The organism is Micromonospora sp. NPDC049201 (assembly GCF_055586805.1).
The window spans coordinates 345,360-399,304 of the sequence record NZ_JBVJHM010000005.1 but is presented as its reverse complement, the minus strand read 5'-3'; the positions used below and the strand labels follow the sequence as shown (position 1 = coordinate 399,304).

At 74.8% G+C, this 53,945-nt stretch carries 58 protein-coding genes and 1 pseudogene (1 of these 59 only partly in view); 29 read left to right on the top strand and 30 right to left on the bottom strand.

Annotation, left to right across the window (positions count from 1 at the left end; translation table 11 throughout):
- A protein-coding gene (gene pdxY / locus ACZ6O5_RS13795) for a pyridoxal kinase PdxY (protein ID WP_465977108.1) crosses the window boundary here: on the bottom strand, positions 1-694 show its 5' portion. The gene continues 158 nt to the left of window position 1, outside the view; the window shows 694 of its 852 coding nt (coding positions 1-694); its start codon is at positions 692-694; its stop codon lies beyond the left edge, outside the window.
- A gap of 177 nt (positions 695-871) precedes the next feature.
- Between pdxY and ACZ6O5_RS13790 the strand changes: the two genes are divergently transcribed.
- Positions 872-2,290: an OFA family MFS transporter gene (locus tag ACZ6O5_RS13790; RefSeq protein WP_465977106.1), complete on the top strand. Its 1,419-nt coding sequence runs from the start codon at positions 872-874 to the stop codon at positions 2,288-2,290.
- Positions 2,287-2,412, top strand: a complete 126-nt coding sequence (locus ACZ6O5_RS13785; RefSeq protein WP_255563039.1) for an MFS transporter small subunit — start codon at positions 2,287-2,289, stop codon at positions 2,410-2,412. Before ACZ6O5_RS13790 ends, ACZ6O5_RS13785 begins: the two co-directional genes overlap by 4 nt.
- A 43-nt stretch (positions 2,413-2,455) precedes the next feature.
- Here the strand turns inward: ACZ6O5_RS13785 and ACZ6O5_RS13780 are convergent, their stop codons facing one another.
- The gene (locus tag ACZ6O5_RS13780; protein WP_465977104.1) at positions 2,456-3,184 is read right to left on the bottom strand and encodes an SDR family NAD(P)-dependent oxidoreductase; all 729 of its coding nucleotides are present in this window, start codon (positions 3,182-3,184) and stop codon (positions 2,456-2,458) included.
- A 75-nt stretch (positions 3,185-3,259) separates the two neighbouring features.
- Between ACZ6O5_RS13780 and ACZ6O5_RS13775 the strand changes: the two genes are divergently transcribed.
- From ACZ6O5_RS13775 to ACZ6O5_RS13765, 3 genes are all read left to right on the top strand, one after another.
- On the top strand, positions 3,260-4,096 hold the full coding sequence (locus tag ACZ6O5_RS13775; RefSeq protein ID WP_465977103.1) for a patatin-like phospholipase family protein: 837 nt from the start codon (positions 3,260-3,262) through the stop codon (positions 4,094-4,096).
- A gap of 36 nt (positions 4,097-4,132) precedes the next feature.
- Positions 4,133-4,591, top strand: a complete 459-nt coding sequence (locus ACZ6O5_RS13770) for a peroxiredoxin (protein WP_281941255.1) — start codon at positions 4,133-4,135, stop codon at positions 4,589-4,591.
- A gap of 67 nt (positions 4,592-4,658) precedes the next feature.
- Positions 4,659-5,345: a hypothetical protein gene (locus tag ACZ6O5_RS13765; protein WP_425788490.1), complete on the top strand. Its 687-nt coding sequence runs from the start codon at positions 4,659-4,661 to the stop codon at positions 5,343-5,345.
- A gap of 78 nt (positions 5,346-5,423) precedes the next feature.
- Here the strand turns inward: ACZ6O5_RS13765 and cydB are convergent, their stop codons facing one another.
- Both cydB and ACZ6O5_RS13755 read right to left on the bottom strand, forming a co-directional pair.
- A complete protein-coding gene (cydB, locus tag ACZ6O5_RS13760; RefSeq protein ID WP_465977101.1) occupies positions 5,424-6,422 on the bottom strand; it encodes a cytochrome d ubiquinol oxidase subunit II in 999 nt (332 codons plus the stop codon).
- Between the two features lie 15 nt (positions 6,423-6,437).
- Positions 6,438-7,850: a cytochrome ubiquinol oxidase subunit I gene (locus ACZ6O5_RS13755; protein WP_465977099.1), complete on the bottom strand. Its 1,413-nt coding sequence runs from the start codon at positions 7,848-7,850 to the stop codon at positions 6,438-6,440.
- A gap of 148 nt (positions 7,851-7,998) precedes the next feature.
- Between ACZ6O5_RS13755 and ACZ6O5_RS13750 the strand changes: the two genes are divergently transcribed.
- Both ACZ6O5_RS13750 and ACZ6O5_RS13745 read left to right on the top strand, forming a co-directional pair.
- Positions 7,999-8,769 (top strand): lysophospholipid acyltransferase family protein, encoded by a 771-nt coding sequence (locus ACZ6O5_RS13750; protein ID WP_465977097.1) that lies wholly within the window; start codon positions 7,999-8,001, stop codon positions 8,767-8,769.
- Positions 8,770-8,802: 33 nt separating this feature from the next.
- Positions 8,803-9,654, top strand: a complete 852-nt coding sequence (locus tag ACZ6O5_RS13745) for an SDR family NAD(P)-dependent oxidoreductase (RefSeq protein ID WP_465977095.1) — start codon at positions 8,803-8,805, stop codon at positions 9,652-9,654.
- 92 nt (positions 9,655-9,746) lie between these two features.
- Here the strand turns inward: ACZ6O5_RS13745 and ACZ6O5_RS13740 are convergent, their stop codons facing one another.
- Complete coding sequence (locus ACZ6O5_RS13740) at positions 9,747-10,115, bottom strand: DUF4180 domain-containing protein (protein WP_465977093.1); 369 nt, start codon at positions 10,113-10,115, stop codon at positions 9,747-9,749.
- Positions 10,108-10,557, bottom strand: a complete 450-nt coding sequence (locus ACZ6O5_RS13735) for a helix-turn-helix domain-containing protein (RefSeq protein ID WP_465977091.1) — start codon at positions 10,555-10,557, stop codon at positions 10,108-10,110. Before ACZ6O5_RS13735 ends, ACZ6O5_RS13740 begins: the two co-directional genes overlap by 8 nt.
- 88 nt (positions 10,558-10,645) lie before the next feature.
- Between ACZ6O5_RS13735 and ACZ6O5_RS13730 the strand changes: the two genes are divergently transcribed.
- The 3 genes from ACZ6O5_RS13730 (at position 10,646) to ACZ6O5_RS13720 (ending at position 13,602) form a co-directional block, all read left to right on the top strand.
- Positions 10,646-11,413 (top strand): glycerophosphodiester phosphodiesterase family protein, encoded by a 768-nt coding sequence (locus ACZ6O5_RS13730; protein ID WP_425788147.1) that lies wholly within the window; start codon positions 10,646-10,648, stop codon positions 11,411-11,413.
- An 18-nt stretch (positions 11,414-11,431) separates the two neighbouring features.
- A complete protein-coding gene (locus tag ACZ6O5_RS13725) occupies positions 11,432-12,823 on the top strand; it encodes an MFS transporter (protein WP_465977090.1) in 1,392 nt (463 codons plus the stop codon).
- Positions 12,824-12,885: 62 nt separating this feature from the next.
- Complete coding sequence (locus ACZ6O5_RS13720) at positions 12,886-13,602, top strand: thymidine kinase (protein ID WP_465977088.1); 717 nt, start codon at positions 12,886-12,888, stop codon at positions 13,600-13,602.
- 3 nt (positions 13,603-13,605) lie between these two features.
- Here ACZ6O5_RS13720 and ACZ6O5_RS13715 read toward each other — a convergent pair whose 3' ends face one another.
- Complete coding sequence (locus tag ACZ6O5_RS13715) at positions 13,606-14,064, bottom strand: Rv0361 family membrane protein (protein ID WP_281941239.1); 459 nt, start codon at positions 14,062-14,064, stop codon at positions 13,606-13,608.
- 167 nt (positions 14,065-14,231) lie between these two features.
- Here ACZ6O5_RS13715 and ACZ6O5_RS13710 point away from each other — a divergent pair, with 167 nt between their 5' ends.
- On the top strand, positions 14,232-14,606 hold the full coding sequence (locus tag ACZ6O5_RS13710) for a VOC family protein (RefSeq protein ID WP_465977085.1): 375 nt from the start codon (positions 14,232-14,234) through the stop codon (positions 14,604-14,606).
- Between the two features lie 7 nt (positions 14,607-14,613).
- On the opposite strand, the gene ACZ6O5_RS13705 is transcribed toward ACZ6O5_RS13710, so the two are convergent.
- Both ACZ6O5_RS13705 and ACZ6O5_RS13700 read right to left on the bottom strand, forming a co-directional pair.
- Positions 14,614-15,459 (bottom strand): LLM class flavin-dependent oxidoreductase, encoded by an 846-nt coding sequence (locus tag ACZ6O5_RS13705; RefSeq protein WP_465977083.1) that lies wholly within the window; start codon positions 15,457-15,459, stop codon positions 14,614-14,616.
- Between the two features lie 29 nt (positions 15,460-15,488).
- Positions 15,489-16,475, bottom strand: a complete 987-nt coding sequence (locus ACZ6O5_RS13700; RefSeq protein ID WP_465977081.1) for a tyrosine-type recombinase/integrase — start codon at positions 16,473-16,475, stop codon at positions 15,489-15,491.
- An 82-nt stretch (positions 16,476-16,557) separates the two neighbouring features.
- Between ACZ6O5_RS13700 and ACZ6O5_RS13695 the strand changes: the two genes are divergently transcribed.
- Positions 16,558-17,580, top strand: a complete 1,023-nt coding sequence (locus ACZ6O5_RS13695; RefSeq protein WP_465977079.1) for a helix-turn-helix transcriptional regulator — start codon at positions 16,558-16,560, stop codon at positions 17,578-17,580.
- Positions 17,581-17,587: 7 nt separating this feature from the next.
- On the opposite strand, the gene ACZ6O5_RS13690 is transcribed toward ACZ6O5_RS13695, so the two are convergent.
- The 4 genes from ACZ6O5_RS13690 to ACZ6O5_RS13675 form a co-directional block, all read right to left on the bottom strand.
- Positions 17,588-18,022, bottom strand: coding sequence for an Hsp20/alpha crystallin family protein (locus ACZ6O5_RS13690; protein WP_465977077.1), 435 nt, complete (start codon positions 18,020-18,022; stop codon positions 17,588-17,590).
- A gap of 137 nt (positions 18,023-18,159) precedes the next feature.
- Entirely contained in the window at positions 18,160-18,684 is a 525-nt protein-coding gene (locus tag ACZ6O5_RS13685) for a DUF2087 domain-containing protein (RefSeq protein WP_465977075.1), read from the bottom strand.
- Positions 18,685-18,789: 105 nt separating this feature from the next.
- Positions 18,790-19,356 (bottom strand): cysteine hydrolase family protein, encoded by a 567-nt coding sequence (locus ACZ6O5_RS13680; protein WP_465977073.1) that lies wholly within the window; start codon positions 19,354-19,356, stop codon positions 18,790-18,792.
- Positions 19,357-19,434: 78 nt separating this feature from the next.
- On the bottom strand, positions 19,435-19,923 hold the full coding sequence (locus tag ACZ6O5_RS13675; RefSeq protein ID WP_465977072.1) for a GNAT family N-acetyltransferase: 489 nt from the start codon (positions 19,921-19,923) through the stop codon (positions 19,435-19,437).
- Between the two features lie 88 nt (positions 19,924-20,011).
- On the opposite strand from ACZ6O5_RS13675, the gene ACZ6O5_RS13670 reads away from it, so the two are divergent.
- The 4 genes from ACZ6O5_RS13670 (at position 20,012) to ACZ6O5_RS13655 (ending at position 23,247) form a co-directional block, all read left to right on the top strand.
- A complete protein-coding gene (locus tag ACZ6O5_RS13670) occupies positions 20,012-20,830 on the top strand; it encodes a TIGR04222 domain-containing membrane protein (protein WP_465977070.1) in 819 nt (272 codons plus the stop codon).
- A 73-nt stretch (positions 20,831-20,903) separates the two neighbouring features.
- On the top strand, positions 20,904-22,364 hold the full coding sequence (locus ACZ6O5_RS13665; protein WP_465977068.1) for a hypothetical protein: 1,461 nt from the start codon (positions 20,904-20,906) through the stop codon (positions 22,362-22,364).
- 39 nt (positions 22,365-22,403) lie between these two features.
- The gene (locus tag ACZ6O5_RS13660) at positions 22,404-22,712 is read left to right on the top strand and encodes a hypothetical protein (RefSeq protein WP_465977066.1); all 309 of its coding nucleotides are present in this window, start codon (positions 22,404-22,406) and stop codon (positions 22,710-22,712) included.
- Between the two features lie 76 nt (positions 22,713-22,788).
- Positions 22,789-23,247 (top strand): HNH endonuclease family protein, encoded by a 459-nt coding sequence (locus ACZ6O5_RS13655; protein ID WP_465977064.1) that lies wholly within the window; start codon positions 22,789-22,791, stop codon positions 23,245-23,247.
- Positions 23,248-23,262: 15 nt separating this feature from the next.
- Here ACZ6O5_RS13655 and ACZ6O5_RS13650 read toward each other — a convergent pair.
- Positions 23,263-23,451, bottom strand: a pseudogene (locus ACZ6O5_RS13650) (NUDIX hydrolase); the annotation flags it as partial.
- Positions 23,452-23,726: 275 nt separating this feature from the next.
- A complete protein-coding gene (locus ACZ6O5_RS13645; RefSeq protein ID WP_465977062.1) occupies positions 23,727-24,833 on the bottom strand; it encodes a trypsin-like serine peptidase in 1,107 nt (368 codons plus the stop codon).
- 248 nt (positions 24,834-25,081) lie between these two features.
- Between ACZ6O5_RS13645 and ACZ6O5_RS13640 the strand changes: the two genes are divergently transcribed.
- From ACZ6O5_RS13640 to ACZ6O5_RS13630, 3 genes are read left to right on the top strand one after another with little or no spacing between them, the layout of a single operon-like run.
- On the top strand, positions 25,082-25,501 hold the full coding sequence (locus ACZ6O5_RS13640; protein WP_465977061.1) for a nuclear transport factor 2 family protein: 420 nt from the start codon (positions 25,082-25,084) through the stop codon (positions 25,499-25,501).
- A gap of 22 nt (positions 25,502-25,523) precedes the next feature.
- Positions 25,524-26,303 carry a class I SAM-dependent methyltransferase gene (locus tag ACZ6O5_RS13635; RefSeq protein WP_465977059.1) on the top strand — a complete coding sequence of 260 codons (780 nt, stop codon included), beginning with the start codon at positions 25,524-25,526 and terminating at the stop codon, positions 26,301-26,303.
- Positions 26,304-26,335: 32 nt separating this feature from the next.
- On the top strand, positions 26,336-26,902 hold the full coding sequence (locus ACZ6O5_RS13630; protein WP_465977057.1) for a hypothetical protein: 567 nt from the start codon (positions 26,336-26,338) through the stop codon (positions 26,900-26,902).
- 13 nt (positions 26,903-26,915) lie between these two features.
- On the opposite strand, the gene ACZ6O5_RS13625 is transcribed toward ACZ6O5_RS13630, so the two are convergent.
- The gene (locus tag ACZ6O5_RS13625; RefSeq protein WP_465977056.1) at positions 26,916-27,797 is read right to left on the bottom strand and encodes an NAD(P)H-binding protein; all 882 of its coding nucleotides are present in this window, start codon (positions 27,795-27,797) and stop codon (positions 26,916-26,918) included.
- A 63-nt stretch (positions 27,798-27,860) separates the two neighbouring features.
- Between ACZ6O5_RS13625 and ACZ6O5_RS13620 the strand changes: the two genes are divergently transcribed.
- Entirely contained in the window at positions 27,861-28,475 is a 615-nt protein-coding gene (locus ACZ6O5_RS13620) for a TetR/AcrR family transcriptional regulator (protein WP_465977054.1), read from the top strand.
- A 28-nt stretch (positions 28,476-28,503) separates the two neighbouring features.
- Here the strand turns inward: ACZ6O5_RS13620 and ACZ6O5_RS13615 are convergent, their stop codons facing one another.
- Positions 28,504-28,980, bottom strand: a complete 477-nt coding sequence (locus ACZ6O5_RS13615) for a DnaJ family domain-containing protein (protein ID WP_465977052.1) — start codon at positions 28,978-28,980, stop codon at positions 28,504-28,506.
- 112 nt (positions 28,981-29,092) lie between these two features.
- Between ACZ6O5_RS13615 and ACZ6O5_RS13610 the strand changes: the two genes are divergently transcribed.
- Positions 29,093-29,488 carry a YkvA family protein gene (locus ACZ6O5_RS13610; RefSeq protein WP_357301856.1) on the top strand — a complete coding sequence of 132 codons (396 nt, stop codon included), beginning with the start codon at positions 29,093-29,095 and terminating at the stop codon, positions 29,486-29,488.
- 4 nt (positions 29,489-29,492) lie between these two features.
- Here the strand turns inward: ACZ6O5_RS13610 and ACZ6O5_RS13605 are convergent, their stop codons facing one another.
- Together ACZ6O5_RS13605 and ACZ6O5_RS13600 are read right to left on the bottom strand one after the other, a co-directional pair.
- Positions 29,493-30,041 carry a GNAT family N-acetyltransferase gene (locus ACZ6O5_RS13605; protein ID WP_465977049.1) on the bottom strand — a complete coding sequence of 183 codons (549 nt, stop codon included), beginning with the start codon at positions 30,039-30,041 and terminating at the stop codon, positions 29,493-29,495.
- Between the two features lie 49 nt (positions 30,042-30,090).
- Positions 30,091-32,097: a beta-galactosidase gene (locus ACZ6O5_RS13600; protein WP_465977047.1), complete on the bottom strand. Its 2,007-nt coding sequence runs from the start codon at positions 32,095-32,097 to the stop codon at positions 30,091-30,093.
- A gap of 114 nt (positions 32,098-32,211) precedes the next feature.
- Between ACZ6O5_RS13600 and ACZ6O5_RS13595 the strand changes: the two genes are divergently transcribed.
- The 4 genes from ACZ6O5_RS13595 to ACZ6O5_RS13580 all read left to right on the top strand — a co-directional run bounded on the left by ACZ6O5_RS13595 (position 32,212) and on the right by ACZ6O5_RS13580 (position 39,533).
- Positions 32,212-34,545 carry a TIM-barrel domain-containing protein gene (locus ACZ6O5_RS13595; RefSeq protein WP_465977045.1) on the top strand — a complete coding sequence of 778 codons (2,334 nt, stop codon included), beginning with the start codon at positions 32,212-32,214 and terminating at the stop codon, positions 34,543-34,545.
- An 80-nt stretch (positions 34,546-34,625) separates the two neighbouring features.
- Positions 34,626-35,861 carry an ROK family transcriptional regulator gene (locus tag ACZ6O5_RS13590; RefSeq protein WP_465977043.1) on the top strand — a complete coding sequence of 412 codons (1,236 nt, stop codon included), beginning with the start codon at positions 34,626-34,628 and terminating at the stop codon, positions 35,859-35,861.
- 238 nt (positions 35,862-36,099) lie between these two features.
- The gene (locus ACZ6O5_RS13585) at positions 36,100-38,523 is read left to right on the top strand and encodes a beta-glucosidase (RefSeq protein ID WP_465977042.1); all 2,424 of its coding nucleotides are present in this window, start codon (positions 36,100-36,102) and stop codon (positions 38,521-38,523) included.
- Complete coding sequence (locus ACZ6O5_RS13580) at positions 38,520-39,533, top strand: LacI family DNA-binding transcriptional regulator (protein ID WP_465977040.1); 1,014 nt, start codon at positions 38,520-38,522, stop codon at positions 39,531-39,533. The genes ACZ6O5_RS13585 and ACZ6O5_RS13580 overlap by 4 nt, the downstream gene beginning before the upstream one ends.
- Positions 39,534-39,545: 12 nt before the next feature.
- On the opposite strand, the gene ACZ6O5_RS13575 is transcribed toward ACZ6O5_RS13580, so the two are convergent.
- The 7 genes from ACZ6O5_RS13575 to ACZ6O5_RS13545 form a co-directional block, all read right to left on the bottom strand.
- The gene (locus tag ACZ6O5_RS13575; protein WP_465977038.1) at positions 39,546-40,235 is read right to left on the bottom strand and encodes a hypothetical protein; all 690 of its coding nucleotides are present in this window, start codon (positions 40,233-40,235) and stop codon (positions 39,546-39,548) included.
- 8 nt (positions 40,236-40,243) lie between these two features.
- Positions 40,244-40,843 (bottom strand): LuxR C-terminal-related transcriptional regulator, encoded by a 600-nt coding sequence (locus ACZ6O5_RS13570; protein ID WP_465977242.1) that lies wholly within the window; start codon positions 40,841-40,843, stop codon positions 40,244-40,246.
- A 41-nt stretch (positions 40,844-40,884) separates the two neighbouring features.
- Positions 40,885-42,126, bottom strand: coding sequence for a sensor histidine kinase (locus tag ACZ6O5_RS13565; protein WP_465977036.1), 1,242 nt, complete (start codon positions 42,124-42,126; stop codon positions 40,885-40,887).
- A 117-nt stretch (positions 42,127-42,243) separates the two neighbouring features.
- A complete protein-coding gene (locus ACZ6O5_RS13560; protein WP_465977034.1) occupies positions 42,244-42,753 on the bottom strand; it encodes an NUDIX hydrolase in 510 nt (169 codons plus the stop codon).
- A gap of 10 nt (positions 42,754-42,763) precedes the next feature.
- Positions 42,764-43,588, bottom strand: coding sequence for an SDR family NAD(P)-dependent oxidoreductase (locus tag ACZ6O5_RS13555; protein WP_465977033.1), 825 nt, complete (start codon positions 43,586-43,588; stop codon positions 42,764-42,766).
- Positions 43,585-44,892, bottom strand: coding sequence for a flavin-containing monooxygenase (locus ACZ6O5_RS13550; protein ID WP_465977031.1), 1,308 nt, complete (start codon positions 44,890-44,892; stop codon positions 43,585-43,587). The genes ACZ6O5_RS13555 and ACZ6O5_RS13550 overlap by 4 nt, the downstream gene beginning before the upstream one ends.
- A 55-nt stretch (positions 44,893-44,947) precedes the next feature.
- Positions 44,948-45,598, bottom strand: coding sequence for a TetR/AcrR family transcriptional regulator (locus tag ACZ6O5_RS13545; RefSeq protein ID WP_431934396.1), 651 nt, complete (start codon positions 45,596-45,598; stop codon positions 44,948-44,950).
- A 72-nt stretch (positions 45,599-45,670) separates the two neighbouring features.
- Between ACZ6O5_RS13545 and ACZ6O5_RS13540 the strand changes: the two genes are divergently transcribed.
- The 3 genes from ACZ6O5_RS13540 to ACZ6O5_RS13530 all read left to right on the top strand — a co-directional run bounded on the left by ACZ6O5_RS13540 (position 45,671) and on the right by ACZ6O5_RS13530 (position 48,891).
- Positions 45,671-47,020: an MFS transporter gene (locus tag ACZ6O5_RS13540; protein WP_465977029.1), complete on the top strand. Its 1,350-nt coding sequence runs from the start codon at positions 45,671-45,673 to the stop codon at positions 47,018-47,020.
- A 12-nt stretch (positions 47,021-47,032) separates the two neighbouring features.
- Positions 47,033-48,190 carry a hypothetical protein gene (locus ACZ6O5_RS13535; RefSeq protein ID WP_465977028.1) on the top strand — a complete coding sequence of 386 codons (1,158 nt, stop codon included), beginning with the start codon at positions 47,033-47,035 and terminating at the stop codon, positions 48,188-48,190.
- A 110-nt stretch (positions 48,191-48,300) separates the two neighbouring features.
- Positions 48,301-48,891: a pyridoxamine 5'-phosphate oxidase family protein gene (locus ACZ6O5_RS13530; protein ID WP_465977027.1), complete on the top strand. Its 591-nt coding sequence runs from the start codon at positions 48,301-48,303 to the stop codon at positions 48,889-48,891.
- Between the two features lie 34 nt (positions 48,892-48,925).
- Here ACZ6O5_RS13530 and ACZ6O5_RS13525 read toward each other — a convergent pair whose 3' ends face one another.
- Positions 48,926-50,407, bottom strand: coding sequence for a peptide MFS transporter (locus ACZ6O5_RS13525; protein WP_465977025.1), 1,482 nt, complete (start codon positions 50,405-50,407; stop codon positions 48,926-48,928).
- A 198-nt stretch (positions 50,408-50,605) separates the two neighbouring features.
- Between ACZ6O5_RS13525 and ACZ6O5_RS13520 the strand changes: the two genes are divergently transcribed.
- Positions 50,606-50,947 (top strand): RNA polymerase-binding protein RbpA, encoded by a 342-nt coding sequence (locus ACZ6O5_RS13520; RefSeq protein ID WP_007460094.1) that lies wholly within the window; start codon positions 50,606-50,608, stop codon positions 50,945-50,947.
- A gap of 69 nt (positions 50,948-51,016) precedes the next feature.
- On the opposite strand, the gene ACZ6O5_RS13515 is transcribed toward ACZ6O5_RS13520, so the two are convergent.
- The 3 genes from ACZ6O5_RS13515 to lnt are packed head-to-tail and all read right to left on the bottom strand — an operon-like array spanning position 51,017 to position 53,944.
- Entirely contained in the window at positions 51,017-51,541 is a 525-nt protein-coding gene (locus ACZ6O5_RS13515; protein ID WP_465977023.1) for an FxsA family protein, read from the bottom strand.
- 56 nt (positions 51,542-51,597) lie between these two features.
- Positions 51,598-52,374, bottom strand: a complete 777-nt coding sequence (locus ACZ6O5_RS13510) for a polyprenol monophosphomannose synthase (RefSeq protein ID WP_465977021.1) — start codon at positions 52,372-52,374, stop codon at positions 51,598-51,600.
- 22 nt (positions 52,375-52,396) lie between these two features.
- Positions 52,397-53,944, bottom strand: coding sequence for an apolipoprotein N-acyltransferase (gene lnt, locus ACZ6O5_RS13505; RefSeq protein ID WP_465977240.1), 1,548 nt, complete (start codon positions 53,942-53,944; stop codon positions 52,397-52,399).
- Position 53,945: the final 1 nt, after the last annotated feature.

Below are 53,945 nucleotides of genomic sequence, written 5' to 3'. Positions count from 1 at the left end.
TGGTGGCGAGGTGGGCCAGGTAGAGGGCGGCGGTGACGTCGCCGCCGCCGTTGGGGCTGATCGGCAGCAGCGGGGTGGTGACGGCCCAGGCGCCGTCGGTGGAGACGGCGACGACGTCGAGGTGGTCGGTGGGCAGGTCGCCGTGCAGGACGCTGGTGACCAGGACGTGGTCGGGGCCGGTGGCGCGGACGGCGTCGACGGCGGTGAGCAGGTCGTCGAGGGTGTGGGTGCGGCGGCCGGCGAGGAACTCCAGCTCGAACTGGTTGGGGGTGACGATGTCGGCGCGGGGCACGACGGTGTCGCGCAGGTATTCGGGGATGCCGGGGCGGACGAACATGCCGCGGCCGACGTCGCCCATGACCGGGTCGCAGCAGTAGAGGGCGGCCGGGTTGGCGGCCTTGACCTGGGCGACGGCGTCGAGGATGACGGCGCCGACGGCGGGGTCGCCCTGGTAGCCGGAGAGGACGGCGTCGGCGGTGCCGAGCACGCCGCGGTCGGCGATGCCGGTGATGACGTCGGCGACGTCGGTGGGGGCGAGCAGGGGGCCGCGCCAGGCGCCGTAGCCGGTGTGGTTGGAGAAGTGCACGGTGAGCACCGGCCAGACCTCGTGGCGCAGGCGTTGTAGCGGGAACACGGCGGCGGAGTTGCCGACGTGGCCGTAGGCGACCGAGGACTGGATGGAGAGGATCTTCACGGGCTCATCCTCGCACCTCGGCGGGGGTCACGCTCGGTGGTCGTCGGGCGACGGGTGCGGGTACGGTCGACCGTTCGGCTCCGGGTTTCGACCGTCGGGCGCGTGGCGGGTTTGGGCACCGCATGCGCGGGGGGCATGAAGCGAGGGGTTCTCGCCATCTGGACGGAGGAAGCACTGATGCTTTCCGCACTCGATCGTCGGCACACCGTCGCGCCGCCGGGGTACAGCCGGTGGTTGATCCCGCCGGCGGCGCTGGCGATCCATCTCTGCATCGGGCAGGTCTACGCGACGAGCGTGTACAAGAACTCCCTGATCGCGCATTTCGACTCGGGGCAGACGGCGATCGGGGTGATCTTCAGCATCGCGATCGTGATGTTGGGGTTGTCGGCCGCGGTGGCCGGTACGTGGGTGGAGGCGAACGGGCCGCGTAAGGCGATGTTCGTCTCGGCGTGCTTCTGGGCGGCGGGTTTCCTGGTGGGCGCGCTGGGCATCGCGTCGTCGCAGTTGTGGCTGCTGTACCTGGGGTACGGGGTGCTGGGTGGGATCGGGTTGGGGATCGGGTACATCTCCCCCGTCTCCACGTTGATCAAGTGGTTCCCGGACCGGCCGGGGCTGGCGACCGGGTTGGCGATCATGGGGTTCGGTGGTGGGGCGATGGTGGCCTCTCCCCTGTCCCGGCAGTTGTTGTCGTTGTTCGACCCGGGGTACGACCCGTCGAACAGCGGGTCGACGGCGTCGGGGTCGGCGTTGGTGTGGTTGTTCGTCACGCTCGGCGTCGGCTACTTCGTGATCATGATGTTCGGGGTGTTCAACGTGCGGGTGCCGGCGGCGGACTGGCGGCCGGCCGGGTTCGACCCGGCGAAGGTGGCGGCGAAGCCGATGGTGACCACCGCGAACGTGTCGGCGGCGAACGCGGTGCGGACGCGGTCGTTCTGGCTGCTGTGGGTGGTGCTGTTCTGCAACGTGACGGCGGGCATCGGCATCCTGGAGCAGGCCAGCCCGATGATCCAGGACTTCTTCCGGGACAACGGCACGTCGGCGGTTTCGGTGGCGGCGGCCGGCGGGTTCGTCGGGTTGCTGTCGCTGTTCAACATGGCGGGCCGGTTCGTCTGGTCGTCGACGTCGGATGTGATCGGCCGTAAGCCGATCTACGTGGTGTATCTGGGTGTGGGCCTGGTGCTGTACCTGGTGCTGGCGCTGGTCGGGCAGAGCGCGACGGCGTTGTTCGTGCTGCTGGCCTGCGTGATCCTGTCGTTCTACGGCGGCGGGTTCGCGACCGCGCCGGCGTATCTGCGGGATCTGTTCGGCACGTTCGAGGTGGGCGCGATCCACGGTCGGCTGTTGACCGCGTGGTCGGCGGCGGGGGTGGCCGGCCCGTTGATCGTCAACGCGTTCCTGGACGCGCAGGGCGAGCCGGGCTCGTTGACCGCGTCGGCGTACCGGCCGGCGTTGTTCACGATGGTCGGGGTGCTGGCGGTGGGGCTGGTGGCGAACCTGCTGATCCGGCCGGTGCCGCGGCGGTTCCACGAGCCGGCGTCGGGCCGGGACGAGATGGTGGACGGGCAGCCGGTGACGGCGGAGCGGAGCGGGTCGTGAACGAGCGCAGCGGTGGCGGGCAGCAGGTCCGTCTGGTGGTGTCGTGGCTGGTGGTGGCCGTGCTGTTGGGCTACGGCGTGGTGCAGACGCTGATCACGGCGGCGAAGTTGTTCACGCAGTGACCCGTGGCGGCGGCCCGGGGTCCGTTCCGGGTCGCCGCGCCGGTCAGAGGCCACCGGCGACGCGCAGGACCGCGCCGGTGGTGTACGAGGCGTCGGGGCCGAGCAGGTGGGCGATCGCGCCGGCCACCTCGTCGGGTTCGCCGGCGCGGCCCAGCGGGATGCGGCCGGCGGCGCGCTCGGGGCGGTCGGGTACGCCGGAGCGGGTGTGGATGTCGGTGCGGATGATGCCGGGGGCGACCGCGTTGACGCGGATGCCGCGTGGGGCGAGTTCCTTGGCCAGGCCGACGGTGAGGGTGTCGGTGGCGGCTTTGACGGCGGCGTAGTGGATGTACTCGCCGGGGCTGCCGAGGGTGGCGGCGGCGGAGGACACGTTGACGATGGCGCCGCCGGCGCTCATCCGGCGGGCGGCCTGCTGGGCGCAGAGGACGTAGCCGATCAGGTTGACGTCGACGACGTCGCGCAGGTCCTCGGCGCGCAGGTCGGTGAAGGGGCCGATGGGGCTGGTGACGCCGGCGTTGTTGACCAGGCCGGTGAGCGGGCCGAGCTGGTCGGCGGCGGCGAAGAGCCGGCGTACCGCGTCGGGGTCGGTGGTGTCGGCGGCGACGGTGACGGCGCGTCGGCCGGCGGCGCGCACGTCGGCGGCGACGGTCGCGGCGGCGTCGTGGTCGGCGCGGTAGCCGATGACCAGGTCGTGGCCGGCGGCGGCGAGCCGGCGGGCGGTGGCCGCGCCGATGCCGCGCCCACCGCCGGTGACGATGGTGATCGAGGTCAATGCGTCCTCCCCTGCCCTGCTGGTGGGGGCGACGTTACCGTGGGCGGCACCGGCGGCGACGGAGAGGACTGTCACATGGGGCGGGCGTTGGTGCTGGGCGGCGGCGGGGTGACCGGGGTGGCCTGGGAGTTGGGGCTGCTGGCCGGGTTGGCGCAACGGGGTGTGTCGCTGGAGGACGCGGACCTGGTGGTGGGCACGTCGGCGGGTTCGGTGGTCGGGGCGCAGGTGTGTTGCGGGGTGCCGCCGGCGCAGCGGTACGCGGCGCAGTTGCGGCCGCCGGGTGACGAGGTGCCGGCCCGGCTCGGGTTGGGGGTGCTGGCCCGGTGGGCGTGGGCCGGCGGTCGGGGGCGGGACGCGGCGCGGGCCCGCGCGCGGGTGGGCGCGGTGGCGTTGGCGGCGCGTACCCCGTCGGAGCAGTCGCGGCGGGCGGTGATCGCGGCGCGGTTGCCGGCGCGGCAGTGGCCGGCGCGGAGGCTGCTGGTGACCGCGGTCGACGCGGTGTCGGGTGAGTTCGTGGTGTTCGACGCCGGCAGCGGGGTGTCGCTGGTCGACGCGGTGGGGGCCAGTTGCGCGGTGCCGGGGGTGTGGCCGCCGGTGACGGTCGGGGGTCGGCGGTTCGTCGACGGTGGGGTGCGGTCGCCGGTGAACGCGGATCTGGCCGCCGGGGCGCGGCGGGTGGTGGTGTTGGCGCCGACGAGTGCCGCGGTGGGGCCGATGCCGCGGGTGTCGGCGCAGGTGGCGGCGTTGCGGGCGGCGGGGGCGCGGGTGGCGGTGGTGGCGCCGGACCGGGCGGCGCGGGCGGCGATCGGGCGGAACGTGCTGGACCCGACGCGGCGGGCGGCGTCGGCGCGGGCGGGGTTCGCGCAGGCCGAGGCGGTGGCCGACGAGGTGGCGGGTGTGTGGCGCGCCTAGGCTCACCGCATCGACGGCGAGCTCGGGAGGTACGTGGTGGGTGTGGGTGTCGGTGACCTGGTCGAGGATTTCACGCTGCCGGACCAGACGGGTGCGCCGCGGCGGCTGTCGGAGTTCCTGGCCGCCGGGCCGGTGGTGGTGTTCTTCTACCCGGCGGCGATGACGCGGGGGTGCACGGCGGAGAGCTGCCATTTCCGGGACCTGGCGGCGGAGTTCGCGGCGGTGGGCGCGTCGCGGGTGGGGATCAGCCGGGACCCGGTGGAGCGGCAGGCGGAGTTCGCCCGCCGGCACGGTTTCGACTATCCGTTGTTGTCCGACGTCGACGGGGCGGTGGCGGCGGCGTTCGGGGTGCGGCGGCGGTTGCCGCTGGGCGCGTTGAGCACCCGGCGGATGACGTTCGTGATCGGTCCGGACCGGCGGGTGCTGGCGGTGGTGCACAGCGAGGTGAGCATGAACGCGCACGCCGACGCGGCGTTGCGGGCGCTCGGGGGTTGACCGTCGGGTTGTCGTGCCGGCCTGGTATCAAGGGCGGCAATCAAACAGGTGTACGGAAGAGGGCGTGATGGCGGTCCAGGGGTTGTCCACTGACGAGGTACAGCAGATCCGTGAGTCGTTGGCGGCGGGCCGGAAGCCGCGGGTGGTGTTCACCGAGGCGGCCGGGCAGGTGGCCGGGCAGCTCGGGCAGGTGGTGGAGCTGACCGACCCCGAGCAGTCCGAGGAGTTCGTGGTGGTGCGTTTCGGCCGCGACGAGTTGCCCTTCTCCCCCGCCGACGTGGCGGTCGCGCCGAAGGGCGCCGGGCGGCGGCCGGCCGCCGAGCCGAAGCCGGAGCCCGAGCCGGAGGTGGCCGCGCCGGCGGCGCCGGAGTTCGTGTTGGACACGCCGCGGGTGCCCGCGCCGCGTCGGGAGGAGCCGAAGGTGGAGCAGCAGGCGGAGCCGAGGCCGGCGAAGCGGGCGGTGAAGGCGGCGAAGCCGAAGACGCCGGCGGGGCTGACGGTGACGCTGGCGTACGCCGAGGGCGAGTGGACGGTGGCCGCGCAGCAGGGCGCGAAGGCGCTCGCCAGGCCGTACGTGGTGAAGCCGGCGGAGGCGCTGCGGATGGTGGCGTTGGTGGACGTGCCGGGGGTGCAGGAGGCGGTGGAGCAGATCCTGGGCGCGGAGCGGGCCGAGGCGGAACAGCAGGCGGAGAAGTTGCGCGCGGAGCTGGCGGAGATCGAGGCGCGGCTGGCGGAGTTGCGCGAGGCCCGCTGAGCGCTGCCCGGGACACCCCGCGGGGCCGGTGCGACCCCCTCGCACCGGCCCCGCGTCACCCCTGCGCCCGCAGGTCCATCAGTGTTGCGGAATGTTCTGTACCCCGATTCGGCGACGGAACACCCAGTAGGTCCAACCTTGGTAGGCGAGCACGATCGGAGTGAACACCACCGCCACCCACGTCATGATCTTCAGGGTGTACGGGGTGGACGCGGCGTTGGTGGCGGTGAGCGTGCCGGCCGGGTCGAGCGTGGACGGCAGCACGTTCGGGAACAACGCGGCGAACAGGGTCGCCACGGCCAGGGCGATGGCCAGCGCGGTGCCGGTGAACGCCCAGCCCTCGCGGCGTACCCTCGCCGCGGCGAGGCCGCCGAGCAGGGCGAGGGCGGCGCCAGCGGCGAGCACGACGGCGGCGGCGTTGGCGCGGATGGTCAGCGACCAGCCGAGGAACGCCACGGCGGCCACGGCGGTGCCGGCGCCGAGGCGGACCGCGAGCGTGCCGGCGCGTTGCCGGATGTCGCCGGTGGTCTTGAGCGCGAGGAACACCGCGCCGTGGGTGGCGAACAGGCCGAGCGTGGTGAGGCCGCCGAGCAGCGCGTACGGGTGCAGCAGGTCGAGCAGCCCGCCGACGTACTCGTGGTCGGCGTCGAGGGGGACGCCGCGGAAGATGTTGGCGAACGCGACGCCCCACAGCACGGCCGGGATCACGGAGCCTGCGAAGATGGCCCGGTCCCAGCGGCGTTTCCAGGACGCCTCGGGGCGCTTGTGTCGGTATTCGAAGGCGACGCCGCGGGCGATGAGGGCGAGCAGGATGAGCAGCAGCGGCAGGTAGAAGCCGGAGAACAGGGTGGCGTACCACTCGGGGAACGCGGCGAACATGGCGCCGCCGGCGGTGATCAGCCAGACCTCGTTGCCGTCCCAGACGGGGCCGATGGTGTTGATCAGGACGCGGCGTTGCCGGTCGTCGCGGCCGAGCACGGGCAGCAGCATGCCGACGCCGAAGTCGAAGCCTTCGAGGATGAAGTAGCCGGTGAACAGCACGGCCACGAGGAGAAACCAGACGGTGGTCAGTTCCACGGTGGGCTCTTTCGGTCAGTAGGCGAACGCGAGGGGGCGCTGCGCGTCGTCGGTGTCGTCGTCGGCGGGGGGCGGGGTGACGTCGGGGACGCCGGCGCGGGCGTAGCGGACCAGCAGCTTGAACTCGATCACCGCGAGGGTGGCGTAGATGAGGGTGAAGGCGGTGAAGGAGGTGAGCACCTCGGTCAGCGAGACGCTGCGGGACACGCCGTTGCGGGTGAGCATCTCGCCGAACACGATCCAGGGTTGGCGGCCCATCTCGGTGAAGATCCAGCCGAAGGAGTTGGCCAGCAGCGGCAGTGCCGGCATGACCAGGCCGGCGCGCAGCAGCCAGCGGCTGGTGGGGGTGCGGCCCTTGCGGTGGCTCCAGAGGACCAGCAGCGCGATGGCGGCGGCGGCCAGGCCGAAGCCGATCATGAAGCGGAAGCTCCAGTAGGTGACCGGGATGATCGGGGCGTAGTTGCCGGGGCCGTACTGGCTGGCGTACTGGGCCTGGAGGTCGTTGATGCCCTGCACGGTGCCGTTCGGGTCGCCGGTGCCGAGGAACGACAGCAGGTAGGGGATCTTGAGGGCGAAGACCTCGCGGCTGCCGTCGAGGCTGCCGACGGTGAGCACGGAGAACGAGGCGGGGCTCTCGGTGGTGTAGAGGCCCTCGGCGGCGGCCATCTTCATCGGCTGCACCTCGGTCATGATCTTGCCTTGGATGTCGCCGGTGAGCACGACGAGGGTGGCGGAGGTCAGGACCACCCAGGAGCCGAACTTGGTGGCGAAGCGGTAGGCGCCGGTGTCGGCGCTGCCGCGGTCGCGCATCACGTGCCACAGCCCGACGGTGACCACGAGGGATCCGGCGACCAGGAACGACCCGGCGAGGGTGTGCGGGAAGGTGACCAGCGCGACCTTGTTGGTGAGCACGGCGCCGAAGTCGGTCAGTTCGGCGCGTCCGCTGTCGGGGTTGATGCGGAACCCGACCGGGTTCTGCATGAACGAGTTCGCGGCGAGGATGAAGTAGGCGGAGAGGTTGGTGCCGATCGCGGCGGCCCAGATCGCGGCCAGGTGCAGGCGTTTGGGCAGCCGGTCCCAGCCGAAGATCCACAGGCCGATGAACGTGGATTCGAGGAAGAACGCGACCAGGGCCTCGATCGCGAGGGGCGCGCCGAAGATGTCGCCGACGAAGCGGGAGTAGTCGCTCCAGTTCATGCCGAACTGGAACTCCTGCACGATGCCGGTGACCACGCCCATGGCGAAGTTGATGAGGAACAGCTTGCCGTAGAACTTGGTGAGTTTGAGGTACCGCTCGTTGCCGGTGCGGTGCCACATGGTCTGCAGGACGGCGACCAGCACGGACAGGCCGATGGTCAGCGGCACGAACAGGAAGTGGTAGACGGTGGTGACACCGAACTGCCAGCGGGCGACGTCCAACGCGTCCACCTGAGAACCCCCAGCCTTCTTACTACGAGACGTAGTAAATACTACTCGGCGTCGTAGAAAAAAGTTCAGAGTCGGAGGGCCCGAACCGACCCGGGACCAATGACCCTGATCACCTCCACCGGCGCGGCCGTGCGACCATCCAGCACTGATGGACACCTCCCCCTGGCGCGCGCCGCTGCTGTGGCGCGGCGCGCAGACGTTCGCCCGGGCCGCCGTCGCGCTGATCGGCCGCCTGGAGGTCACCGGCGACGTGCCGGAGGCGCTGCGCCGCGGGCCGCTGATCCTGGCCGCCAACCACATCAGCCCGTTCGACCCGGTGGTGCTCGCCGCCGCCTGCCGGGTCCGGCGCGTCGCCCCCCGGATCATGGCCACCGGCGGGCTGTTCCGGGCGCCGGTGCTGGGGCCGCTGATGCGCCGCGCCGGGCACATCCGCGTCGATCGCGGCACCACCGCCGTGCACCGGTCGCTGGAGATCGCCGCCGAGGCGGTCGCCGGCGGGTCGGTGGTGCTGGTCTACCCGGAGGGGCGCATCGGGCTGGCCCCCGGCATGTGGCCCGAACGCGGCAAGACCGGCGCGGCCCGGCTCGCGTTCGCCAGCGGCGCCGCCGTCGTCCCGGTCGCCCAGTGGGGCTCGCACGAGGTCCTGCCGTACCGGGCGCCGAAGGGCATGCTGCGCGGCCTGGCCCGGGCGCTCGCCCGGCGGCCGGTCATCCGGGTGCACTTCGGCGCCCCGGTGGCCCTGGCCGACCTGGATCCGGGCGCGCCCGGCGCGGCCCGCCGCGCCACCGACCGGATCATCGACGCGATCACCGACGACCTGGCCCCGCTGCGCCCGCACGAGCCCGACGGGCCCCGCCACGTCGACCCCGGCCGGCCGGTCGACCCGAGCCGCGCGCACCGCCGGCACCGAACCGGCTGAATCCGCCGCGCGGCCCCGACATAGGGTGAGACCGTGGCAGACGTGAACGCTCCCGTCGTGCTGATCACCGGCACGTCCACCGGCATCGGCCTGGCCACCGCCGTGGGCGCGGCCCGCGCCGGCTGGCGCACTGTCGCCACCCTGCGTGACCCCGACCGGGCCGGCCCGCTGCGCGCCGCCGCCGACGCCGCCGGGGTCGGCGACCTGCTGGAGGTACGCCGGCTCGACGTGGTCGACGAGTCCTCGGTGACCGCCTGCGTGGCCGACGTGGTGGCCCGGCACGGCCGGCTCGACGCGGTGGTCAACAACGCCGGCGCCGGCCACGTCGGCACGCTGGAGAGGGAGACCGTCGACGACGTCCGGGCGGTGCTGGAGGTCAACTTCTTCGGCGTCCTGCACGTCACCCGTGCCGCGCTGCCGCACCTGCGCGCCGCGAGCGGGCGGCTGATCACGGTGACCAGCGTCGGCGGGGTGGTCGGGCAGCCGTTCAACGAGGCGTACTGCGCGGCGAAGTTCGCCGTCGAGGGGTTCATGGAGTCCCTGGCGCCGGTGGCGGCCACCGTCGGGGTGAGCGTCTGCGTGGTCGAGCCCGGCGCGGTGGCCAGCGAGTTCGTCGCCAACGTCGGGATCGACGCGGACACCGCGGTGGCCGCCGCCGGGCCGTACGGGCCGGCGCTGCGGGCGTACCTCGGTCGCAGCGCCGCCGCGTTCGCCGCCGCGCAGTCGCCGGCCGAGGCCGCCGCGGCGGTGGTGGCGACACTGACCGACCCGGAGCCCGCCCCCCGTGTGCAGACCTCCCCCGCCGCCCGCCAGTTCGTCGCCGTCAAACTCGCCGACACCGACGGCCTGGCCGTAACCGCCCTGACCGCCGACTGGCTGCACTGACCTCCCCCGCCCCCGCGATCTTGCACTTGCTGCCCGGGCGTATCGGGCAGAACGCCTCGAACGAGGGCCGGAAGTGCAAGATCGCGTGGGGGTTACTGGGCGGCGGCCAGGCGCGCGTCGAGGGTGGCCAGGTCCGGGACGAACCACACCTGGTCGTGGCGGTTGGACTCGGCGACCAGGGCGCGCAGCGCGCCGCTGCCGGCCAGATGCGCGGAGATGTCCCCGACCACCACGAGGCGCAGCCGGTAGTTGACGAACTTCTGCATGACCTCCCCGGCGAAGCGGGTGCCCAGCGTGAAGAAGCTCGGGTCGAGCCGGGCGGCGGGCACCGCCACCACCGTGGCGCCGGCGAACGCCGCGCCGATCAGCTCCAGCGCGTCGGCCTCGGTGACGATCGGCGGGCCGGCCGGGTCGCAGACCAGCACCGTGACGCCGGCGCGCTCACGCAGCTCGTCAGCCACGGTCGGCCTCCTTCCCGGCGAGCAGGCCGTTGTCGCCGTCGAGCACCGCGTCGAGCAGGCGCAGCAGCTCGGCGGTGGCGCCGAGGTCGCCCAGGACAATGATCTTCATGTGGTGCCGTTCCTCGTCGTGGACCGTCTGCACGCGCAGCGGACGGTCCGGGTCGGGGTGGGTGGTGACGCCGGCCAGCACCAGCGTGGCGAGCCGGTCGGCGGCGGCCCGGTCGACGCCGTCGAGGGCCACGATGCTGGACACCTCCGCCGCCGGGCCGGCCGGTCGCGCGGGCCGGCCGGTGAACGCGTCGAGGTCGGCGCGGGCGATCCGGTACTGCTTGCCGATCCGCGTCGCGGGCAGCCGGCCGGCGCGGATGTAGCCGCGGACCGTGCGCACGTGCAGCCCGAGCCGCGTCGCGACCTGCTCCACCGAGTACATATCATTACTCATCGCACCCTATGTTAGCCGCCTCGGGTAACGATAGGGAATTTCACCGGCCGGACACCCGCCGGCCGTATCGGCCCGGCATACTGCCGGCGTGCAGCCCCGTCACGGCTACCTCGACGCGCCCGCGCCGCTGGCCTTCGCCCACCGCGGCGGCGCGGCCGACGGCGACGAGAACACCGCCGCCGCGTTCGCCCGCGCGGTCGCGCTGGGCTACCGGTACGTGGAGACCGACGTGCACGCCACCGCCGACGGCGTGCCGGTGGTCTTCCACGACCCGACGCTGCGCCGCGTCACCGGCGAGGCCGGGCGCATCGCCGACCTGCGCTTCGCCGACCTCGCCTCGGTACGCGTCGGCGGCGCCGCCCTGGTGCCCCGCCTCGACGACGTGCTCGGCGCGTGGCCGCAGGTCCGGTTCAACGTCGACGTCAAGGCCGACGGCGGGGTGGCGCCGACCGTCGAGGCGGTGGTGCGGGCCGGCGCCGCCGACCGGGTGCTGCTCGCCTCGTTCAGCGACGCCCGGCTGACCCGGCTGCGCGCCCTGGCCGGCCCGACGGTCGCCACCAGCCTCGGCATGCGCGGCGTGGCCCGGCTGCGGATGGCCTCCCTGCACGGCCGGCCGCTGCGACTGCCGCCGTCCGTGGCCGCCGCCCAGGTCCCGGTCTCCTACGGGGGAATCCCGGTGGTCGACCGCCGGTTCCTCGCCTACTGCCACCGGATCGGCCTGCAGGTGCACGTCTGGACGATCGACGAACCCGCCCGGATGCACCAGTTACTTGATCTTGGGGTGGATGGCATCATGACCGATCACGTCGGCGTGCTCCGCGACGTCTACCGCAGCCGCGGCCACTGGGCCGCCTGAACCCCGAGGACCGCCCCGATGGCCGAAACGGTCACCCCCGCCGTCGCCGAGCCCGCGCCCCCGGGCAGCACCCGCCGCGAACGCACCGGCTGGTACCTCTACGACTGGGCCAACTCCGCGTTCCAGACCACCGTCATCACGGTCTTCCTCGGGCCGTTCCTGACCACCGTCACCGAGCTGGCCGCCGGCTGCGAGCTGGGCGCCGACCGCTGCGACGGCGTGGTGCACCCGCTGGGCATCCGCGTCGCCGCCGGCTCCTACTACCCGTACCTGATCTCGCTGTCGGTCTTCCTCACCGTGTTCGTGCTGCCCGTCATCGGCGCGATCGCCGACCGGTCCGCGCACAAGAAGCGGCTGCTGGCCGCCGCCGCGTTCACCGGCGCCGGCGCGACCATCGCGTTCGCGTTCGTCACCGGCGAGCGGTACCTGCTCGGCGGCGTGCTGTTCCTCATCGCGAACATCTCCTTCGGCGCCGCCGTGGTCGTCTACAACTCGTTCCTGCCGCAGCTCGGCGGCCCGGACGACCGCGACGCCATCTCCAGCCGCGGCTGGGCCATCGGCTACCTCGGCGGCGGGCTGCTGCTCGCGCTCAACCTGGTCGCCGTCACCGCGTTCAGCGAGGAGGGCAACGCCCAGCGCACCCTCGACCTGGCCCGCTGGTCGATCGTCTCGGCCGGTGTGTGGTGGGCCGCGTTCACCCTGCTGCCGCTGCGCTGGCTGCGCGAACGCCCACCGGTCGCGGTGCCGCAGGGCGGCGGCAACGTGCTCACCGACGGCTTCCGGCAACTCGGCCGCACGCTGCGCGAGGTCAAGGCGTACCCGCTGACGCTGTTCTTCCTGCTCGCGTTCCTGGTGTTCAACGACGGCATCCAGACCGTCATCACCCTCGCCAGCCAGTACGGCACCGAGGAACTGCGGCTGGAGCAGAGCACCCTGATCGTGACCATCCTGCTGGTGCAGTTCCTCGCCTTCGGCGGCGCGCTCGCCCTCGGCGCGCTCGCCCGACGCATCGGCGCCTGGAAGACGGTGCTGCTGTCGCTGGTGCTCTGGACCGGCGTGATCATCGCCGCGTTCCGGCTGCCCGCCGAGGCGCCGGTGCCGTTCATGATCCTCGGCGGCTGCATCGGGCTGGTGCTCGGCGGCAGCCAGGCGCTGAGTCGATCGCTGTTCAGCCAGCTCATCCCCGCCGGCAAGGAAGGCGAGTACTACGGCTTCTACGAGATCAGCGACAAGGGCACCAGCTGGCTCGGGCCGCTCGCGTTCGGCCTGGTGTTCCAGCTCACCTCCTCCTACCGGGTGGGCCTGGTGTCGCTGCTGATCTTCTTCGTGGTCGGCTTCGCGCTGCTGGCCGCCGTGCCGATACGCCGGGCCATCATCGCCGCCGGCAACACCCCGCCCCGGGTGCTCTGAGCGCACCCGGTCGATCATCTCGGCCGGTATGCGGCGGCGTCGATCGGCTAGGCTGCCCCGACGTGACCGACGACGCCGCCGCCCCGACCTGCCTGGCCCGCCCCCTGCCGGGGCCCGGCGACGACCGTGCCGGCGGCTGCGCCGCCGCCCGGGGCATCGACGGCCGGCCGCTGCACGCCGCCGCGCTGAAGTTCTTCTGGGGGCCGATGGACTGCGGCAAGTCCACCATGGCGTTGCAGATGAACTACAACCACGCCCGGCAGGGCCGCCGCGGCCTGGTCACCACCCGCATCGACCGCTCGCTGGGCCCGCAGGTCACCACCCGCATCGGCCTGGCCCACGAGGCCATCGAGGTCACCGACGGACTCGACCTGCGTGACCTGGTCCGCGACGCGTGGGCCGAGGGGGTACGCGTCGACTACCTGATCTGCGACGAGGCGTCCTTCTACGACCTGCACCACGTCGAGCAGATGGCCGAGCTGGTCGACAAGTTCGACGTCGACGTCTACGCCTTCGGCCTGGCCACCGACTTCCGCTCCTGCCTGTTCCCGGCCGCGCAACGGCTCTTCGAGCTGGCCGACGAGGTGGCCCGCATCCAGGTCGAGGTGCTGTGCTGGTGCGGCCGGGAAGGGCTGCTCAACGCCCGGGTGGTCGACGGCCGGGTGGTCCGCGAGGGCGCGCAGGTCGTCATCGGCGACACCATGGACACCGCCGACGTCCGCTACCAGGTGCTGTGCCGGCGGCACTACCGCTCCGGCGACCTGGGCCCACGCGCCTGAGGCTCAGAACGGGTCCCCGCACACCCGCCAGCCGCCGTCCTCCGGCACCACCGGCAGCTCCCGCTCCTCGCTGCCGCCGCCGTCACGGTTCAACCGCACCAGCACCGTGCCGCGTGGCCGACCCGCCCGGGTCGACACCGACACGTCGACGATCTCGTAGCCGCTGACCAGCGGCGGGGTCCGCACCCAACTGCCGAACCCGGCCTGGCTCCACCGGCTGCGCGCCTCGGCGCACAACCGCCCGTACGCCCGGTCGGTGTCGCCGGCGGCGACGTCCCGGAAGAACCCGTCCGCGGTCTCCCGCACCGGCCCGTCGGCCTGGAGCACCACCTGCGCGTTCCACACCGCCAGCCCGGCCACCCCGATCAGGCAGGTACCCAGCCCGAGCACGGCGACCAGCACACCCGCGCGCATCGGCCGGCGACGCCGGGCCGGTCGGTGCCACACCTGCTGACTGCCCATCACCACCGACGGTAGGCAACCGGCGACCGGCGCGCAGCCGGTTGCGCCGCCCGGCGGTGGTGACGGGCACCGTCGGCGTACGCCCCGGAGCGGCCGTGGACGACGCGCGCCGGTCGACCGCCGGTACCTGACAGGAGGTGACAGGTACCGGCGGCAGACTGCCCGGCATGACGACGCACGCCGACCTCGCGATGGTCAACCTCGACAGTTCCGACCCGGCCGCCCACGCGGCGTTCTACGGCCACGCCCTCGGCTGGGAGATCACCCACAGCGAGGCCGAGTACGCCATGATCACCTCCTCCGGCGGCACGTCGATCGGGTTCGGGCTGGTGCCCGGCTACACGCCGCCGGCCTGGCCGGACCCGACCGGCGTCAAGCGCTACCACCTGGACCTGACCGTCGACGACGTGTCGGCCGCGGAGCGGGACCTGGTGGCGGCCGGCGCGACCCGGCCGGCGAACCAGCCCGGCGGCGGAGGCTGGACCGTGCTGCTCGACCCGATCGGGCAGCCGTTCTGCCTCTGCCCGCGCCGCCCGGAGTGAGACCGGCTCAGCGCAGCGGGCCGCGGGCGACCGCGGCCCGCATCGCGGCCGGGTCACCGGCGGGCACGTACTCCAGCCACCAGGTGGCGCCCGCCGCCGCCAGGTCGGCCAGGTAGGCGCGCTCGGCCCGCTCGTCGGCCCGCCGCCGCCGGCCGCCGACCGCCACGTCGAACGGCGCACCGTCGGCGCGGGTCGCCGGCAGCGCGGCGACCAGGGCGGCCACCTCGTCGGCGGTGAAGTCGGACCAGCCGTCGGTGTCGGTCAGCTTGTAGGGCACGATCCCGTCGGCCCGGGCCGCCCGCCGCAGCACCGCCTTGGCCTGGGTGCTGCCGCCGACCCAGACCGGCACCCGGGGCGACTGCACCGGCGCCGGTCGCAGCGCCACGCCCTCGGCGCGGTAGTGCCCGCCCCGATGGGTGACCCGCTCGCCGCCGAGCAGCGCGACCAGCAGGTCCAGGCCCTCGTCGAGCATCGCGGCGCGGGTCTTCACGTCGGTCGGCTCGCCGAACGCGGCCAGCCCCCGGTCGGCCGGATCGCCGAGACCGACCGCGACGCCCGCCCGACCGCCGGAGAGGTGGTCGAGGGTGAGCACCTCCCGGGCCAGCTTCGCCGGGCGACGCCGGGGCAGCGCGGTCACCGTGGTGCCCAGCCGGACCCGCTCGGTGCGCCCGGCCACCGCCGCCAGCACCAGCCACGGGTCCCAGGTCGGCGGGTCGTCACCGGCGTGGTGGATGAGGTAGTCCTCCAGGAAGACGCCGTCCCAGCCGGACCGCTCGGCCAACTCGCCGAGCGCGACCAGGTCACCGACCGTCACCGAGGCGCCGCCGCAGGAGATCTCCAGGCCGTGTCGCATCCTGGCACCCTACGGCCCGGGTCCGACGCTCAGCCGCGCCGGCGGGCGCGGGCGGCCCAGATCGCGTACGCCGGGTCGCGGTCCAGGTTGTGCCGGTCCCGGTCGTAGCGACGGGTGGTCCGCGGATCGGCGTGACCCATCGCGTCCTGCACGTCCTCCAACGGCACGCCCTCGGAGCGGGCCGTGGTGGCGAACGCGTGCCGCAGCGAGTGCGGCGACAACCGCGCCCACGCGGCGATCCCGGCGGTCTGCGCCAGCCGACGCACCAGCCGGAACACGGCGTGCCGGTCCAGTCGCCCGCCGGTGGCGGTGACCAGCAGCGGGCCGGTCAGCTGCGGCACCGTGACGCCCTGGGCGGCAGCCCGCTCCGCCAGGTAGGCGTCCAGCGCGTACGCGGTGCCGGGGGTGAGCGCGCGACGGCGTACCTTGCCGCCCTTGCCGACGAAGCGGACGCTGCGGTGACCGCGTTCCGCGCCCAGGTCGGCCAGGTCCAGCGAGACCAGCTCGCCGACCCGCAGGCCCAAATCGGCCAGGAGCGCGAGGGCGGCGCGGTTGCGGGCGGCGGTCGGGCCGGTGTCCGCCTCGGCGGCGGCCAGCAGCGCGTCGACCTCGTCCGGGCTGAGGCCGACGGTGGCGGAGTGGTCCCGGTCGACCCGGGGCCGGTCGGCCGCGGCGACCGGATTGGCCGGCACCGCGCCCAGCTTGACCAGGAAGTCGTACCAGCTCGACAGCGCGGACAGCCGGCGCGCCACGGTGGCCGGGGTCAGCGGGCGGCCATCGCGTCCGCGCGGGGTGGACTCCAGGTCCCGGCCGTACGCGTTGACGTCGAGGAAGGTGACCCGCAGCGGCTCCAGGCCCCGCTCGGCGCACCAGCGCAGCCAGCCGGTCACGTCCCGCCGGTACGCGTCGCGGGTGTGCTCGGACAGCCGCCGGTTGCGCAGCCACGCCTCGGTGAAGTCGGCCGGAGCGCCGGACACGGCGACACGGGCGCGGGGCAGGACCTCGGGACGCAACATGCGAGAAAGGTTCTCAGTCGGCGGCGCGTTTCGCGACGAGGCGCGCCGCGACCGGATCGCGGGCAGGGGTTACCGTCGTGCGGTGCGCGCCAGCCGGCTGGTCTCCCTGCTGCTGCTCCTGCAGTCCCGGGGGCGGATGACCGCCCAGGAACTCGCCGACGCCCTGGAGGTGTCGGTGCGGACCGTCTACCGCGACGTCGAGTCGCTCGGCGCCGCCGGCGTCCCGGTGTACGCCGACCGCGGCCCGGCCGGCGGTTACCGGCTGGTGGCCGGCTACCGCACCCGGCTCACCGGGCTGACCGGGCCGGAGGCCGAGGCGCTGTTCCTCGCCGGCCTGCCCGGGCCCGCCGCGGAGCTGGGCCTGGCGACCACGGTGGCCGCGGCCGAGCTGAAGGTGCGCGCCGCGCTGCCGGAGGAACTCGCCGACCGCAGCGGCCGGCTGCGGCACCGGTTCCACCTGGACGCGCCCGGCTGGTTCCGGCACCCGGAAGCCACCCCGCACCTGGCCACGCTGGCCGGCGCGGTGTGGGAGGACCGGATGGTCCGGCTGCGCTACCGGCGTTGGCGCGCCCCACGGGAGGTGACCCGGCTGGTCGCCCCGCTCGGCGTGGTGCTCAAGGCCGGCCGCTGGTACCTGGTGGCCCGGTGCGAGGAGCAGGTCCGCACCTACCGGGTCGGCGCGGTGCTCGACGCGGTGGTCACCGACGAGCGGCACCAGCGCCCGGACGGCTTCGACCTGGCCGCCTACTGGCGGGAGTGGACCGCCCGGTACGAACGTGACGTCTACCGCGGCGAGGCGCGCATCCGGCTCAGCACCGCCGCGTTGGAGTTCCTGCCCTACGTCTTCCCGCCGGAGATGGCGCGGGCGGCCCGGGCGGCGGCCGGCGAACCCGGCCCGGACGGCTGGCGGGAGACCACCGTGCCGATCGAGTCGACGCGGCACGCCCACGCCGAGTTCCTCAAGCTCGGCGCCGAGGTGGAGGTGCTGGCCCCGGCCGAGCTGCGGGACCGGTTCACCGCCACGGCGCACGCGCTGACCCGGCTCTACCCGTCGGACACCGACGCGGGGACGGCCGGCGCTCCGGTCTCCCCCGCGTCGGCGTGACGCGCGTTCAGACGGTGGTGAGCTGCCGGTGCCCGTTGCCCTGCGCGGTCGAGGTGACCGCGATCCGGCGCGGCTTGGCCCGCTCGGCGATCGGGATGCGCAGCGTCAGCACCCCGTTGTCGTAACCGGCCTCCAGCCGGTCGGTGTCGAGCGTGTCGCCCAGGAACAGCTGCCGGGTGAACGTGCCCATCGGACGTTCGGCGGCGACCAGCTCGACGTTCTCGCCGCTCGGCCGACGCCGCTCGGCGCGGACGGTCAGCACGTTGCGCTCGACGGTGCAGTCGATGCTGTCCGGGTCCACGCCGGGCAGGTCGAAGGCGGCGTAGAAGTGGTCGCCGTCGCGGTAGGCGTCCAGGTGCATCACGGCCGGCCGGGCGGTGGTGCCGAAGAACTGCTCGGCGATCCGGTCGATCTCGCGGAACGGGTCGGTACGCATCAACATGGTCCTGCCTCCTCGGTTCTCCTGGCCCAAGGTCTCGACTTGAGTCTCAGTGACTCAACTTCCGGTTTCTGTTTTAGCGCGGCGGCCCGCCGTCGTCAACCTCCGTCGGCCGCTGCCCGGAAACGGCGCTCGGGTGCTCACGGCCCGGTCCGCCAGTAGACGCCCTGCTCGCGGGTGAGCAGCACGTCGTCGACGAGATAGCGGCGCAGCGTGACGTGGTCCGCCGCACCGCCCTCGCACCAGGAGCGCAGCGCCTCGTCCACCATCCGCTCCGGGTAGCGCCGCCCGGGCTCGAAGGTGCGCTCGGTGATGTGTTCCAGCAACACCCGGCGGCGACCGCGCTGCGCCGGCAGCCGGATCAACGCGCCGTCGCGCAGGAACGTGCGCAGGATCGTCTCGCGCCGGTCGGCCGGCGGGAGCGCCGGCGACGACGCCCCGGCCCGGGCGAACTCGCGCAGCCGCTCACCGTCGACGCGCAGGCCGTCGGCGTCGGTCAGCACACCGGCGTCGGTGAGCCGGCGCACGGCGGTGGCGACGTCGCGGGCCGGCAGGCCGGTGCGCGCCACCACGGACGGGACGTCCCGGGCGCCGAGCACGATCGCGGCGAACACGGCCCGGCGACGTTCGTCGGCGAGCGCCCCCGCGAGAGCTTGAGCGGTCATGGCCGGCAGCCTGCCAGCAGCCACCCGGCCCGGGCCAGGCGTTTTCCCGGCCGCACCGGCGGCCAGGCACGCCACGGCGGCTCGGCTGCCGTGGGTCGGCTGCGGTCAGGCCGGAACGGCGGCGGTGAAGTCGACGTCGGCGGTGTCGACCGTGCCGGCGCGGCGGCCCGGCGCCCGCTGGAAGCCCCAGTAGAGGTTGGTGTGCGCGATCACCTGCGCCGGCGGGGGCGCGCCGTAGGCCGACAGGTCCTCGGTGGTGTGGGCGTCGGCGACCAGCGTGACGTCGTAGCCGCGGGTGAACGCGCCGTGCAGGGTGGAACGGACACAGGCGTCGGTCTGCGCGCCGGTCACGACGAGCCGCCCGACACCCCCGGCGGCGAGCACCTGCTCCAGGTCGGTGGCCTCGAACGAGTCGCCGTAGGCCTTGTGCACGAGCGGCTCGTCGTCGCGGCGCACCAGCTCCGGCACGATCCGCCACTGCTCACTGCCGGTGGGCAGCTCCTCGCTGCGATGCTGCACCCAGACCACCGGGACGCCGGCCGCGCGGGCGCGTTCGACCAGGGCGGCGATGTTCGCGACCACCCGGTCCCGGTCGTGGGCGCCGCGCACCACGCCGTTCTGCACGTCGACGACGAGCAACGCGGTGCGGGGGCGGTCGGTGAGCGTGGTCATGACGAGGGCTCCTTCGACGGCGGCGATCCCCGCCAACCTAACGACGGCCCCCGACACTTTCGCCGCACCGCGCGGCGGTCACAGGAAGCGGTGCATGACGTGCAGACCCACCCGGCCCAGGGTGGGATGGGCGAACGCCTCCGGCACGGTGCCGACCACCGTGAAGCCGAGCCGCCGGTAGAGCCGCACCGCCACGGTGTTGGTCTCCACCACGGCGTTGAACTGCATCGCGGCGAAACCGGCCCGGCGGGCCCAGTCCAACGCCTCCTCGCACAGCGCCCGGCCCACGCCACGACCGCGCGCGTCCGCGGCGACCAGGAAACTCGCGGTTGCCACGTGCGCACCCGGGCCCGGCCGGTTGGCGCCCATCTTGGCGCTGCCGAGCACGACGCCGTCGTCGTCCACCGCCACCGAGGTACGCCCCGGCGGGCGTTCCACCCACACCTCGCGTGCCACTGCGGCCGACCAGGCCGGATCGTAGACGAACGTGTCCCCGGCGGTGATGACGTCGGCAAGGATCGGCCAGACCTGACCCCAGTCGGCGTCGACGTGCTCCCGGATGCGCATCGTCGGCACGCTAGCCCGCGGCGTCGCGCGCGGCCACCCGTTTCCACCCGCCCCCGCGCCGGATCACCGTACGGCCATACTTGTCGCCATGCTCTGGGGTGTCAGCGGACCGATCTTCCTCCTCGACTACCTGGGCGCGGTCGCCGTGGCCGTCGCGGTCGCCGTGGCGGTACGCGAGCTGACCGGCCGCCGGGCCCGGGGCACGACACCCGACCGGGTCGAGTTGGCGTACCTCACCGACCGGGCGCTGCTGGCCTGCCAGGTGGGCGTGGCCGCGCTGCGCCGCGCCGGCGGGGTGACCGTCGGGGAACTCGCCACCCTGCACGCCGACGGTCCACCACCGGCCCGGCCGCCGGCCCTGGTCCGCGCCCTGCACACCGCGCTGCGCCGCCCGCAGACCTGGGCCGCCGTGCTGGCCGACCCCGACGTCGCGCGGGCGCTGCGCCGGATGGTCGGCCGGCTGGTCCGCGACGGCTGGCTGCTCACCCGCGCCCAACGCCGACGGGTCGCCCTGGGCACGCTGCCGCTGTTCCTGGTCGCCGCCGTCGGGGTGACCCGGCTGGTGGACAGCGCGGTCGAGGGCCGCACCGCCGGCGGACCCGCCTCGGTCGCCGGGCTGCTGCTCTGCTGCCTGGCCACCGCGCTGGGCGGCTGGTGGCTGACCGAGGTGCCGGAGACCGGCGCCGCCGCACGGCGTCTCCTGCGCCGGCTGCGCCGCGAGCACGCCGACCTCGACCCCGAACGCCGTCCCACCTGGCAGGGCCGGGACACCGACGCGTTGCTCACCGCCATGGCGCTGTTCGGCCCGCGACCGCTGCTCGCCGTCGACCCGGCCTTCGCCGTCCAGGTCGGCGTCGACCCGGAGCGGGGCCGTCCCCGACCGGAACGCCGCCCCGCCCGCCGCTGAGCGGCCCTCGACGGGCGGCGCCGTCGCCGATGCGGCAGAGTGACCCCACGACCGCAGGGCAGGGAGGTGAGCCGTGGACGGAGTGGTGTTCCCCGCGACCGGCGACGGCCGGCGCAGCACGACCGCGCTGGGCCGCGCCGTGGTCGCCGACGCGCTACGCGCCGTCGACCCGGTCGGCGCCCGCTCCGTCGAGCACGAGACCGACTGGCGGCGCGGCTACCTCACCCACTTCCGCCGACTGGTCGAGGCCGGCCTGCTCTCCCGCGCCGCCGCGCTCACCGTCGCCCGCGACGGCCTCACCGCGCTGCACACCCGCATGCGGTACGCGCCGCCCGGCGGCGGCCCCGACGTCGCACTCGACGCGGCGCTCACCTCGACCGGCCCGGAACCGCCGCTGCACACCGCCACGGTCACCGGCGCCGGGCCGGTGGAACGGGAACTGTCCGTGCCGTACCGGGGGCAACGCCTGCGCGGCGACGACCTGCGCCGCCGCCTCGACGCCTGGGTGGACGCCGGCGTGGTCGAACCGAGCTGCGCCGAGGCGGTCGGCGCGGTGCTCGCCAACCCCGACTGGCTGGACCTGCGCGACCAGCGCGTCGTGGTGCTCGGCGCGGGCGCCGAGATGGGCCCGCTGCCGTCGGTGCTGCGCTGGGGCGGCGACGTGGTCGCGCTCGACCTGCCCCGCCCGGAGATCTGGCGCCGGGTGCTGCGCACCGCACGCCGTCACGGCGGGCGCCTGCACCTGCCGGTGCCGGCCGGCACCGGCGACGACGACGCCGCGCTGGCCGCCGCCGCCGGCGCGGACCTGCTGCACCGGCTGCCGCAGGCCGCCCGCTGGCTGGCCGGCATCGACGGCCGGCTGGTGCTCGGCAACTACGTCTACGCCGACGGCGCCACCAACGTGCGGGTGGCCACCGCCGTCGACGCGCTCACCGTCGAGCTGACCCGGCACCGCCCGGACGCGGCGCTGGCGTTCCTGGCCACCCCCACCGACGTGTACGCGGTGCCCGGCGACGCGGTCGACCACGCCGACCGCGGGTACGCCGCCCGCGGCCCGGCCCGCCGGTCCCTGCGGCTGATCTCCGGCGGCCGGCTGCTGCGCCGCAACTACCCGCCCGGCGCCGACCCGGGCGTCAACGACAGCCTGGTCCCCCAGCAGGGACCGAACTACGCGCTGGCCAAACGGCTGCAACGCTGGCGCGCGGCGGTGGCCCGCGACGCGGGCACCACGGTGTCGTTCACCGTCGCGCCGCCCACCCGCACCCGGTCCGTGCTGCGCAACCGCGCGCTCGCCGCCGCGTACGCCGGCGCGCACCGTTTCGGCGTCGAGGTGTTCGAGCCGGCCACCAGCAACACGCTGATGGCCGCGCTGCTCGTGCACGACCTGCGCACCGGCGGCGGTCCGACGCAGGAGCACCCGTGGCGGGACGAAGCGTACGCGGCGGCACACGGCGGGCTGTGGCGGATCCCGTACGCGCCGCGCAGCGCGCTCGGCCTGGCCGTGCTCCTCGGTCTCGGCGGGGCCCGCGCCTGAGGCGGGTTTCCTTGTCTTGAGCGCCGGGAAGGCTCCGGTATGGCCGAGACATTCGCGAGCGAAGACCTGAAGACGCTGCGGTCCATGGCGCGCGGGGCCGGGATCCCGGAGGCCGAGCGCCTGTCGCACGACGACCTGGTCGAGGTGTTGCGCCGGGCCGGCCTGGCCGACGGCACCTCGGACGACTGGCCGGACCAGCCGATCGAGGACCCGGCGCACCTGGCCGGCCTGCCGCGTAGCTCGCTGCGGCAGGGCGACGAGAGCACCGGCGGCGGGGCCGCCGAGGAGGCGATCGGCGCCCGACCCGGTGAGTCCGGCACCGAGATCGACGACCGCACGCAGCGCTGACCACGTACGGCTGTGCGGGCCGCCGCCGCTCCGGCGGCGGCCCGCACGTCACGTCCCGCCGGCCTATGCTCGCCGGATGCTGTCTGAGGTGACCGGACTGTCCCGACACTTCACCGAGGAGTCCCTGCGGGCCCACCTGCTGGCCCGGTCGACCCGCACGCCGGGCGGCTGCCTGGTCGTGCGCGGTTACGGCAGCCGACGGGGGGTGCACCAGAAGGTGGTCGGCCGGGCGTGGGCGCACGTCGCCGCGTACGCGGTCTTCGTCGGTGGCTATCGGCCGGGCCTGGAGGTGCGGCACGACTGCGGCGTGCTCGACTGCATCGAGCCGACGCACCTGCGTCAGCTCAGCCGCGGCGACAACCGCCGCGCGCGGCGGCAGCAGCCGACCTGCCGCAACGGGCACGAGCGGGAGGTCGACCCCGGCACCGGTCGGTTCCGGAAGGTGTGCCGGCACTGCAACAGCGACGCCCAGCGGCGGTGGCGTGAGCGCCGCGCCGCCGAGGTGGCCGCCGCCCGGGCCGGGTACCGACCCTGAGCCACGATCCGGTCGTCAGCGAAGCTGGTCGGCGCGGTGCAGGTGATCGAAGATGATCTGGTCGACCGGGGAGACGCGGTCCCGGTCGGCGTAGGCCAGCCAGGTGATCTCCTCGATCTCGTGGGCCGGCCGCAGGACGCCCCGGTAATCGGCGGTGTGGCAGCGCATCCGTACGACGGTGCCGTCCGGATGCCCGTGCGCCTGGCCTCCCGGACGAGCGTGTCGAGGTCGCGTCGCCGGTCCGCATCGGACGGCACGCGGGGCGATGACACCAGCTTGAATCCTTACGCACAAGAACTGTCATTATGATGTAGTGGCGATATGTCCCTTTAGGGCCGCCAGATTTTCGTAATGTCGTAATCGGTAATCCAATAAATAGCCGCCAGGTGGTTCGGGTCGGCTCCGACGACTGGCACCCGGGGCGGCTGTGCGCCGCCCCGGGTGCTCCGGTCAGCCGGACTCGCGTTCCGGCCGGTCGGTCAGAAGTTCGTCGTGAAGTTGTAGAGCACCAGCGCGGTGTCGTCGAAGTACGGTGACGCCACCCAGGTCGCCCGGTCGGCCCGGCTGTTGATGCCGTTGACCAGACCCCACTGCCCGTCGTAGTTGATCAGCCACGAGCCGCCGCTCGCCCCGCCGGTGAAGTTGCACGGAGTGATCTTGATGGTCTGCGTCCACACCGCCGGGTTCTCCTGCACGGAGTTCGCGGCGCACTGCTTGAGCCGGCGGCCGTTGAACGGCGCCTCCGCCGGGTAGCCGAACGCGTTCATGAACTGGTTCACGCCGGCGTTGACCCACAGACCCTGCGAGCCGTACCGGTTGATGTGCTGGCCGCCCTGCGTGCCCATGACGGCCACGGCCATGTCCTCGGCGAAGTTCGAGTCGTTGATCCACGCCGTCATGGTCCACAGCCCCGTTGCGGTCCAGGTGCCGAGCGGACGCGGGTTGGCCGCGTCGCCGTTGTACGCCGGGACGAAGGTCCAGTTCGAGGCCAGGGTGCCACCCCGGCCGCCGTGGATGCAGTGACCGGCGGTCCAGACCTCGTTGCCGGCGGCCGTGTTCACGATCGTGCCCGAGCAGACGTAGTTCTTGCCGTCCATGGTGAAGAAGACCTTGCCGGCCGTGAACGCGGTCGGGTGGCTGCTCGGCAGGTTGGGATCGGTCGCCTGGGTCCCCATCCCTCCGGTGGTGGTGGCGCCGCGGGCGGGCGGGACGATCAGCTCCTGGCCACTGTTGCGCGGCGCGGGCGCGGACTTGAGGCCGGCCTGCGGCACCGCCAGGGCCCGCCGGTACTGCTCGGATTCCTCGACCGGCCGCGCGGCGCGCATCCGCGCCGGCGTCCAGTACGCGGCCAGCACCGCGTCGCGCGACAGCCGGTGTCCCGCCGTCGCCTCGGCGGCCCGGGTCGCGTCCGCGGTGATCGTCGGGGTGAAGCCGGTGATCCCGGCGGCGGCGGCATCGGGCGCGTTGACCACCGCGTCGCGTTCAGCCGCGTTGGCCCCCGGCCCGACGACCAGCACGGGCACGACGACTGCGGCGATCGCCAGGGCCCGAAGGGCCCGTCGTGATCCGGTCGACCAAACCTTCATCTGTGCGGTCCTCCCGTTGCGGACGCCACCTGTCGCAGCGCCCTGCGTACCGACACCCTGAGCCCTGCGCACGTCCGGGAGGGCCGATCGTGGACACGGCTGGACAGGATTGGACACGGTTGGACAGCAGTGCTCAGCGCTGAACGCCACGCCGCTCCTCCTCGACCCCGTGGCCGCTGCGGGCCAACGGGAACGCCGCCGATTCCCTACGGTGGTGCCATCCCGACGGTTCTCCACAGGAGGTCGGCATGGCACTGTTGTCGCGCGAGGTCGTCGAGCGGGTCCTGCGCGCCGGCCGCGAGCAGGACGTCGAGACGTTCGTGGGCCTGATGGCCCCGGACGGATACCTCGAATGGCCGTTCCGGCCACCGGGCGTGCCCGGCCGGGTGCGGGGGCGTGCGGCGATCCGCCAGCACCTGACCGTGACGGCCGGGTCCCTGATCACGTTCGACGAGCACCGCGACATGGTGCTGCACGAGAGCACCGATCCTGAGGTGGTCGTCGTCGAGTACGAGGCCCACGGCACCGTGGTCGCGACCGGCGCGCCGTTCACGCAGACCGTGATCGCGGTCTTCCGGGTCCGGGACGGCCTGATCGAGTCCTACCGCGACTACATCAACCCGCTGCCCCTGATGGCGGCGCTGGCCGGCGCCCCGGACGGGCGCTGACACGGACGACAGGAGCACCCCCGTGGAGCAGGACGAACAGCGCCGGCACTCCTCGTCGTTCGGCGCGGCGGCGACCGCGTACGCCGAGCACCGCCCGGACTACGCGCAGGCCGCGGTGCGGTGGGCGATCGAGCCCGCCCCCGGCCGGCGGGTGCTCGACCTCGGTGCCGGCACCGGCAAACTGACCGCCACCCTGGACGCGGTCGGCGCCGAGGTCACCGCCGTCGAGCCGGACCCGGCGATGCTGGCCGAACTGCGCCGCGCGCTGCCAGGTGTGCCCGCGCTGTCCGGCAGCGCCGAGGCGATCCCGCTGCCGGACGCGTCCGTCGACGCCGTGCTGGCCGGTAACGCCATGCACTGGTTCGACATGGCGGCCGCCGGCCCCGAGATCGCCCGGGTCCTCACGCCCGGCGGCGTCCTGGCCGGCCTGTGGAACGTCATGGACGACGAGGTCGACTGGATCGCCGGCCTGGCCGAGGTCAGCGGTAGCGCGGCCATCGGCCCGCGCGACACCCCGGCCAGCTGGCGTGCCGAGACGGCGCGGATGCACCTGCCGGGCAACGGCGCGCCGGCCCACTTCGACGTGCCCGAGCAGGCCGCGTTCCGGCACGGGCAGCGCCGCACCGCCGACTCCCTGGCGGCGACGCTCGCCACCCGGGCAGGCCTGCTGGTGATGCCGGCGCCGCAGCGGCAGGCCACACTCGACCGCATCGGCGCGTTCCTGGCCAGCCGGCCGGAGACCGCGCACGGCGAGTTCACGCTCCCGATGCTCACCTGCGTGCTGCGCGTTCGGCGACAGTGATGCCGCACGAGGGGCCTGCCCACGAATCCGGGATGACCGGCGCGGACGTCCGCGCCGCCGCCGCCGCGATGACAGCCGTGCTGCTGCCGGCCGCCGGCCGGGACTGGACGGTACGCGCGGGCGACCTGGACTGGTCCTGCTGGACCACGGCCGCGCACATCGCGCACGACGTGGCCGGGTATGCCGGTCAGGTGGCCGGCCGCCCCACCGACGGTTACCTCCCGTTCGACCTGCGGGTGCACCCCGACGCGCCACCGGTGCGGGTGCTGACCGTGGCGACCGCCGCCGCCGGGATGCTCGCCGCGCTGGTGGAAACCGCCGACCCGGACGACCGGGGCTGGCACTGGGGTCCCTGCGACCCGGGCGGCTTCGCCGCGATGGGGGTGGCCGAGATCCTGCTGCACACCCATGACGTGACCCGCGGTCTCGACGTGCCCTGGTCGCCGCCGGCCGGCCTGTGCGCCGGGGTGGTGCGACGGCTGTTCCCCGACGCGCCCGCCGGTGCGCCGGCGCCGGTGCTGCTCTGGCTCACCGGCCGGGCCCCGCTGGGCGACCGGCCGCGCCGGACGTCGTGGACGTGGCGGGCCGCGCTCGACTGAGGAGCACGCCGGTTCAGGTCGCCGGGTCGGCCGCCGCGGTGAACGCCGTGACGTGGTCGGCGGACCACTGACCAAACGTGCGCGCCGGCCGGCCGAGCAGGTGCGACACCGTGGAGGTGACGTGTGCCCGATGCCCGAGGGTGGCGCGCCACGCGGCCAGCAGCATGTCCACGGCGGGACGCGCGGCCTCCGGGGCCTGGCGACGGAACTCGTCGGGCGGCAGGTCCTCGAACGCGATCGGCCGGCCCAGGGCGGCGCCGATGAGGCTGACCTGTTCGGCCTGGCTGAGCGACTCGGGGCCGGTCAGGACGTAGTCGCCGCCGGCGTGCCCGTTCTCGGACAGGATCCGCGCGACGACCGCGGCGACGTCCCGGTCGTCGACGGGGGCGGTCTGGGCCGCGCCGTACGGCCACCGGACGACAGCGTCACGACGGATCGCCGGGGCCCACCAGTGCAGCGCGTTGGAGGCGAACATCCCCGGCCGGACGATCGTCGCGTCGAGACCGGTCGCCGCGACGAGCTGCTCGATGCGGGCGTGCAGCGTCGCCATCGGGTTCGGCTGCTGGAAGAACGGGTGCGGGGTGCGGTGTGGCGCGGACAGATAGACGACCCGTCGCGGCTGGGCGGCCAGCCGGTCCACGACGGCGGGCGCGGTGTGCGGCGGGGCGGTCCAGACCAGGAAGACGGTGCGGACGGCGGTCAGGGCCGCGTCGAGCGATGCGGGCACGGTGAGGTCACCGGTGACGACCTCGACGGTGGCGGGCAGGGTGGCCGCCGGCTCGGGGCGGCGGACGAGGGCGCGGACCGGCACGCCCGCGTCGACCAGTTGATCGATCACGGCGCGCCCGACCCGGCCGGTCGCCCCGGTGACGAGCACCGCGTCTGTACGTTCCATACCCATCATCGAACCGTTACCCGGTTAAAAACGCAACCTGGTAACTCTTGTTACCCTGATGCGGTGAGTGAGCCGGGCGGGCTGCGGGCCCGCAAGAAGGCGCAGACCCGGGGCGCGATCGCCGATGCCGCGATCGCGCTGTTCCTGGCACGCGGGTTCGAGCAGGTGTCGGTGTCCGACATCGCGGCGACGGCCGAGGTGTCGAAACCGACCCTGTTCCGTTACTTCGCGACCAAGGAGGACCTGATCCTGCACCGGTTCGCCGACCACAACGGTGAGGCCGCACGCGTGGTACGCGACCGCCAACCCGACGTCGCGCCGATGACGGCGCTGCACCGGCACTTTCGGGCCGGCCTCGACCGCTTCGAGCCGGTGACCGGCCTCAACGATCATCCCCAGGTGGTGGAGTTCCACCGACTGGTGTTCAGCACGCCGAGTCTGGCCGGACGGCTCATGCAGTACCTGCTCGACGACGAGGAGGCGCTGGCGGCGGCCCTCGGCCCGGGCGTCGGGCCCCGACTGCTGGCCGCCCAGGTGATCGCCGTGCACCGCGTGCTGGCGCGCAACAACTGGCAGAAGATCGCCGACGGGCGGACCGCGCACGAGGTCCACCCGGGGGCGGTCGTCGACGCGGACCGCGCCTTCGCCGGACTGGGCCGGGCGGCGGGCGACTCCTGACGCGCTCCGCGGCGACCCGCGGCCGGGCTCAGCGACGCCACCAACGCCACCGGCGGCGGGCGCGGGCCGCGGGCGGGGCGGGCGGCACCGGCTCCACCGGCGTCGCGGTCACGACACGCTGCTGCCGGTCGGCCCGCCACCGCCGTACCGCCTCGTCGACGTTGACCGGGCGGACCACCACCCGAGGGCCGGTCGGGGCACGCAGCCAGGCCACCACCTCGGCGTTGAGCGCCGCCACGTACGACCGGACCGCGTCCTCGGTGGGCAGGTCGCGCAGCTCGGCGGGAAGTTGTTCGACGCGGCGGCGCAGTTGCAGCGGGGTGGGCAGCATCAGGTCGGACGGGATCTGCTCCCGCTCCAGGAAGCTGCGGATCCACCAGCCCTCGTCGTAGGGCTGGTGGCGGCCCGGGATCGGTTTGCCGGCGCCCGGCAGGTTGTCGAACTCGCCGCGTTCCTGCGCCGAGCGGATCTGCGCCTCGACCGCGGCCTCCCAGCCTGTCGTCACCGCCGTCACCTCCCGCTCCCACCGTATCCGTCGGCTGCCGACCATGGTCAGCGTCGCAGCGCGCGGAAGTGTTCCCGGCGCGTAGTGTTCCGCCGACGAAAGGAGCGGCGACGTGCGTGACTGGCTGATCGGCCTCGGCGTGGCGACCGGGTGCCTGGTCGCGAGCTGGGCGGTGCTGGTGCTGGCGGCCCGGCGGCTGCCACCCGGCCTGTTGCGTGACCTGGCCGCGTTCGTGCCCGACTGTCTGACCACGGTGCGGCGGCTGCGCCGGGACCCGCGCGTGCCACGCCGGGCCCGGATCGCGATCGTCGTCGCCGGGGTGTGGCTGGCCAGCCCGATCGACCTGATCCCGGAGTTCCTGCCGGTGATCGGCCCGCTGGACGACATCGTCGTGGTGGCGCTCGCGTTGCGCTACGCCGGGCGGCAGGTGCCCCGGCAGGTGCTGCTCGACGCGTGGCCGGGCGAGCCGCGCCTGTTGCTGCGCCTGCTCGGTCCGGCCGCGCGGTGACTGCTCAGGGCAGCCGGCGTACGTGCCGGTGGCCGTCGCGGGGAAACGGCGGGCGGGCCGGCAGCACCTCGACGAAGACGTACCCGCTCTTCTCCGCGACCCGGCAGGAGGCCGGGTTGTCGACCTGGTGCAGCAGTTCCAGGCGGGTCAGGCCGCCGGCGGCGAAGCGGGCGAACGCCCAGCCGGTGACCGCGTCGACGGCCCGCGGCGCGACGCCCCGGCCACGGGCCGGGGCCGCGGTCCAGTAGCCGACCTCGGCGGCCGGCCGCCCGGGCTGGACCTCCTTGAGCACCACGCAGGCCACCAGCCGCTCCCCCGCCGGGGTGTCCTCCAGCACCGCGAAGCTGAACCGGCGCCCGGCGGCCCAGCCCTGCCGGACCCGGCGCAGGAACGCGCGCGCCTCGGTGCGGGTGGTGACCGGGAAGCGGGTCCAGGCGCGCAGCACCGGGTCCCGGTAGGCCTCCAGCAGGGCGTCGGCGTCGCCGTCGCGCCACGGTCGCAGCAGCAGGCCGGGCGCGGACGGGGTGGCGGCGGCGGACAACACGACGGACATCGTCCGAGTGTCGCGCGTCACCGGGGGTGAACGCGAGGCCGGCACGCGGTCAGCGCGGCGGTTCGCGCAGCACCGCCACGCCGCCGGGCCCGACGGTCACGTGCTCGTCGACCGGCTCGTCGGTGAGCAGCTCGTGCCCGGCCGCGGGCACCCGCTGCGGGCGGTCGGTGTGGTTGAGCAGGAACAGCCAGCTCTGGTCGCCGTCGCGGCGGCGGACCGCCTCGACGCCGGGCGGCGCCGGGCAGGTCGGGGTGACGCCGGCGAGCCGGGCCGCCTCGACGAGCAGCCGGCGGTACGAGTCGTCGTCGGGCCGGGTGGAGACGTACCAGGTGCGGGCCGCGCCGACCCGGTGCCGGGTGACCGCCGGGCGGCCGTCCAGCACCCCACCGATGTACGCGGTGACCTGCTCCGCCCCGGCCAGGTGCACGGTCTCCGACCAGATCCGGCCGTACCCGCCGCTGGTCAGCGGCACCCGTTCGTCGTCGGCGAGCGGGTGGAACTCCTCCACCCGCACGCCGAGCAGGTCGCGGTAGGCGCCCGGGTAGCCGCCGAGGCGGACGCGGGCGTGTTCGTCGGCGACGCCGCTGAGCCAGGTGACCAGCAGGTGCCCGCCGTCGTGGACGTGTCGGCGTACCCAGTCGACGGTGGCGTCGGAGGCCAGGTAGAGCGCGGGCAGCACGAGCAGCCGGTGGCCGTCGAGCGGGTCGCCGGGCGTCACCAGGTCGGCGGTGAGGCCGGCGTGCCACAGCACCCGGTGCGCGGCGGCCACCTCGCCCGGGTGGTCGAGGCCGTCGCGGGGCATCCCCGGGTGGCGCAGCGCCCAGCCGCTGGCGGCGTCGTAGGCGATCGCGACGCGCGCCTCCACCTGCCCCGTCGCGGTGCCGGCGAGCCGGCCGAGCGCGGCGCCGAGGTCGGTGGCCTCCCGGAAGACCCGGGTGTCCGCGCCGGCGTGCGACACCACGGCGGAGTGGAACCGTTCGGCGCCGCCGGCCGGGGCGCGCCACTGGAAGAACATCGCCCCGGCCGAGCCGCGGGCGACGTGCGCGAGGCTGTGCCGGGTCATCCGGCCCGGTTCCTTGGTGTGCATCCGCCCGGTGACGTGGATCTGGTTGGGCGCGCTCTCCATCAGCAGCCACGGCGCGGGACGGCCGGCGCCGTGGCGGGCCCAGCCACGCGCCAGGTCGGCGACGAGCGCGGTCTGCTCCTCCGCGCCGCCGTCGATGCGGTCCGGGTAGTGGTCGACGGCCACCAGGTCCACCTCGCGCGCCCAGCGGGCGTGGTCGACCGGCACCCAGTCGCCGAGCACGTGGTTGGTGGTGACCGGCACCGCCGGGTTCGCCGCCCGCAGCACGTCCCGCTGCTCGGTGTACGCGGACAGCAGCGTGTCCGACCAGAAGCGACGGAAGTCGAGCAACTGGCCGGGGTTGGCCAGGTACTGGGTGGCGCGGGGCACGCCGACCTGCGCCCAGTCGGAGTAGTGCTGCCCCCAGAAGCTGGTCACCCACGCGTCGTTGAGCGCGTCGAGGTCGGCGTAGCGGCCGGTGAGCCAGCGGCGGAATGCCGTCTCGGCGTGGTCGCAGTGGCAGGTGGTGCCGTACTCGTTGTGCACGTGCCACAGGGCCAGCGCCGGGTGGTGGGCGTACCGGGTGGCCAGCACCTCGGCGATGGTCCGGGCCGCGGTGCGGTAGGCGGGCGCGGCGGCGCAGTAGGTGTCGCGGCTGCCGTGGTGCAGGCGGACGCCGTCGGCGGTGACCGGCATGGCGTCCGGGTGACGCCGCGTGAACCAGGGCGGCGGGGACGCGGTGGGGGTGGCCAGGGCGGCCCGGATGCCGGCGGCGTGCAGCAGGTCCAGCACCTCGTCGAGCCAGTCGAGGGTGTAGCGGCCGGGGGCGGGTTCCAGGCGGGACCAGGCGAACACGCCCACGGTGACCAGGTTGACCCCGGCCGCGCGCATCAGGGCGACGTCCTCCGACCACACCGCCGGTGGCCACTGCTCCGGGTTCCAGTCTCCGCCGTAGCTCAGCCGACCGTCGCTCCACAACGCTTTAGTTGTCATCCCCGTCAAAGTAGGAAGAGGTGAGGAGGAAAGTCAATGCGACAGATCATTGACAGTTAGTTGTGGTTCCCAAGAAACTTGCGGGGCCGCCCGTGTCGCCGCGAGGAGACGCCCATGCCGTACCGCCCACCCCTGGTCCCGTACGAGACGTTCGTGGCCGACCCACCCGACCTGCCGGTGCGCGCCCCCGGCGAGGAGGGCGCCGACGACGTGCTGCGGGCCGAGGTGGCCGCGGTCGACCCGCACGGTGTCACGCTCACCGCCACCTGTTCCTCCGGCCGCACGCTCGTGGCGCGCGTCGAGGCCGCCGGGGACGGGATCGTCCGGGTACGGCTCACCGACGACCTCTCGGTGCGCAGCCGCTCCGCCCGGGCGCTGACGCTGACCCGGCCCGTACCGCACCCGGCCGAGGTCACGGTCGACGACGCGTACGCCCGGGTGGACGCCGGCGGCGTGCGCGCCGAGATCCGCCTCGACCCGTGGGGGCTGCGCTTCCTCGACGCCGACGGTCGGCTGCTGGTGGCCGCCGACGGCGGCACCCGGGACATCAGCGGCCGGCGGCGCACGCTGCCGCTGGGTCGGTCCACCCTCGACGGCGACCCGGTCGCCTGGCACGAGAGCTTCGTCGCGCCCGGCGACGAACGGTTCGTCGGCTTCGGTGAGAAGTTCACCCCGCTGGACAAGCGCGGCCAGCGACCGTTGATGTGGAACTTCGACGCGTTCGGCGGCGAGTCCGACCGGTCGCACAAGAACGTGCCGTTCTACCTGTCCGACCGCGGCTACGGCGTGCTCGTCGACAGCGGCCTGCCGGTGCAGTTCGACGTCTGCGCCAGCACCCACAGCAGCGTGCAGATTCTCGTCCCGGACGACCTGCTCGACTACTACGTGCTGGCCGGCCCGACCCCGGCGCGGATCCTGGACCGGTTCGACGCGCTGACCGGCCGGCCGTACCTGCCGCCGCGCTGGGCGTTCGGGGCCTGGATCTCCTCCGGGTTCTTCCCCGACAGCGAGCAGCGGGTGCGCGAGCGGGCCCGGCTCATCCGCGAGCGGGACGTCCCGTGCGACGTGCTGCACCTGGACTGCTACTGGCAGGTCGCCGGCCGCTGGTCCGACCTGCGCTGGGACGAGCAGGCGTTCCCCGACCCGGCCGGCCTGCTCAAGGACCTGTCCGAGGCGGGCTTCCGGGTGTGTCTGTGGATGAACCCCTACCTGATGACCGACAGCCCGCTGTACGCCGAGGCCGAGGCCGCCGGCTACTTCCTGCGCCGCCCCGACGGCGACACCTACGTCGCGGACACCTGGCACGGCAGCTACCCGGTCTGCGCCATCGTGGACCTGACCAACCCGGCGGCGGTACGCTGGTTCCAGGGCCTGCTGCGACCGCTGCTGGCCCAGGGCGTCGCGGTGTTCAAGACCGACTTCGCCGAGGGGGTGCCCGCCGACGCGGTGGCGCACAACGGCATGACCGGCGTCGAGCTGCACAACGTGTACGCGCTGCTGTTCAACGACGTGGTCGCCGACGTCACCGAGGAGGTCGCCGGGCACCGCACGGTGTGGGCGCGCTCGTCGTACCTGGGCGGGCAGCGGCACAGCGCGCAGTGGAGCGGCGACGTCAACGCCACCTGGCCGGGCATGGCCAGCACGCTGCGCGGCGGGCTGTCCCACGGGCTGTCCGGGGTGCCCTTCTGGAGCCACGACACCGGCGGCTTCCACGGCACGCCGGAGCCCGACCTGTACGTGCGCTGGACGCAGTTCGGCGCGCTGTCGCCGCTGGTCCGGCTGCACGGCACCACCAGCCGGCTGCCGTGGGACTTCCCGCCGGAGGCGGAACGGCACGCGGTGGCGGCGCTGCGGCTGCGCTACCGGCTGCTGCCGTACCTGTGGTCGGCGGCGGTGGACGCGGCCCGCACCGGCAGCCCGATGCTGCGGGCGTTGCTCGTCGACACCCCGGACGACCCGACCGCCTGGGTCACCGACCTGCAGTACCGCCTCGGCGTCGACCTGCTGGTGGCGCCGGTGCTCGACCCGGGCGGGGAACGCGCCGTCTACCTGCCAGCCGGCGACGACTGGCTGGACGCGGCGACCGGCCAGCGCCACCCCGGCGGCCGACACCTGCGGGTGCGGACGCCACTCGACCGGCTGCCGCTGTACGTGCGGCGCGGCGCGCTGGTCCCGACTGTGGCGCCCGCGCCCACCGTGGCCGAGGGCCCGTTCCGCGACGTCACGCTGGTGTCGTGGGGCGGGACCGATGGCGTGACGGTGGTCCGCGACGACGACGGCGACAGCACGGTCACCGCCGTCCGCGACGGCGACACACTGCGGGTACGCGTGGACGGGCCGCTCGACGTGCGCCGCGTCAGCGCGGTCGGCGCGGACGCGCCGCGCCGGATCGTGCTCGACGGCGAGCCGATCCCGGTGACCCCGTTCGCGCCGTGGTTCGGCGGCTGAGCCGCCCGGCGGGCACCGTGCCGATTTAGTTTAAGCTTTGGCCGAATCCGACGGACGGCGGCGCAGGAGGCGGACAGCACGTGATCAGCATCGACCGGCCGGTCCAGACGGCCGACCTCGGCGACGTGCGGGTCGCCAACCGGGCCGTGGTGCTGGGGCACGTGCGGCGGCACGCGCCCTGCTCGCGCGCCGACGTCGCCGCCCGCACCGGCCTCAACAAGGCGACCGTCTCCAGCCTGGTCAGCGAGCTGATCGAGTACGGGCTGCTGCGCGAGACCGGGCTGACCGAGAACCGGGTGGGCCGCCCGGCCACCATGCTCGTGCTCGACGGCGCCCGCTACGTCGGGCTCGGCCTACAGATCGGCGCCGACGAGTTGGTCGTGGTCGCCGCCGACCTGAGCGGCGAGCGGCTGCTCACCTGGCGACGCGCCTTCGCCGCCGCGCTCGCCGGCCCCGAGGAGACGGTACGCGCGCTCGCCGCGCTCACCCGACGGGCGGTCACCCGGGTCACCGGCGCCGGGCGCACGGTGCTCGGCCTCACCGTGGGCGTGCCCGGCCTGGTGGACGCCGACGGCGCTGTCCCGCTGGCCCCCGCGCTGGGCTGGCGTGGCGTGCCGCTCGCCGCCGAGCTGCGCCGCGCGCTACGCGACCCGGGCTTCCCGGTCGGCGTGGACACCGACGCCAACCTCGCCGTCTCGGCGGAACTGCGGCACGGCCCGTACGCCGGCACCGCCGACCTGATCCACCTCACCGGCGGGCTGGCGGTCGGCGCCGGCCTGGTCAGCGGCGGCCGGCTGCTGCGCGGTGGCCGGGGCTTCGCCGGCGAGATCGGCCACCTGCCGGTCCTGACCGACGGGCCTCGCTCACCCGACGGGCCGGCGTGCCGGTGCGGGCGCCGGGGCTGCCTCGCGTCGCTGGCCGGCGTGGACGCCGTGGTGCGCCGCCTGCTGCCCGACGCCGCGCCGGACGCGCCGGTCACCGACTACCTGCCAGAGATCGACCGGATCCAGGCGCTCGCCCGCGCCGGTGACGAGCCGGTGCGCACCGGGCTCACCGAGATCGGCCGGCGCCTCGGCCGCGCGGTGTGCGTCCTAGTCGACCTGCTCGACCCGGAGGTGGTCGTGGTGGGCGGCCACCTGGCGACGCTCGCGCCGTGGCTGCTACCGGCCGCCCGCGCCGAACTCGCCGCCCGCACGCTCGCGCCGCCGGCCGGGGTCCGGCTGGAGGCCAGCACGCTCGGCTCCGCCGCCAGCGCGTTGGGCGGCGCCACCGCCGCCCTGGCCACCGTGGAGGCCGGGCAACTACCCGCCGCCTGACCCTTGACCGCGCCGGCCCCGGATGCCAACCTCGGTAGCGCCGCTTCCGGACCGGGCAATCCGTGGGCGGCCTGTTTTCCGGCGGTTGTCGAAGCGCTTCACCGCAGCTCCGGGCCGACCCGCCGGCCGACCACCCCACCCCCTTTTTTCGCGTGCGTGCCACCGTCCTCACCACCCGGCAATCGAAGCGCTTCGATGACCGGGAGTGTGACCCGCACGCCCACCGGAGGCGCCCGCCATGACCGACCCCACCCCCCACCGCGTCGACGACCTGCTCGCCCGCCTCACCGTCGGAGAGAAACTCGGCCTGCTGCACCAGTGGCAGGCGCCCGTCCCCCGGCTCGGCCTGCCGGGGTTCCGCACCGGCACGGAGGCGCTGCACGGCGTCGCCTGGCTCGGCGAGGCCACCGTCTTCCCGCAGGCGCTCGGCCTGGCCGCGAGCTGGAACCCGGACCTGATCACCGCCGTCGGCGCCGCCGTCGGCGACGAGGTCCGGGCCAAGCACCGCGCCGACCCCGACCGGGTCGGCCTCAACGTGTGGGCGCCGGTGGTCAACCCGCTGCGCGACCCACGGTGGGGACGCAACGAGGAAGGCTGGTCCGAGGACCCCTGGCTCACCGGCCGGCTCGCCACCGCCTACGCGTCCGGGCTGCGCGGCGCGCACCCCACCCGGCTGCGGACCGCGCCGACGCTCAAGCACTTCCTCGGCTACAACAACGAGACCGACCGGGCGCTCACCTCCAACGACCTGCCGCCCCGCGTGCTGCACGAGTACGAGCTGCCGGCCTTCCGCGCGCCGCTGGCCGCCGGTGCGGCGGTCGCCGTGATGGCGTCGTACAACCTGGTCGACGGCGTGCCGGCGCACCTGAGCCCGCTCATCGACGGCGAGCTGCGCGGCTGGGCCGACGACGAGGTGATGGTGGTCGGTGACGCCGGCGCGGTCGGCAACATCGCCGGCATGCAGAAGTACCTGCCCGACCACGTGGCCGGCTTCGCCGCCGCGCTGCGCGCCGGCGTGGACAGCTTCACCGAGGACGACGACGACCCCCGCCCCACCGTGGACCGGCTCACCGAGGCGCTGGCGCGCGGGCTGGTCGCCGAGTCCGACGTGGACCGCGCGGTCCGGCGGATCCTGTCGGTCCGGCTGCGCCTGGGCGACCTGGACCCGCCCGGCCACGACCCGTACGGCGACGTGCCGGCCGACGTGGTGAACTGCCCGGCCCACCGGGAACTGGCCCGCGAGTCGGCCCGCCAGTCGGTCGTGCTGCTGTCCAACGACGGGCTGCTCCCGCTCGCGTCCGACCGGCGGGTCGCGGTGCTCGGCCCGCTCGCCGACACGGTGCTCACCGACTGGTACAGCGGCACCCTGCCGTACGCGGTCAGCGCGTTCGAGGGGCTGCTCGGGCGGCTGCCCGAGGTCACCACCCACCCGGGCGTCGACCGGATCGCGCTGCGGGTCGGCGACCGGGCCGTCCGGTGCGTCGACGGCGGGCCGCTGACGCTCACCGACGCGGCGCCCACCGAGTTCGACGTGGTCGACTGGGGGCAGGGCGTGGTGGCGCTGCGCGCGGCCCACCACGGCCGGTACGTGGGCGCGGACGACACCGGGGCGCTCGTCGACGACCGTCCCGGCCCCGGCGGCTGGGTGGTCCGGGAGACGTTCCGCCCGCGGCACCGCCCCGACGGCACCGTGCTGCTGCGTCACCTCGCCACCGGCCGGGACGTCGGCGTCGACCCGGCCGGCCGGCTGAGCGTCGCGGTCGACGAGCCCGCCGCGTTCACGGCGGAGCTACGCGTCGACGGCGCGGCCGAGGCCGCCGCGCTGGCCGCCGCCGCCGACGTGGCGGTGGTGGTGCTCGGCAACCACCCGATGGTCAACGGCCGGGAGACCGAGGACCGGGTCGACCTGGACCTGCCGACCGGCCAGCTCGACCTGCTGCGCGCCGTGCACGCCGCGAACCCGCGTACCGTGCTGGTGCTGACCAGCAGCTACCCGTACGCGGTGGGCTGGGCGCGGGAGCACCTGCCGGCGGTGCTGTGGAGCGCCCACGGCGGACAGGAGCACGGCCACGGGCTGGCCGACGTGCTGCTCGGCGACGCCGACCCGGGCGGACGGCTGACCCAGACCTGGTACGCCGACACCGCCGAGCTGCCCGACCTGCTCGACTACGACGTGATCGGCGCCGACGCCACCTACCTCTACCACCGGGGCGAACCGCTGTACCCGTTCGGCCACGGGCTCAGCTACGCCGAGTTCGACTACGCTGACCTCCGGTTGAGCACCGCCACGGCGCACACCGACGAGGAGGTGGAGGTGAGCGTCGAGGTCACCAACACGGGCCGCCGCCCGGGCACCGAGGTGGTGCAGCTCTACACCCGGCAGCGACGCTCCCGGGTCAAGCAGCCGCTGCGGCAGCTCCGCGACTTCGCCCGGGTCACCCTGGAGCCGGGGTGCGCGGCCCGGGTGACGCTGCGGCTGCGTACCGCCGAGCTGGCCTGGTGGGACGAGAACCGCCGGGCCATGGTGGTGGAGGACGCCACCCACTCGCTGCTGGTGGGCCGCTCCGCCCGGGACATCCGGCTGGTGGGCGCGCTCGCCGTGCACGGCGGCGGCGACGGGGCGGCCACGCCGGCGGCGGAGCGCTCCGGGACGGCCCGGTGAGCGGCCGCGCCGCCGGCGAGCAGGTCACCATCGCCGACGTGGCCCGCCACGCCGGGGTGGCGGCGAGCACCGTGTCGTACGTGCTCAGCGGCAAGCGGACCATCTCGGCGGCCACCCGGGGGCGGGTGCTGGCCAGCGTCCGCGCGCTGGGCTACCACCCGAACGCCGGGGCGCGAGCCCTGGCCAGCCGCAAGGCCAACGTGATCGCGTTGGTGCTGCCGCTGCGTACCGGCATGCAGGTGCCGGTGGTGATGCGGTTCGCCACCGCGGTGGTCACCACCGCCCGCCGCCACGACCACGACGTGCTGCTGGTCACCGCCGACGAGGGGCCGGCCGGCCTGCACCGCATCGCCGGCAGCGCGCTCGTCGACGGCGTGCTGCTGATGGACGTGGAGCTGGAGGACTCCCGGGTGCCGCTGCTGCGGGAGCTGGCGTTGCCCGGCGTGCTGATCGGGCACCCGGCCGACAGCACCGGCCTGGCCTGCGTGGACCTGGACTTCCGGCGGGCCGGGGAGCTGTGCGTGGAGCACCTGGCCGCCGCCGGGCACCGGCGGATCGCGCTGCTCGGCGCCCCGGCCGCCGTCTACGACCGGGGCACCGGCTTCGCCCACCGGACCCGGGCCGGCGTGTCGGCCGCGGCCGAGCGGCTCGGCGTCGACGCGGTGACCCGGCCCTGCGAGGAGGGACCGGCGGCGGTCCGCCGGGACCTGGCGGCGTTGCTCGCCGACCACCCCGACGTCACCGGCCTGGTGGTGCAGAACGAGTCGGCGGTCGGGCCGGTGCTGGCCGCGCTGCCGACGCTGGGCCGGCGGGTGCCGCAGGACGTCGCGGTGGTCGCGATCTGCCCCGACGAGCTGGCCGAACCGTCCGGGTTGACCTGCGTGCCGGTGCCGGCCGAGGAGGTCGGCCGGCAGGCGGTGACGTTGCTGATGCGGCGGCTGGGTGACGAGCCGGTGCCGGAGGTGACGTTGCTGGAACCGACGCTGACCGTGCGCGACACCAGCCGGTGAGCCGGCCCCGGGTCAGCCGCCCTGGAGCAGGAGCAGGAACGGCGGGCCGGGGTTCACCACGGTGGACACGTTGGCCGCCACGACCACCAGCGCGGTCACGGCCAGCACGGCCAGCAGCAGGCTGAGCCACCGGCGTGGCCGCCACGACCGCACCGCGAGGCCGGTCAGGGCGGCGGCCAGGAGGCCGACCAGCGTGCCCTTCACCACGTGCCAGCGCACGTACTCGTCGAGCATCACGCCCAGCGCGGGCGACACCGGGCCGTGGTCGAGCTGGTCGCGGACCTGGGCCAGCATGACCAGTCGGGCGTCGGCGGGACCGGCCGTCAGATGCGGCAGGAGCGTGCCGAACGGCGACACGGCCCCCTGGACGTTGGCGATCAGCAGCACCGCCGCGGCGAGTGCGAGCGCCCCGAGCGGCAGCCGGAACCGTCGGGCCCGGTAGGCCAGCGTCACCAGCACCACGAGCAGCGGCACCGCGATCAGCACCCGGATCAGGTGGTACCGGAACTGGTGGTCGACGGCGTGCTGGAGGTCGGGCGGGAAGTCCGTGCCACCCGCGGACCAGTAGGCGAGCAGGGCGCGCGGGAGGTCGTCGAGCCGGTCGGGGCCCAGCGCGAGCGGGGCGAGGAAGAACGCGGCGGCCAGGACGACGGCCATGGCGCGGAGCCCGACGTCGCGACGCCGGGCGGTGGGGGTGGGCAAGGGAACTCCTAGTCGGATCGGCTGCTGCGCAGGTAGGCGAGCACGGCGAGGACCCGCCGGTTGGTGTCGTCGCTGAGCGGCAGGTTCAGCTTGGTGAGGAGGTTGCCGATGTGCTTGGCGACACCGGCCTCGGTCAGGGACAGGATCCGGGCGGTGGCCGCGTTCGAGTGACCCTGCGCGATCAGGCTGAGGACCTCGCGTTCGCGGGCCGTGAGCTGTCTGAGCGGGTCGCGGCGGCGTTGCATCAGTTGCCGGACGACCTCGGGGTCGATCACCGTGGCGCCGTCGGCCACCCGGCGCAGGTGCCCGGCGAACTCGGCCACGTCGCCGATGCGGTCCTTGAGCAGGTAGCCGATGGACCGGCCGGAACCCGAGGCGAGCAGTTCCCCGGCGTAGCTGTGCTGCACGTACTGGCTGAGGGCGACCACCGGGAGCCGGGGGTCCTCGGCGCGCAGCGAGACGGCGGCCCGTAACCCCTCGTCGGTGTGGTTCGGCGGCATCCGGACGTCGGTCACGACGAGGTCCGGGCGGTGCTCGTGGACGGCGGCCAGCAGCGCGGGGGCGTCCCCGACCGCGGCGGCGACCTCGATGCCGAACCGGGGCAGCATCGCGGTCAGCCCCTCCCGCAGCAGCACCGAGTCCTCCGCGATCACGACGCGCACGGCAGCTCCACCCGCAGGATCGTCGGCCCGCCGGGCGGGCTCGACATCAGCAGCCGGCCGCCGGCAGCGGCGGCCCGGTCGGCGAGCCCGGTCAGCCCGGACCCGCGCCCGGGGTCGGCGCCGCCGCCGCCCTCGTCGCGGACCTCGACCACCAGCCGCCCGGCCGCGCGCCGGACGGTGACGGTGACCTCGCTGGCGGCGGCGTGCTTCACCGCGTTGGCCAGGGCCTCGGAGATCGCCGCGTACGCGACCGCCTCGACCTCCGCCGGCAGCCGGGCCGGGGCGACGTCGACGTGTACCTCCAGGCAACTCGCCGCGGCCAGTTCCTCCACCGCGGCGCGCAGGCCCAACTCCCGCAGGGTACGCGGGCTGATGCCGCGGATCAGGTTGCGCAGCTCGGCCATCAGCGTCTTGGCCTGTTCGTGCGCGGCGGCCATCGCGGCAGCGGCCGGCGAGGACGGCGGCAGGTCGAGCCGGGCCATCCCGATCTGCATGGTCAGGGCGACCAGGCGCTGCTGGGCGATGTCGTGCAGGTCCCGCTCGATGCGCAGCCGTTCGGCGTCGAACGCGTGCACCAGCCGGGTCCGGGACCGGGCCACCTCGACCAGTTCCTCGGACCGCTCCGGATACAGCAGCATCCGGGCCAGCGCGGCGTGCGCGCCGCCGAACAGCGCGCTCAGGTAGAGCAGGGCCGGGATCAGCAGCAGGCCGCCGCCGGCGCGCGCGACGATGCCGAGCAACGAGTCGGCGACCGAGATCCGGTGTTCCACCGACACCGGCGTCGACACGACGAGCAGCCCGACGATCCCGAGCACGCCGAGCCAGAGCGGTCCGACGACGCCGAGCAGGACCATGTAGGCCACGGCCCGCCAGGTGGCCGGGTCGGTGTAGAGCGCGCCGCGGCGCCCGGGCGGCGGTGGGGTGTCACCGGCGAGCCGCAGCCGCCACCGCTCGGCCCGGGCCATGGAGAGCGCCAACTGCGGCCCCAGCAGTGCGAGCAGGCCCACCCCGATCAGCCCGAGGCAGGCCGCCACGATCAGGTAGCCGCTGGTCCGCCCGGCGTGCAGGAGCACGGCGGCCGAGACCAGCGGTGTCAGCGGCACCGCCAGCACGAGCCACAGCAGGCCGGCGGCGAGCGCCGTCGTGGCCGAGTAGGCGAACCCACGCCACGGCCAGGCCGAGACCAGGAACCGTCGCCCGGTCACCGCCCTGAGCAGCGTGTCTGTCATGTGACCAGGCTAGGGGGCGGTCGTCCGCCGCCGACAGCGCGCTGGGGCGACCCTCCGGGTAGACCTGGCACTACCGGCGGCGGTCCACGGACCAGACGCCGCCCGGCGGTCGTCCGGTCAGAGGCTGTCCGGGCGGCACAGCGCCGGGTGCCGGGCGCCGGGCGTCGCGTACCAGGGCGCGCCGTCGTCGGTCAGCGCGGTGCCGATCCGCAGCCGGGCCCAGTCGTCCAGGTCGGGCAGCGCGTCGGGGGCGAACCAGGCCACCGCGAGGGACTCGTCGCCGTCGGCGGTGGGTGTCCCGCCGACGGCCCGGCAGCGGAACCAGACGTTGAGGTACTCGCAGACGTCGCCGTTGGGGTAGCGCACGGGGTGGGTGGCCACGCCGGCCAGCCGCACGATCGTCACCTCGACGCCGGTCTCCTCGCGGACCTCGCGCACCAGCGCGTCGGCGGGCTGCTCGCCCGGGTCGACGGTGCCGGCGGGCACCGACCAGCGGCCGTTGTCGCCGCGTCGGGCCAGCAGCACGCGTCCCGCGTCGTCGGTCACCACGGCGCTGGTCCCGTAGAGCATGAGCAGGTCGTGGCCGACATGCTGGCGCAGCCGGGCGACGTACGGCGACACGGGCATGCTGGGCAGGCTACCGGTCGCCCTGCCGGTGCCGGCGGACCATCCCGGCGGCCAGCGCCGCTTCGTCCAGGTCACCGGCGGCGACGCGACCGGCGACGGTACGGCGCACCAGCCGGTCGGCCAGGCCCGGCGCGTGCCGAGCCATCGCCAGTTCCAGCCGGCCGCGTCGGGTGGTGGCCACGTCCCGGGGTGCGCGGCGGGCGGCGGCGGCGCGCAGGATCGCCGTGACCACGCCCTCGACCGGCTCCGGCCGGGACACGCCGCGCAGCGACAGGCCGGCCGCGACGGTGCTGTCGTGGATCGGGGAGTCGACCATGCTGGGGTAGACGACGGTGACCCCGACGTGGGTGCCGACCTCGTGGCGCAACGCGTCGGCGTACGCGACGAGCGCGCGTTTGCTCACCCCGTACGCGGCCGCGAGGGGCAACGGCAGCACGGCCATCCGGCTGGCCACGAAGATCACCCGACCGTGGGCGGCCTCCAGGGCGGGCAGCGCCGCGGCGGTGGTCCGCCACGCGGCGAGCAGGTTCACCTCGATCTGCCGGCGTACCAGATCGTCGGGGGGCAGTTCGGCGGGGGCGGGCCCGCCGACGCCGGCGTTGTTGATCAGCAGGTCGAGCCCGCCGAGCCGGGTGACGGCGGCGGCCACCGCGTCGGGGGTGGCCGCCGGGTCGGTCAGGTCGACGCCGAGCACCGGTGGTGTGGCGTCGACGTCGGCGTGCAGGTCCAGCCCGACGACGTGCGCGCCGGCGGCGGTCAGCGCGGCGCCGAGGTGTCGACCGAACGTGCCGCGGGCGCCGGTGACCAGCACCCGCCGGCCGGCCAGCGCGTTCACCGGGCCGCTCCGGCCCGGCGCCGGCCGGCGGCCAGTTCCCGGCGCAGCTCGGCCAGGTAGGCGTCGAAGTCGACGCGCATGTGCGGCCGGCGGTGCCCCCAGCGGGCGGTCGCGGCGTGCAGTTCGGCGCGGCAGGCGGCGACCTGCCGCGCCGGTTCCGGTGGTGTCCAGGTGCCGGCCAGGCGGGCGGCGACCAGCCGGGCCTGCGCCTCCAGCAGCGGAAACGCCGCGCCGGTGGACTGCATGAGCCCGACGAACGCCAGCCCGGGGGCGTCGAGGTGGAACACGTGCCGGTACAGCGGCAGCCGGTCGGCGCCGTCGCCGAGCAGGTCGGCGTCGAGGAACGGCACGGCCACCCGGTAGCCGGTGCACCACACCACCAGGTCGACGGCGTCGACGCGGCCGTCGGTGAACTCGACGCGGTCGCCGGCGAAGCGGGCGATGCCGGGCCGGGCGTGGATGTCGCCGTGGGTGAGCCGGGACAGCAGCGCGTCGGAGAGCGTCGGGTGGTCCTGGAGGAAGCCGTGTGTCGGGGCGGGCAGTCCGTAGCGGGTGGGCGGGCCGACGACGGTGGTGAGCATGCGCTGGCTGATCCGTTGCCGCAGCCGCCAGGGCAGCCGGCGGGCCAGCGCCCCGTTGAGCGTGTCGGCGGGGCGGCCGAGCAGGTACTTGGGCACCACCCAGACGCCGCGGCGCAGCGACAGCAGCGTGCGGGTGGCGGCGTACGAGGCGTCGACGGCGATGTCCATGGCCGAGTTGCCGCCGCCGACCACGAGGACCCGCCGGCCGGTGAGCTGTTCCGGCCCGCGGTAGTCGTGGCTGTGCAGTTGTTCGGCGGCGCACTCGCCGGGGTAGGGGTCGGGTCGGTGTGGCGCCCGGTTGTGCCCGTTGGCCACCACCACGGCCTCGACGTCGACCTGCACCGGGCCGTCCGGGCCGGTGGCGTGCACCCGCCAGCCGTCGCCGGCGCGGGCGACCCGGTCGACGGTGTGTCGCAGCCGCACCGCCGCGCGCAGGCCGAACCGGTCGGCGTAGTCGCCGAGGTAGCCGGCGACGCGGGTGTGGTCGGGGTAGTCGGGCCAGTCCGCCGGCATCGGGTGGTCGGCGAACTCGGTGCGTGCCTTGCTGGTGTTGAGGTGCAGCGTCCGGTAGGCCGGGGAGCCGGGCGCGCCGTACACCCAGAGGCCGCCGACGGTGTCGGTGGCCTCGAACGCGACCGCCGGCACGCCGACGTCGGCCAGTGCCTTGAGCGTGGCCAGTCCGGCCGCGCCGGCGCCGACGACCGCCACCCTGGGTGCTGCCATGCCCGCCTCCACTAATCCAACGACTGCTGGATAGTCCCCGGCGGTGGTGCCCCGGTCAAGGGGCGGCCGGCGGGTAGAGCCCGTCGAGGAGGCGGTGCACGAACGCGCGGAACTCCCGCCGCTCCCGCGCCTCGGAGCCGGCGCCCGCGGCCAGCGCCACCACGTGCCCGTGCACCGCCCAGACCAGGCTGCGCACCGTCACGTGCGGAGCCGGCTCGACCAGCGCCCCGGCCGCCGACGCGGCGACGAGCAACTGCTCGACCTGCGCGTACAGCGGGGCGGCGTAGCGCCGGTCCAGCTCGGTGTGCCGCCGCGGCTCCAGCCAGCGGCGCAACCACAGCGCGGTGGTCTCCGGCCGGTCCTCCAGGAAGTCCACGAACACGTCGACCAGGTCGTGCAGCGCGCGTACCGCATCGGCGGGCCCGGCGGCCAGCGCGGCGCGGGCGCGGTCCCCGGCCGCCTCCACCGCCTCCCGTTCGGCGCTGAACACCCGCGCGAAGCAGGCGTCGTAGAGCTGCGCCTTGGTGCCGGTGTGGTGGGCGACGGTGGCCACGTCGACGCCGGCCGCGGCGGCCACGTCGCGCACGCTGACCGCGTCGAAGCCCCGCTCGGCGAACAGCGCGGTGGCGGCGGCGAGCACCAGGTCGCGGGTCGGTCGCTGGTCGTCGCGGCGGGGCCGGCCCGGCCGGCGACGGGGCATGGTCATCCGGCCATTGTTCCCCCTACAATCCAGCATCCGTTGGATTGGGGTGGGCGTGCCCCGGAGCAGGAGGCGGCGATGACCGGGGTGGACCCGCGGCGCGACACCGGCGCGCTGCCCCGCGGCCCGCTGGCCGGGTTCGCCGCCGGCTCGCTGGGCATGGGCGTGTGGATCACCGTGCCGGGGCTGCTGCTGCTGTACTTCCTCACCGACGTCCTCGCGGTCGCGCCGTGGCTGGCCGGGCTGACGCTGCTGCTGCCGAAGGTCGCCGACGTGCTGCTGCACCCGTGGATCGGGCACCGCTGCGACGTCGAGCAGGCCCGCCGCGGCCACCGCCGGCGGCTGCTGCTGGCCGGCTGCGCGTTGCCGGCGGCGTTCGCCGCCCTGTTCGCGGTGCCCGGCGGCCTCGCCGGCGCGCCCGCCGCAGCCTGGGTGGCGGTGTGCTTCGTGGCCGGCAACCTGCTGTTCGCCGCCTACCAGGTGCCCTACCTGGCCACCCCGGCGGACCTGCGGATCGGCTACCACGAGCGGACCCGGCTGATGGCGTTCCGGATGGTGGTGCTCACCCTCGGCATCCTGGTCTCCGGGCTGCTGGCGCCGCTGCTGGCCGGCGGCGACGACGCCACCCGCGCCGGCTACCTGCGGATGGCCGGGGTGCTGGCGGCCGGAATGCTCGCCGCGATGCTGGTCGGGGTGGCGGGCATCGGCCGGCTGCGCCGCGCGGCGGGCGACCCGACGCCGCGGCACGCCACCGGCGGGTGGCGGGCGCTGACGGCGAGCCTGCGGGACCGGCAGTTCCGTCGGCTGGCCGGCGCATACCTGGCCATGTCGACCACCACCCACCTGGTGCTGGCCGGGGTGCCCTACTACGCGCGGTACGAGCTGGGCCGCGCCGGGCTGACCACGGTGCTGGTGGCGGCGTTCGTCGCCCCGGCGCTGCTGGTCACGCCGGCCTGGTCGGCGCTGGCCCGGCGGGTCGGCAAGCAGCGTGCCCTGCTGGCCGCGCAGGCCGCGTTCGCGGCCGGGTCGCTGGTGCTGGCTCTCGGCCGGGCCGCCGGCCTGCCGGTGCTGGTCGCCGCCGTGGCGGTGCTCGGGGTGGCGTTCGCCGGCATGCAACTGCTGCCGTTCTCGATGCTGCCCGACGTCATCCGCGCCGCCGGCGCGCCACGCGCCGGCACCTACACCGGCGTGTGGACCGCCACCGAGGCCACCGGCGCGGCACTCGGCCCGTACGCGTACGCGTTGTGCCTGACCGCCGGCGGGTTCGTCGCGTCGAGCGCCGGGGAGACCGTCACCCAGTCGGCGGGCGCCCTCACGGCGCTGCGCTACGGCTTCGGGTTGCTGCCCGCCGCCGTGATGGTGGTGGCGGTGCTGCTGCAACGCCGGTACACGCTCGACGGCGCGGCCCGCGCCGACGCCGGCCACTAGACTTCGCCCCCGATGGACGCCACTTCGCCCCCGACGGACGCCGAACCCGCCACCGAGACCCGCCCCTGCGCCCACTGCGCCCGGGAGGTGCCGCAGCGTGTCGGCGCGGGCCGCCCGTTCCGCTACTGCCGGGACAACGACGGCGCCTGCCAGCGGGCCGCCCGCAACTCGCGGATGCGGCACCGCAACGCCCCCGGCCTGCCCGGGCAGGTGGCCCGCACCTGGGAGGCGGTGGACCGGCTCGACCAGATCGTGGAGACGCTCACCGACGCGCTGCACGCCGAGCTGTCCCCCGCCGGCGTGGAACGGCAGCTCGCCGAGCTGCGCGCCGAAACGTCGGCGCAGGTCGCGGCCGCCCACGCGGAACGCGACGACGCCCGCCGCGACGCCGAGGACGCCGCCGCGTCGGCCACCCGCGACCGGCAGGACGCGCGGGCCGCGCGCACCGACCGCGACGCGGCCCGACAGCGCGCCGACGCCGCCGAGACGGCGACCCGCGCGGCCGTCGAGCGGGCCGACGCCGCCGAGACCGCCCGCGACGCCGCCCGCGCCGAGGCCGGCGCCGCGCAGGCGTTGCGGGTGCAGGCCGAACGGGACCGCGACGCCGCCCGCGCCGAGCTGCGGACCGTGCGGGCCGAACGCGACGCCGAACGGCAGCGGGCCGCCGAGCTGACCGCCGACCGGGACACCGCCCGCGCCGACGCCGAACGCGCCACCCACGCTGCGGCCGAGGCGCTGGACCGGGCGCAGCGGGCCCGCGCCGACGCGGACGCGGCCCGCGCCGACGCCCAGGCCGCCCGGGCGCAGGCCACCGAGGACCGCCGGGCGGCGCGGGCCGCCGCCGAACGCGCCGACGCGCGGGCCACCGACGCGCAGCGGGCCCGCGCCGACCGGGAACGGGCCGACACCGCGCGCGCCGAGGCGGTGGCGGTGGCCGACGCGGCCCGCGCCGAGGCGACGGCGCTGCGGGCCGAACGGGAGGCGCTGGCCGCCGAGCTGGCCGAGGCCCGGCGGGCGGTGGGCGTCGCGCAGGCGCGGGCCGCCGAGACGGCGGCGCGGCTGGCCGCGGCGGACACCGACCGCGACGCCGCCGAACGGCGCGCCGGGCAGCTCGCCGACCAGGTCAGCGACCTGGCCGGCGCGCTCGCGCGGCTCGGACGTCCCACCTGACCGGATTGCGGCCGGGGGCGCTCGCGCGGCTCGGAGGTCCCGCGCCGGTTGACCGGCCACGCAGCGGGACGGGGCAGCGCGGCACCGGCCGGCCGGGCGAGGATCACGGCATGGGAAAGACGCATGAACGCATCGACGGCCGGTTGCGGGAGTTCATCGAGGCGCAGCCGATGTTCTTCGTCGCGACCGCCCCGTTGTCCGGCGACGGCACCGTCAACCTGTCACCCAAGGGGCTGCGCGGCTGCCTGGCGGTGCTCGACGCGCACACGGTGGCCTATCTGGACTTCGCCGGCAGCAACGCCGAGACCATCGCGCACCTGCGGGAGAACGGCCGGGTCACGCTGATGTGGTGCGCGTTCGCCGGCCCGCCGAACATCGTGCGGGTGCACGGGCGCGGCGAGCCGGTGTTCCGCGACGACCCGCGCTGGCCCGACCTGCTACGGCACTTTCCCGACATCGACCCGGGCCCGCACGGCCTGCGGGCGGTGATCGTGGTGCGCGCCGAGCTGATCCGCGACACCTGCGGCTACGCGGTGCCGCTGATGAGCTACGACACCGACCGGGACCTGCACGGGCGGCGGTTCGCCCGGGAGGACGACGCGTCGCTGTCGGCGTACTTCGCCGGCAAGGACCACGTCGCGACCAGCATCGACGGGCTGCCCGGCCTGCCACTGCCGTTGCCGCCCACACCGGCGGTGTGAGCCGTCCGGCGCTGGGCCGGCTCGCGGTCGCCGGTCAGTGGATGCCGGCCATCAGACCGCGGATCTGTCGGGTGAACATCACCGCGGCCACCCCCAGCAGCACCGACGCCAGCCCGAACGTCAGGAAGTACGCCGACTGCGACCAGTTCTGCGCCAACCGGGCGACCTGACCGCCGATCGCGTCGCCGACGGCGGTGGCGAGGAACCACAGGCCCAGCATCTGGCTGGCGTACTTCACCGGGGCCAGTTTCGTGGTGGCCGACAGGCCCACCGGGCTCAGCGACAACTCGCCGGCGACCTGGATCGCGTACACCGCGACCAGCCACCACGGGGAGACCAGGCCGCCGCCGACGGCGGCCTGCGCGGCGGCGGCCATCAGCACGAACGACAGGCCGTTGAGGACCAGGCCGACGGCGAACTTCGTCGGTGTCGACACCCGGTGGCCCAGGCGCAGCCACAGCCAGGCGGCCAGCGGCGCGCCGATGATGATCAGGATCGGGTTGACCGACTGGAGCCAGGACGCCGGGAACGTGAACCCGGCCACGTTCCGGTCGGTGCGGTCGGCGGCGAAGATGTTCAGCACCGAGCCGGCCTGGTCGTAGATCAGCCAGAACGCGGCGGCGAACACGAACAGCCACACGTACGCCTTCATCCGGCGGCGTTCGGTGCCGCTGATCTCCCGGTCGGTGAGGATCCGCGCGAAGTAGCCGACGGTCACCAGCACGGTCACCGCGGTGAGCAGGTTGACCACCGTGTTCACGGTGAACCAGCCGGTCAGCAGCAACCCCAGCAGGACCACCAGCAGCACGGCGGTGACCGCGCCGGCGCGGGTCAGCGCCCGCCTCCGGTCGGCGCCGAGCAGCGGGTCGGCCGGTCGGGCGCCGGCGTCGCCCAGATTGCGGCGGCCGAGCACGTACTGCGCCACGCCGAAGGTCATGCCGACGGCGGCCGCCCCGAACCCCAGATGCCAGTTGATCTTCTCGCCGAGGAAGCCGGTGATCAGCGGCGCGATGAACGCGCCCAGGTTGATGCCCATGTAGAAGATCGAGAAGCCGGCGTCGCGTCGCGGCGAGTCCCGCTCGTACAGGTCACCGACCATGGTGGAGATGTTGGGTTTGAGCAGGCCGGTGCCGAGCACGATCAACGCCATGCCGGCGAACACGCTCCACCCGGTGGGCACCGCCATCACGTAGTGGCCGGCGGCGATCACCACCCCGCCCCACAGCACGCTGCGCCGCGCCCCGAGCAGCCGGTCGGCGACCCAGCCGCCGGGCAGCGCCATCAGGTACACCATCGCGTTGTACGTGCCGTACACGGCGTTGGCGGTGGACTCGCCGACGCCGAGACCGCCGTCGGCGACCGTCGCGGTCAGGTACAGCACCAGGATGGCCCGCATGCCGTAGAAGCTGAACCGCTCCCACATCTCGGTGAGGAAGAGGGTGGACAGCGCCCGCGGGTGACCGAAGAAGGTCCGACCCGCGGGCGGTCGGGCCCCGACCGGCGCGTCACTGCTCATCGTCACCTCCGGCACGCATGGTGGGTAACATCCCCGGTGACGGGCGAAACACTCCAGCCGATTCGGGCGGCTGCCCCGGCCGGTTACCCTTGACGCTCCCGACCCGCGCACGGCCCGACCGACGCGGGTGGGGAATGGGCGGGCGGTGACCGGCCGTTACACCTGAGGACCAGCACCACGAACGAGGGGAAGTCGATCATGGGCGAGCGTATGCTGCGCGGTAGCCGGCTGGGCGCGGTCAGCTACGAATCCGACCGCAACACGGAGCTCGCGCCGCGTCAGACCCGCGAGTACCTGTGCGCCAAGGGCCACCAGTTCGAGGTGCCGTTCGCCGTCGACGCGGAGGTCCCCACGACCTGGGAGTGCAAGTTCGACGGCAGCGTCGCCCGGCTGGTCGACGGCAACGAGCCGGAACAGAAGAAGGCCAAGCCGCCGCGTACCCACTGGGACATGCTGCTGGAGCGGCGGTCCATCGCCGAGCTGGAGGACATCCTCGCCGAGCGGCTCCAGGAGGTCCGCACCCGCCGCGGGCGCGCCTGAGCACCGACAACATCGAAGCGCCCCCGGGGATGACCTCCCCGGGGGCGCTTCGTCACGTCCGCGACGATCTCAGCGGTCCACGATCTCACCCTCGATGGCCGGGCCCGGCCGCGGCGACTGCCCCGCCGGCGGCGACTGCGGCGACGGGGCCGGCGCGGGCTGCGGCGCACCCGGATACACCCGCACCCGACGCGGACCGAACAGGTCACCGGCGACCATCGACGACACCCGCCGCTCCGCGACACGGCGCACCCCACCACCGGCGAGGCGCCGCAGCGGCGGCACCAGCAGCAACAGCCCCACCGCGCCGCTGACCAGCCCCGGCAACGCCAACAACAGCGCACCCACCAGCCCCACCAGGCCGTCGGTCACCTGCGGCCCCGGCGGCTGGCCGGCCTGCGCGGCGGCCCGGAACCGCCGCCACGCCCGCATACCCTCCCGGCGCAGCAGCACCAGACCCAGCAACGACGCCGCGAACACCAGCAGCAGCGCCGCGCCGAACCCGACGGCCCGCCCGACCAGGACAAAAACGGCCAGCTCCAGCAGCGTCAGCAGCAACAGAGCCAACGGTACGAATTTCAGTCCTCGGCGCATCTCACCTCATCGGCCCGCACGTGTCGTCACGCCCCTCCAGCATGACACGCCCCCGCTCACGGCCACCGGGCCAACGCGTCCGGGCGGCCCCGCACCGCCGCCCGACGGTCCCGCACCCCCCACCGGGTGACCCGCCACAACGCCTCCGCCACGATCAACGGACTCATCTTGCTGTCGCCGTGTTCCCGCTCGGCGAACGTGATCGGCACCTCCACGATGCGCACCCCGGCACGGTGCGCCAGCCGGGACAACTCCACCTGGAACGCGTACCCCTGCGACCGCACCGACCCCAGGTCGATGGCGTCCAGCACCGCCGACCGGTACACCCGGTAACCGCCGGTGGCGTCGCTGACCGGCATGCCCAACGCCACCCGCGCGTACAGGTTGCCGACCCGCGACAACAGCAGCCGCCGCCACGGCCAGTTCACCACCCGCGCGCCGCGCGTCCACCGCGAACCGATCACCACGTCGGCGTCGCGGGCGGCGTCCAGCAGCGCCGGCAGGTCCTCCGGGGCGTGCGACCCGTCGGCGTCCATCTCCACCACCGCGTCGTAGCCGCGCTCCCGCGCCCACCCGAACCCGGCCAGGTAGGCCGCGCCGAGACCGTCCTTGCCGGGCCGGTGCAGCACGTGCACCTGCGGGTCGACGCCGGAGATCGCCTCGGCGATGCCGCCGGTGCCGTCCGGGCTGTTGTCGTCGGCGACGAGCACGTCCACCGCGGGCGCCGCCACGCGGACCCGGGCGACGATCCGCCGCACGTTGTCCGCCTCGTTGTAGGTGGGGATGACCACCAGGACCCGCCCCACCCCGGGATGGCCGGCTTGCGCACCCACCGTCGTACCGCCTCTCCTCGGCTCAGCCGGGGACGACCTCCCGGCGTCGACGCGCCACGCCCGCGCCGAGCAGGGCCGCGACCGCGAACGCCGCGAACGCCACCTCCGGCCACGCCCCGACCACGGTGGCCGGGGTACGCCCGTCCCCGAGTCGCATCTGCCGCACCACCACCTCGGCGGTGTTGAACCCGGTGGCACCGTCTACCCGCCCGTCCGGGGAAACGAACCCGGACACCCCGACCGTGGAGGCCATCAACGCGGCACGGCCGTGCTCGACGGCCCGCAGCCGCACCATCGCCAACTGCTGGCGGGCCTCCGCCACGTCGAACGTGGCGTTGTTGGTCTGCACCACCAGCAGTTGCGCGCCGCCGGTGACGGTGTCCCGCACGATGCCGTCGTAGGCGACCTCGAAACAGATCACGTCGCCGAGCGTGGCCACCCCGGCGTCCAGCACACCCGGCCGGTCACCGGGCACGAAATCGGACCGCACCCGGTCGACCTCGGCGCTGACCTTCCGGGCGATCGCCCGCAGCGGCACGTACTCGGCGAACGGCACCGGATGCCGCTTCGTGTACACCTGGCCCAGGTCGGGGCCGCCGCCGGGCCGCCACAGCAGGCCGGCGTTGCGGACCTGACCCGGGCCGGGACCCAACAGCACGGCGCCGACCAGGATCGGCGCGCCGATCGCGTCGGCGGCCTGCGAGATGCGGTAACCGGCCCCCGGGTTACGCAGCGGGTCGATGTCGCTGGAGTTCTCCGGCCACACCACCAGGTCGGGGCGCTGCGCCTCGCCGCGCCCGACCCGCTCGGCCAACTCGACGGTGGCGTCGACGTGGTTGTTGAGCACCGCCTGGCGTTGGGCGTTGAAGTCCAGCCCGAGACGCGGCACGTTGCCCTGCACGATCGCCACGGTCACGGTGTCCCCGCCGCCGCGTACCCCGACCGGGACGGCCGCCCCGGCGGCCAGCAACGCCACCAACACGGCGGTCAGCCCGGCGACCCGCCGCCACTGCCCCACCGGGCGGCGCCAGTCCCGCCACGCCACGGCGAGCAACAACCCACCGGCGAGCGCCACGGCGAACGTGACAAGCGGCGCGCCGCCGAGCGCGGCCAGCCGCAGCAGCGGCGAGGTGTCCTGGCTGAACGCCAGCCGCCCCCACGGGAACCCACCGAACGGCGTGCGGTCGCGCAGCGCCTCCTGCCCCACCCACAGCACCCCGGTCAGCAGCGGCCACCCCACCCGCCACCGGTCGGCCAGCGGCGACACCCAGGCCGTCGCGGCACCCAGCAGCGCCAGGTAGCCGGCCTGCAACAGCGACAACAGCGCCCACGGCAGCCAGCCGGTGTGCAGATTCGTCCACTCCAGCAGCGGCGCGAACAACGCCACCCCGGCCAGGAAACCCAACCCGGCGCCGGCACGCAGCCGCCGCCGGTGCGCCGCGGCGGCCAGCAACGCCACCCCGACCGGCGCGAGGGGCCACAGCCCGTACGGCGGGAACGCCAACAGCAACGCCAGCCCGGCCGACACGGCAGCCGGCACGGCCAGCCTCAGCGGCAGCGGACGCGCCACG

What these genes read in the sequence shown, in the direction of transcription:
- ACZ6O5_RS13545 (WP_431934396.1), bottom strand. Translation starts at nt 45,598, where the DNA reads ATGACCATGCCCCGTCGCCGGCCGGGCCGGCCCCGCCGCGACGACCAG.
- ACZ6O5_RS13670 (WP_465977070.1), top strand. Translation starts at nt 20,012, where the DNA reads ATGCTCTGGGGTGTCAGCGGACCGATCTTCCTCCTCGACTACCTGGGC.
- ACZ6O5_RS13790 (WP_465977106.1), top strand. Translation starts at nt 872, where the DNA reads ATGCTTTCCGCACTCGATCGTCGGCACACCGTCGCGCCGCCGGGGTAC.
- ACZ6O5_RS13680 (WP_465977073.1), bottom strand. Translation starts at nt 19,356, where the DNA reads ATGACCACGCTCACCGACCGCCCCCGCACCGCGTTGCTCGTCGTCGAC.
- ACZ6O5_RS13605 (WP_465977049.1), bottom strand. Translation starts at nt 30,041, where the DNA reads ATGTCCGTCGTGTTGTCCGCCGCCGCCACCCCGTCCGCGCCCGGCCTG.
- ACZ6O5_RS13570 (WP_465977242.1), bottom strand. Translation starts at nt 40,843, where the DNA reads ATGCTGCCCCGGTTCGGCATCGAGGTCGCCGCCGCGGTCGGGGACGCC.
- ACZ6O5_RS13685 (WP_465977075.1), bottom strand. Translation starts at nt 18,684, where the DNA reads ATGACCGCTCAAGCTCTCGCGGGGGCGCTCGCCGACGAACGTCGCCGG.
- ACZ6O5_RS13530 (WP_465977027.1), top strand. Translation starts at nt 48,301, where the DNA reads ATGGGAAAGACGCATGAACGCATCGACGGCCGGTTGCGGGAGTTCATC.
- ACZ6O5_RS13560 (WP_465977034.1), bottom strand. Translation starts at nt 42,753, where the DNA reads ATGCCCGTGTCGCCGTACGTCGCCCGGCTGCGCCAGCATGTCGGCCAC.
- ACZ6O5_RS13550 (WP_465977031.1), bottom strand. Translation starts at nt 44,892, where the DNA reads ATGGCAGCACCCAGGGTGGCGGTCGTCGGCGCCGGCGCGGCCGGACTG.
- ACZ6O5_RS13520 (WP_007460094.1), top strand. Translation starts at nt 50,606, where the DNA reads ATGGGCGAGCGTATGCTGCGCGGTAGCCGGCTGGGCGCGGTCAGCTAC.
- ACZ6O5_RS13715 (WP_281941239.1), bottom strand. Translation starts at nt 14,064, where the DNA reads ATGGGCAGTCAGCAGGTGTGGCACCGACCGGCCCGGCGTCGCCGGCCG.
- ACZ6O5_RS13625 (WP_465977056.1), bottom strand. Translation starts at nt 27,797, where the DNA reads ATGGAACGTACAGACGCGGTGCTCGTCACCGGGGCGACCGGCCGGGTC.
- ACZ6O5_RS13725 (WP_465977090.1), top strand. Translation starts at nt 11,432, where the DNA reads ATGGCCGAAACGGTCACCCCCGCCGTCGCCGAGCCCGCGCCCCCGGGC.
- ACZ6O5_RS13645 (WP_465977062.1), bottom strand. Translation starts at nt 24,833, where the DNA reads ATGAAGGTTTGGTCGACCGGATCACGACGGGCCCTTCGGGCCCTGGCG.
- ACZ6O5_RS13585 (WP_465977042.1), top strand. Translation starts at nt 36,100, where the DNA reads ATGACCGACCCCACCCCCCACCGCGTCGACGACCTGCTCGCCCGCCTC.
- ACZ6O5_RS13600 (WP_465977047.1), bottom strand. Translation starts at nt 32,097, where the DNA reads ATGACAACTAAAGCGTTGTGGAGCGACGGTCGGCTGAGCTACGGCGGA.
- ACZ6O5_RS13595 (WP_465977045.1), top strand. Translation starts at nt 32,212, where the DNA reads ATGCCGTACCGCCCACCCCTGGTCCCGTACGAGACGTTCGTGGCCGAC.
- ACZ6O5_RS13750 (WP_465977097.1), top strand. Translation starts at nt 7,999, where the DNA reads ATGGACACCTCCCCCTGGCGCGCGCCGCTGCTGTGGCGCGGCGCGCAG.
- ACZ6O5_RS13655 (WP_465977064.1), top strand. Translation starts at nt 22,789, where the DNA reads ATGCTGTCTGAGGTGACCGGACTGTCCCGACACTTCACCGAGGAGTCC.
- ACZ6O5_RS13690 (WP_465977077.1), bottom strand. Translation starts at nt 18,022, where the DNA reads ATGTTGATGCGTACCGACCCGTTCCGCGAGATCGACCGGATCGCCGAG.
- ACZ6O5_RS13710 (WP_465977085.1), top strand. Translation starts at nt 14,232, where the DNA reads ATGACGACGCACGCCGACCTCGCGATGGTCAACCTCGACAGTTCCGAC.
- ACZ6O5_RS13660 (WP_465977066.1), top strand. Translation starts at nt 22,404, where the DNA reads ATGGCCGAGACATTCGCGAGCGAAGACCTGAAGACGCTGCGGTCCATG.
- ACZ6O5_RS13775 (WP_465977103.1), top strand. Translation starts at nt 3,260, where the DNA reads ATGGGGCGGGCGTTGGTGCTGGGCGGCGGCGGGGTGACCGGGGTGGCC.
- ACZ6O5_RS13535 (WP_465977028.1), top strand. Translation starts at nt 47,033, where the DNA reads ATGGACGCCACTTCGCCCCCGACGGACGCCGAACCCGCCACCGAGACC.
- ACZ6O5_RS13630 (WP_465977057.1), top strand. Translation starts at nt 26,336, where the DNA reads ATGACCGGCGCGGACGTCCGCGCCGCCGCCGCCGCGATGACAGCCGTG.
- ACZ6O5_RS13705 (WP_465977083.1), bottom strand. Translation starts at nt 15,459, where the DNA reads ATGCGACACGGCCTGGAGATCTCCTGCGGCGGCGCCTCGGTGACGGTC.
- ACZ6O5_RS13525 (WP_465977025.1), bottom strand. Translation starts at nt 50,407, where the DNA reads ATGAGCAGTGACGCGCCGGTCGGGGCCCGACCGCCCGCGGGTCGGACC.
- ACZ6O5_RS13640 (WP_465977061.1), top strand. Translation starts at nt 25,082, where the DNA reads ATGGCACTGTTGTCGCGCGAGGTCGTCGAGCGGGTCCTGCGCGCCGGC.
- ACZ6O5_RS13540 (WP_465977029.1), top strand. Translation starts at nt 45,671, where the DNA reads ATGACCGGGGTGGACCCGCGGCGCGACACCGGCGCGCTGCCCCGCGGC.
- ACZ6O5_RS13675 (WP_465977072.1), bottom strand. Translation starts at nt 19,923, where the DNA reads ATGCGCATCCGGGAGCACGTCGACGCCGACTGGGGTCAGGTCTGGCCG.
- ACZ6O5_RS13765 (WP_425788490.1), top strand. Translation starts at nt 4,659, where the DNA reads ATGGCGGTCCAGGGGTTGTCCACTGACGAGGTACAGCAGATCCGTGAG.
- ACZ6O5_RS13700 (WP_465977081.1), bottom strand. Translation starts at nt 16,475, where the DNA reads ATGTTGCGTCCCGAGGTCCTGCCCCGCGCCCGTGTCGCCGTGTCCGGC.
- ACZ6O5_RS13735 (WP_465977091.1), bottom strand. Translation starts at nt 10,557, where the DNA reads ATGAGTAATGATATGTACTCGGTGGAGCAGGTCGCGACGCGGCTCGGG.
- ACZ6O5_RS13515 (WP_465977023.1), bottom strand. Translation starts at nt 51,541, where the DNA reads ATGCGCCGAGGACTGAAATTCGTACCGTTGGCTCTGTTGCTGCTGACG.
- ACZ6O5_RS13565 (WP_465977036.1), bottom strand. Translation starts at nt 42,126, where the DNA reads ATGACAGACACGCTGCTCAGGGCGGTGACCGGGCGACGGTTCCTGGTC.